General features: G+C 56.4%; 46 protein-coding genes and 1 tRNA gene (1 of these 47 running past the window's edge). 22 read left to right on the top strand and 25 right to left on the bottom strand.

Annotation, left to right across the window (positions count from 1 at the left end; genetic code table 11):
* The first annotated feature begins 101 nt into the window (after positions 1 to 101).
* Both C4N23_RS08985 and C4N23_RS08980 read left to right on the top strand, forming a co-directional pair.
* Positions 102 to 1,502, top strand: coding sequence for a site-specific integrase (locus tag C4N23_RS08985; protein WP_112145523.1), 1,401 nt, complete (start codon positions 102 to 104; stop codon positions 1,500 to 1,502).
* Between the two features lie 615 nt (positions 1,503 to 2,117).
* On the top strand, positions 2,118 to 2,312 hold the full coding sequence (locus C4N23_RS08980) for a hypothetical protein (protein ID WP_097793638.1): 195 nt from the start codon (positions 2,118 to 2,120) through the stop codon (positions 2,310 to 2,312).
* Here C4N23_RS08980 and C4N23_RS08975 read toward each other — a convergent pair.
* Positions 2,309 to 3,226, bottom strand: coding sequence for a helix-turn-helix domain-containing protein (locus C4N23_RS08975; RefSeq protein WP_097793639.1), 918 nt, complete (start codon positions 3,224 to 3,226; stop codon positions 2,309 to 2,311). The genes C4N23_RS08980 and C4N23_RS08975 overlap by 4 nt on opposite strands.
* Before the next feature lie 435 nt (positions 3,227 to 3,661).
* Here C4N23_RS08975 and C4N23_RS08970 point away from each other — a divergent pair, with 435 nt between their 5' ends.
* From C4N23_RS08970 to C4N23_RS08960, 3 genes are read left to right on the top strand one after another with little or no spacing between them, the layout of a single operon-like run.
* Positions 3,662 to 5,014, top strand: coding sequence for a radical SAM protein (locus C4N23_RS08970; RefSeq protein ID WP_181567104.1), 1,353 nt, complete (start codon positions 3,662 to 3,664; stop codon positions 5,012 to 5,014).
* Positions 4,983 to 6,179, top strand: a complete 1,197-nt coding sequence (locus C4N23_RS08965) for an MFS transporter (RefSeq protein WP_097778984.1) — start codon at positions 4,983 to 4,985, stop codon at positions 6,177 to 6,179. The genes C4N23_RS08970 and C4N23_RS08965 overlap by 32 nt, the downstream gene beginning before the upstream one ends.
* A gap of 31 nt (positions 6,180 to 6,210) precedes the next feature.
* Positions 6,211 to 7,095, top strand: coding sequence for a radical SAM protein (locus C4N23_RS08960; RefSeq protein WP_097778983.1), 885 nt, complete (start codon positions 6,211 to 6,213; stop codon positions 7,093 to 7,095).
* Positions 7,096 to 7,532: 437 nt separating this feature from the next.
* Here C4N23_RS08960 and C4N23_RS08955 read toward each other — a convergent pair whose 3' ends face one another.
* Positions 7,533 to 8,450 carry a recombination protein NinG gene (locus C4N23_RS08955; RefSeq protein WP_097839531.1) on the bottom strand — a complete coding sequence of 306 codons (918 nt, stop codon included), beginning with the start codon at positions 8,448 to 8,450 and terminating at the stop codon, positions 7,533 to 7,535.
* A gap of 7 nt (positions 8,451 to 8,457) precedes the next feature.
* On the bottom strand, positions 8,458 to 9,318 hold the full coding sequence (locus C4N23_RS08950; protein ID WP_342587753.1) for a sigma-70 family RNA polymerase sigma factor: 861 nt from the start codon (positions 9,316 to 9,318) through the stop codon (positions 8,458 to 8,460).
* Between the two features lie 353 nt (positions 9,319 to 9,671).
* Between C4N23_RS08950 and C4N23_RS08945 the strand changes: the two genes are divergently transcribed.
* From C4N23_RS08945 to C4N23_RS08925, 5 genes are all read left to right on the top strand, one after another.
* Positions 9,672 to 10,274 carry a CHC2 zinc finger domain-containing protein gene (locus C4N23_RS08945; RefSeq protein ID WP_097839532.1) on the top strand — a complete coding sequence of 201 codons (603 nt, stop codon included), beginning with the start codon at positions 9,672 to 9,674 and terminating at the stop codon, positions 10,272 to 10,274.
* Positions 10,271 to 11,611, top strand: a complete 1,341-nt coding sequence (locus C4N23_RS08940) for a DNA primase family protein (RefSeq protein WP_097839533.1) — start codon at positions 10,271 to 10,273, stop codon at positions 11,609 to 11,611. The genes C4N23_RS08945 and C4N23_RS08940 overlap by 4 nt, the downstream gene beginning before the upstream one ends.
* Positions 11,612 to 12,877: 1,266 nt before the next feature.
* Positions 12,878 to 13,828: a MobV family relaxase gene (gene mobV, locus C4N23_RS08935; protein WP_342587754.1), complete on the top strand. Its 951-nt coding sequence runs from the start codon at positions 12,878 to 12,880 to the stop codon at positions 13,826 to 13,828.
* 19 nt (positions 13,829 to 13,847) lie between these two features.
* Positions 13,848 to 14,150 (top strand): helix-turn-helix domain-containing protein, encoded by a 303-nt coding sequence (locus tag C4N23_RS08930; protein WP_097839535.1) that lies wholly within the window; start codon positions 13,848 to 13,850, stop codon positions 14,148 to 14,150.
* Positions 14,151 to 14,165: 15 nt separating this feature from the next.
* The gene (locus tag C4N23_RS08925) at positions 14,166 to 15,551 is read left to right on the top strand and encodes a site-specific integrase (protein ID WP_097839536.1); all 1,386 of its coding nucleotides are present in this window, start codon (positions 14,166 to 14,168) and stop codon (positions 15,549 to 15,551) included.
* A gap of 151 nt (positions 15,552 to 15,702) precedes the next feature.
* Here the strand turns inward: C4N23_RS08925 and C4N23_RS08920 are convergent.
* The 3 genes from C4N23_RS08920 to sdaAB form a co-directional block, all read right to left on the bottom strand.
* A tRNA-Arg gene (locus C4N23_RS08920) sits at positions 15,703 to 15,779 on the bottom strand.
* A gap of 136 nt (positions 15,780 to 15,915) precedes the next feature.
* Entirely contained in the window at positions 15,916 to 16,794 is an 879-nt protein-coding gene (gene sdaAA / locus C4N23_RS08915) for an L-serine ammonia-lyase, iron-sulfur-dependent, subunit alpha (protein WP_055189014.1), read from the bottom strand.
* Positions 16,795 to 16,797: 3 nt separating this feature from the next.
* The gene (sdaAB, locus tag C4N23_RS08910) at positions 16,798 to 17,481 is read right to left on the bottom strand and encodes an L-serine ammonia-lyase, iron-sulfur-dependent subunit beta (RefSeq protein WP_055189016.1); all 684 of its coding nucleotides are present in this window, start codon (positions 17,479 to 17,481) and stop codon (positions 16,798 to 16,800) included.
* 185 nt (positions 17,482 to 17,666) lie between these two features.
* Between sdaAB and tig the strand changes: the two genes are divergently transcribed.
* Positions 17,667 to 18,962 (top strand): trigger factor, encoded by a 1,296-nt coding sequence (tig, locus tag C4N23_RS08905; protein WP_112145521.1) that lies wholly within the window; start codon positions 17,667 to 17,669, stop codon positions 18,960 to 18,962.
* A gap of 188 nt (positions 18,963 to 19,150) precedes the next feature.
* Here tig and C4N23_RS08900 read toward each other — a convergent pair whose 3' ends face one another.
* The 6 genes from C4N23_RS08900 to C4N23_RS08875 all read right to left on the bottom strand — a co-directional run bounded on the left by C4N23_RS08900 (position 19,151) and on the right by C4N23_RS08875 (position 29,678).
* Positions 19,151 to 19,930, bottom strand: a complete 780-nt coding sequence (locus C4N23_RS08900) for a sulfite exporter TauE/SafE family protein (protein ID WP_055189020.1) — start codon at positions 19,928 to 19,930, stop codon at positions 19,151 to 19,153.
* A 1-nt stretch (position 19,931) separates the two neighbouring features.
* Positions 19,932 to 20,375: a MarR family winged helix-turn-helix transcriptional regulator gene (locus C4N23_RS08895; protein WP_342587752.1), complete on the bottom strand. Its 444-nt coding sequence runs from the start codon at positions 20,373 to 20,375 to the stop codon at positions 19,932 to 19,934.
* Positions 20,376 to 20,523: 148 nt separating this feature from the next.
* Positions 20,524 to 22,869 (bottom strand): ferrous iron transport protein B, encoded by a 2,346-nt coding sequence (gene feoB / locus C4N23_RS08890; protein WP_112145519.1) that lies wholly within the window; start codon positions 22,867 to 22,869, stop codon positions 20,524 to 20,526.
* 153 nt (positions 22,870 to 23,022) lie between these two features.
* Positions 23,023 to 24,048, bottom strand: a complete 1,026-nt coding sequence (galE, locus tag C4N23_RS08885; protein WP_055189026.1) for a UDP-glucose 4-epimerase GalE — start codon at positions 24,046 to 24,048, stop codon at positions 23,023 to 23,025.
* A 246-nt stretch (positions 24,049 to 24,294) separates the two neighbouring features.
* Complete coding sequence (locus C4N23_RS08880; RefSeq protein WP_097839550.1) at positions 24,295 to 25,368, bottom strand: aldose epimerase family protein; 1,074 nt, start codon at positions 25,366 to 25,368, stop codon at positions 24,295 to 24,297.
* Between the two features lie 380 nt (positions 25,369 to 25,748).
* Entirely contained in the window at positions 25,749 to 29,678 is a 3,930-nt protein-coding gene (locus C4N23_RS08875; protein ID WP_112145517.1) for an efflux RND transporter permease subunit, read from the bottom strand.
* A 282-nt stretch (positions 29,679 to 29,960) separates the two neighbouring features.
* Here C4N23_RS08875 and C4N23_RS08870 point away from each other — a divergent pair, with 282 nt between their 5' ends.
* The 6 genes from C4N23_RS08870 to C4N23_RS08845 all read left to right on the top strand — a co-directional run bounded on the left by C4N23_RS08870 (position 29,961) and on the right by C4N23_RS08845 (position 34,317).
* The gene (locus tag C4N23_RS08870) at positions 29,961 to 30,902 is read left to right on the top strand and encodes a PSP1 domain-containing protein (RefSeq protein WP_055189033.1); all 942 of its coding nucleotides are present in this window, start codon (positions 29,961 to 29,963) and stop codon (positions 30,900 to 30,902) included.
* A 287-nt stretch (positions 30,903 to 31,189) separates the two neighbouring features.
* Complete coding sequence (locus tag C4N23_RS08865) at positions 31,190 to 31,360, top strand: DUF362 domain-containing protein (protein ID WP_055189035.1); 171 nt, start codon at positions 31,190 to 31,192, stop codon at positions 31,358 to 31,360.
* 150 nt (positions 31,361 to 31,510) lie between these two features.
* The gene (locus C4N23_RS08860; protein ID WP_112145515.1) at positions 31,511 to 32,188 is read left to right on the top strand and encodes a tRNA1(Val) (adenine(37)-N6)-methyltransferase; all 678 of its coding nucleotides are present in this window, start codon (positions 31,511 to 31,513) and stop codon (positions 32,186 to 32,188) included.
* A gap of 15 nt (positions 32,189 to 32,203) precedes the next feature.
* A complete protein-coding gene (gene rsmI, locus C4N23_RS08855; protein WP_055189039.1) occupies positions 32,204 to 33,043 on the top strand; it encodes a 16S rRNA (cytidine(1402)-2'-O)-methyltransferase in 840 nt (279 codons plus the stop codon).
* 21 nt (positions 33,044 to 33,064) lie between these two features.
* On the top strand, positions 33,065 to 33,553 hold the full coding sequence (locus tag C4N23_RS08850) for a YfcE family phosphodiesterase (protein ID WP_112145513.1): 489 nt from the start codon (positions 33,065 to 33,067) through the stop codon (positions 33,551 to 33,553).
* Entirely contained in the window at positions 33,550 to 34,317 is a 768-nt protein-coding gene (locus C4N23_RS08845) for a biotin--[acetyl-CoA-carboxylase] ligase (protein WP_112145511.1), read from the top strand. The genes C4N23_RS08850 and C4N23_RS08845 overlap by 4 nt, the downstream gene beginning before the upstream one ends.
* A 236-nt stretch (positions 34,318 to 34,553) precedes the next feature.
* On the opposite strand, the gene C4N23_RS08840 is transcribed toward C4N23_RS08845, so the two are convergent.
* Positions 34,554 to 35,090: a gamma carbonic anhydrase family protein gene (locus C4N23_RS08840; RefSeq protein WP_112145509.1), complete on the bottom strand. Its 537-nt coding sequence runs from the start codon at positions 35,088 to 35,090 to the stop codon at positions 34,554 to 34,556.
* Positions 35,091 to 35,196: 106 nt separating this feature from the next.
* Here C4N23_RS08840 and C4N23_RS08835 point away from each other — a divergent pair, with 106 nt between their 5' ends.
* Together C4N23_RS08835 and C4N23_RS08830 are read left to right on the top strand one after the other, a co-directional pair.
* Positions 35,197 to 36,159 carry a D-alanyl-D-alanine carboxypeptidase family protein gene (locus C4N23_RS08835; RefSeq protein ID WP_112145507.1) on the top strand — a complete coding sequence of 321 codons (963 nt, stop codon included), beginning with the start codon at positions 35,197 to 35,199 and terminating at the stop codon, positions 36,157 to 36,159.
* Between the two features lie 26 nt (positions 36,160 to 36,185).
* Positions 36,186 to 37,475 (top strand): D-alanyl-D-alanine carboxypeptidase family protein, encoded by a 1,290-nt coding sequence (locus C4N23_RS08830; RefSeq protein WP_112145505.1) that lies wholly within the window; start codon positions 36,186 to 36,188, stop codon positions 37,473 to 37,475.
* A gap of 56 nt (positions 37,476 to 37,531) precedes the next feature.
* Here C4N23_RS08830 and C4N23_RS08825 read toward each other — a convergent pair whose 3' ends face one another.
* From C4N23_RS08825 to nifJ, 8 genes are all read right to left on the bottom strand, one after another.
* Positions 37,532 to 38,497: a DNA polymerase III subunit delta' gene (locus tag C4N23_RS08825; protein ID WP_112145503.1), complete on the bottom strand. Its 966-nt coding sequence runs from the start codon at positions 38,495 to 38,497 to the stop codon at positions 37,532 to 37,534.
* Positions 38,494 to 39,132 (bottom strand): rhomboid family intramembrane serine protease, encoded by a 639-nt coding sequence (locus C4N23_RS08820; protein ID WP_055189052.1) that lies wholly within the window; start codon positions 39,130 to 39,132, stop codon positions 38,494 to 38,496. The genes C4N23_RS08825 and C4N23_RS08820 overlap by 4 nt, the downstream gene beginning before the upstream one ends.
* An 86-nt stretch (positions 39,133 to 39,218) precedes the next feature.
* Positions 39,219 to 39,500, bottom strand: a complete 282-nt coding sequence (locus C4N23_RS14045) for a hypothetical protein (protein WP_181567103.1) — start codon at positions 39,498 to 39,500, stop codon at positions 39,219 to 39,221.
* 193 nt (positions 39,501 to 39,693) lie between these two features.
* The gene (mgtE, locus tag C4N23_RS08815) at positions 39,694 to 41,265 is read right to left on the bottom strand and encodes a magnesium transporter (RefSeq protein WP_112145501.1); all 1,572 of its coding nucleotides are present in this window, start codon (positions 41,263 to 41,265) and stop codon (positions 39,694 to 39,696) included.
* Positions 41,266 to 41,799: 534 nt separating this feature from the next.
* Positions 41,800 to 42,081: a DUF4160 domain-containing protein gene (locus tag C4N23_RS08805; protein ID WP_112145497.1), complete on the bottom strand. Its 282-nt coding sequence runs from the start codon at positions 42,079 to 42,081 to the stop codon at positions 41,800 to 41,802.
* A complete protein-coding gene (locus C4N23_RS08800; protein WP_112145495.1) occupies positions 42,082 to 42,306 on the bottom strand; it encodes a DUF7723 family protein in 225 nt (74 codons plus the stop codon).
* Positions 42,299 to 42,568: a DUF7724 family protein gene (locus C4N23_RS08795; RefSeq protein WP_112145493.1), complete on the bottom strand. Its 270-nt coding sequence runs from the start codon at positions 42,566 to 42,568 to the stop codon at positions 42,299 to 42,301. The genes C4N23_RS08800 and C4N23_RS08795 overlap by 8 nt, the downstream gene beginning before the upstream one ends.
* Before the next feature lie 492 nt (positions 42,569 to 43,060).
* Complete coding sequence (gene nifJ, locus C4N23_RS08790; RefSeq protein ID WP_112145491.1) at positions 43,061 to 46,606, bottom strand: pyruvate:ferredoxin (flavodoxin) oxidoreductase; 3,546 nt, start codon at positions 46,604 to 46,606, stop codon at positions 43,061 to 43,063.
* Between the two features lie 368 nt (positions 46,607 to 46,974).
* Here nifJ and C4N23_RS08785 point away from each other — a divergent pair, with 368 nt between their 5' ends.
* From C4N23_RS08785 to C4N23_RS08775, 3 genes are read left to right on the top strand one after another with little or no spacing between them, the layout of a single operon-like run.
* Complete coding sequence (locus C4N23_RS08785; protein ID WP_112145489.1) at positions 46,975 to 47,526, top strand: NUDIX domain-containing protein; 552 nt, start codon at positions 46,975 to 46,977, stop codon at positions 47,524 to 47,526.
* Positions 47,523 to 48,212: an RluA family pseudouridine synthase gene (locus C4N23_RS08780; protein WP_112145487.1), complete on the top strand. Its 690-nt coding sequence runs from the start codon at positions 47,523 to 47,525 to the stop codon at positions 48,210 to 48,212. The genes C4N23_RS08785 and C4N23_RS08780 overlap by 4 nt, the downstream gene beginning before the upstream one ends.
* A gap of 5 nt (positions 48,213 to 48,217) precedes the next feature.
* The gene (locus C4N23_RS08775) at positions 48,218 to 48,901 is read left to right on the top strand and encodes a GntR family transcriptional regulator (protein ID WP_055189063.1); all 684 of its coding nucleotides are present in this window, start codon (positions 48,218 to 48,220) and stop codon (positions 48,899 to 48,901) included.
* A gap of 122 nt (positions 48,902 to 49,023) precedes the next feature.
* Here the strand turns inward: C4N23_RS08775 and C4N23_RS08770 are convergent, their stop codons facing one another.
* The 4 genes from C4N23_RS08770 to gyrB all read right to left on the bottom strand — a co-directional run.
* Positions 49,024 to 49,626 (bottom strand): hypothetical protein, encoded by a 603-nt coding sequence (locus tag C4N23_RS08770; RefSeq protein WP_181567102.1) that lies wholly within the window; start codon positions 49,624 to 49,626, stop codon positions 49,024 to 49,026.
* Positions 49,627 to 49,938: 312 nt separating this feature from the next.
* Entirely contained in the window at positions 49,939 to 50,523 is a 585-nt protein-coding gene (locus C4N23_RS08765) for a manganese efflux pump MntP (RefSeq protein ID WP_112145483.1), read from the bottom strand.
* A gap of 163 nt (positions 50,524 to 50,686) precedes the next feature.
* Positions 50,687 to 53,263, bottom strand: coding sequence for a DNA gyrase subunit A (gene gyrA, locus C4N23_RS08760; RefSeq protein WP_112145481.1), 2,577 nt, complete (start codon positions 53,261 to 53,263; stop codon positions 50,687 to 50,689).
* A 168-nt stretch (positions 53,264 to 53,431) separates the two neighbouring features.
* On the bottom strand, positions 53,432 to 54,120 hold the final stretch of the coding sequence (gyrB, locus tag C4N23_RS08755) for a DNA topoisomerase (ATP-hydrolyzing) subunit B (RefSeq protein ID WP_097839567.1). It continues 1,306 nt past the right edge of the window; only the last 689 of its 1,995 coding nucleotides appear in the window; the start codon falls outside the window, past its right edge; it ends in the stop codon at positions 53,432 to 53,434.

Below are 54,120 nucleotides of genomic sequence, written 5' to 3'. Positions count from 1 at the left end.
ACCACGAAAGACTTCAAGGTGATCCGCCTCGGTACCAGCATCCGGGTAAGCAAGCAGAGCTTTGACGATTGGTTTGCAGCGGTCTGAGGGAGGGAACATCTATGGCATCTATTATGAAACGTGGCAACACGTATTCCGTCCGATACAACTACAAAGATCATGCTGGCAAGCCCTGCAAGGGCTGGGAAACCTTCAAGACCAAGACCGAAGCGCAGGAGCGCAAGATCACGGTGGAGAAGGAACTGCTGGATGGCACCTTCCTCGTGCCCGACACCATGACGGTCGAGGAGATGCTGTACAAGTGGATCCCCATTCAGTCCAGCAAACACAAGTGGTCTCCCAAGACCTACACCCAATCTGTGGCGATGGTGCAGAACCTCATCGTGCCGTATATCGGAAAGCGGAAGGTGCAAGACCTCCGCACCTACGACATTGAGCAGTTCTACGCCACCCTGAGCCAGACCCCTTGCGGCCAGTACGTTCACGGCGAAAAGCAGGAGCTGACGGAAAATCAGAAGAAACGGCTGTTATCCAGCACGTCCATTCACGAAGTCCACACGCTCCTGAAGACCGCCTTTTCGTATGCCGTTGACTGGGATCTGATCCACAAATCGCCTACTCCCCGTGAAGCCCCCAAGATCAATACCGAAGAACGCACCATCTGGGATGAGCGCACCATGTTGGCAGCGCTGCAGACCATCGAGAACCCTGCCCTGCATCTGGCTGTGCACATGAGCATGATCCTTTCCTTGCGAGAGGGTGAGATCCTCGGCTTACAGCCGAGTGATCTGGACTTTGACGCAGCAGACGGACGGGGAACCATCTCGGTGAACAAAGCCCTGCAGCGTGCCGACAAGGTCGCCTTGTCCAAGATCGACCCCACCCAGATCTACCACACCTTCCCGGACAGACGGGAGGGAAGCAAGTCCTCGCTGATCCTCAAGCGGACTAAGACCAAAAAGTCCAACCGCATCCTGTACATGACCAAACCCTTGAAAGAGGAGCTTCTGGCATGGCTAGAAAAGATGAAGCAGGACGAGCAGAGCGCCCCGGAAAAGTACAGCAACTGCGGTCAGCTGTTCCGCTTACCAGACGGCCTACCCATTGCCCCGGACGTTCTGACCAAGTGGTATCGTATGTGGCGGGCAGAGCACCCGGAGTTTGAGAAGATCGTGTTCCACGGTCTGCGCCACTCCAGTGCCACCTACCAGCTGCTACAATCTGGCGGTGACTTCAAGTCGGTGCAGGGCAACACCGGCCATGCAACCGCCACCGTCCTGATGGACACCTACGCCCACACGCAGGACAAACCCCGGTTGGAGTTGACCGAGAAGATCGAAGCCGACTTCTACACGCAGGATGTGGCCGGTGCAAAGCAGCAGGAACCCCCGGAAAACAAAACGCCGGTGGCAACAAAAATCACGGGTAAAATGATCCTTGAAGCCATCCGGCAGATGGACGCAGAGGAGCGCCGCGAGCTGACGCGGGTACTCTTCGCGTAAAAGATTCTTTTTTGTGCAGCGAAATACACGCTGTGCAAGCGATGCAAAGAGTTCATGGCTTTTTTGTAAAGTGTGCAGGAGATGTGCAAAAGTGTGCAGACTCTGCCAGAAAAACAAAAAAGCCATGAAATCTTTCGATTTCACGGCATTTTCTGGTGCGATGGAAGGGACTCGAACCCCCGGCCTACTGATTCGTAGCGCAAGTCAGGGGTAATTCCTCCATTATGCCGCCTGCCGTAAAACATAAAATTTTATCGATAATAAGTAATTTATCCGAATTCATGTTTCACGTCCACTGGTAAATTTTGCACCTGTTGTCAACCATTGTACAGGGTGAAACCGTGCAGATTCCGTGCAGAAACCGTGCAGGACAATTTTAGAAACTCGGAAGCAATTCACACACAAATGACTTGACGGCATTGTTTTGGGTGGCCATCCTCTTATTTTAGTACTTGCTGCATCACAAGCCGATTGGAAAGCATCTGATCTTATTCTCAGGAAAACCCATCGTTTTATGTTAGAAAAAAGCAACACGACACGATATGGTCTGTACTGCCTTGTAGTGGTATCCTTTTGCCAACACCAAAACAACATAAAACGAAAGGAAAATAAATTATGAAACGTCTTTTTACTCTGATTACTTCTATTGTTCTGGCCACCAGTCTGCTGGCTGTCCCCTGCTTTGCCGCTGAACCTGAAGACTTGCCCACGCCTCAGACTGGCGTGACCGAAACAGAACAGCCCGAAGACCCGGACGAATCGGGTATGCAGTTATATGACGCGTTTCCGGGGGGCGGTGAAGCTCTTTAAGTTTCAAATTCCATGCCCAGATATTCTTTTGCTTCCTTTTTGGTAATTTCCAATCCTTCCTGGTATTCGATGACCTGGCACAGATAATAGCATTTACGATAGAGATCCGCGCTTTTTTTGTCATCTCCCATGAAATGAGCGCATTCAGCTTGGATTTCAAGACAATGTGGTAAATATTGATAGTGCCCATATTTGAGGCAAGCCTTCCTGCCTTCTTCTGCACATTCTGCGCTATCCTCGTAGCGACCGCACAAATCCAGAACACGGGCATAATTAAAATAAACCATCGGTAAGATACCAACCGAAGTGATTGTTTCTTCAAAATGCTTTCGGACATATTTCAGCAGCTGGTAATAGATATCAGCTGCTTTTTTATTTTGTCCATCATCGGAGTATGCAATTCCAATTTGATTGATGATCTTGATTTCGTCTGTCGAATAAAAAAACCTCTCAATCTCATCCAAATTAAAGCGGGGAACCGTCAGCCGAATTGCTTGCATCAACAGGTCAATCTGTTCTTGTGGTGTATATCGTTGATCCAAACGCCCCAACAACACCTTAGAGCGTAAGATAAACTGCTGCGCGATTTGATCGTCATGGTCTGCAATCTGCTCAAATTTTTTTAAGGTTTCAAAGCCTTCCTCCACGCGATGATTAGCATTGCATGCAACAATCTCCTTTTGAAGGGCTTCCATTTCCAGCTCATTTTTACTCAACAGTGCAAAATAGCGGTCATCCGGCAGGCCCAGCCGCTGCAAAAGGGCATTGATCCGATTGCGGCTGGGAGTCTGTTTGCCATTTTCCAGTCGGGAAAGGGTCATCGGTTCACAGATTCCATCGCAAAGCTGCTCCTGGGTCAGGCCCAGATCCAGCCGCCGCTGTTTGATATATTCTCCAAGAAAAACATTTTTCATTGAAACCACCCCAGATTGAATAAAGAGTTCTTATAATTATAAAGGATATCAAGCTAATTTTCCAGTCGTTGATAGCTGGAAATCAAAAAGGAATAAGTTCATTGGAATCCAACTTATCGTTTTGTGTTATTTGAAAGTAACTTGGTACGATATGTTCAGAAGTGCGTCGTGCTGCTACAATATAGTCACAGCGATGAACCAAACATCCAGAGCTGAAAAAAGAAAGGAGAAACAGAAAATGTATACCGTAACTTTTTCCAATGAAGAGCTGGAAGAGATGAAGGCAAACGACGCGGTTGTTATCGTTAGCTGCGATGATGACAACGGGCACCGCCTCTACTGATCAGTGACGGTTTCCCAAGGAGCAAATGTTTGCTTCTTGGGATTTTTCTGTATAATGGAACCATGTTTTATGAATTGAAAAACGGAACGCTTGTGGAAACCAAAGACGCACAGGGGAATTTTGATCTGACACAGGTCCTTGGAAATAAATATTTAGAAGATGTTGATTCCGAAAAATGTGTTATTGTTGATACGTACAGCAATAGATGTTTCCTCATCTCAAAAGATCTCCTCCACCATGGTGTGAGCGAAGAAGTATACCACAAAATGCTGGATAGCGATGAAACCGACTCAAACAAGTCAAGCGAAGAAGTCACTTTCATCTTAACAATTACGTATAAATGCAACATGCACTGTACTTACTGCTATCAGCAAAACGATAAAACCTTGGAAAAGAAACTTATCAGTGATGAAACTCTGGATAAAATTTTAAGTATCATTGCACAGTATATGGAAGCAAATCCGAACAAGACCGTTCGACTGGGTTTATTTGGTGGCGAACCCTTGCTGATCGAGAATGAGAAAGTAATTGATAAAATTCTCCAATTTTGCAAAGAGCACAAAACCACTGTTCATATCACCACAAACGGAAGTTTCCTTTCGTATTATTTGAAGAAATTTATCATCAATCGTCGCTTCATCAGCGGTATTTATCCCACAATCGACAGTATGGCGTTAAATTATATGACGCGATACGATCTTGATCCGAGCCGGAACAATACAAATGAAACTTTCAAACTCCTGTGCTGTATTAAGACACTTCTGCATTACGGCATCCATGTGGACTTAGGAACCAATATCGATAGGCACAATCATAAAGAAATCTGGAATACACTGGATGACTTGAAGAAGTTACAGCTTTTGCAGGATAAAAACTTTGCGTGGACTATTGGTCGAGTAGATGATCGTTTGTATGAAACAAATTTCCCTGACATCATGATGGAAAGTGAGATTCTCGCTGAGCTTCAAAGCAAGCCTCTCCCGGACAATGTTCACGCGGCATTTTTAAAGACCTGCTATAACTTTGCCGACAAAATGGGCCTAAAGTTGAATTTGCGGGAGCATAAACAAACACATAGTTATTGTTGGAGCACTTCGTCATCCAGTAATGTTTTTTATGTTGATATGAATCTGAAAACATATCGTTGTACTTGCACAGTTGGTAGATCTAGGTACAGCCTTTTTGATTTTTCCTATGAAAATTTAACAAATTATCGGCCCGTCGCTGTAACCTGCAATTCTTATGCGGAGTGTAAGGATTGTAAAATCGGTGGCTTCTGCGGTGGCGGATGTCAGCTGTCCCACCAAATCGATTTCAAAAAGTGCTGTACATATGAAGAAGAAGTTTTTTCTCACTTCATGAAAACACTGTTTATTCCTTATATTAAATCCAAATATAACGAGGTGAATCAAAATGAACGCAAAGCTGAAAACAGATGCACTTGACCTTACCTCTCTGCTCAATGGGCTGGTGTTTTTCTCCCCAGTCTCTCTACTGGTACGAACCACTGCAGGAATCTCTCTCAGCCAATTCTTCATTTTGCAAGCAATTATGGCTACTATGGTCCTCCTCACAGAGATTCCTCTCGGAAAGCTGACCGATCGCATTGGCTATAAATCCACGTTGGTACTATACCAGATCGCGCTGCTCATTTCGAGAACCTGCCTCTTGCTGGCTCATGTAAGCTGCAATTATAGTCTGTTTATTTTACAGGCTATCCTCGAAGGCACAGCGGCTTCCTTTTCTTCTGGGACGCAGAGCGGCTATATTTATATTATGTTTTCAAAGGAACATTACGCTGAAAAATCTGCACATGTCGCCAATTATGGAACTGTCGGATTTTTTGCCAGTACCCTAGCTTATGCGGTCCTGTACACGCTGATTGGCATCAAGGGTCTGCTTCTGGCAACGATTGCCGCAAACCTTGTTGCTGTCTTTACCTCTTTAAAAATCCCCAAGGAAACAGTGCAGCCCAGAAGTGAAACGCGCCAAAAGAAAAACATTCCCTATCCGCAGTTGTTTCAGCAGAAAAAGATATGGATGCTTCTAATGATTTTGGCAGCTTTGAACATTGGCCGCATTCTGATCAATTTCTTCTATGCGGAGAAGCTGCAGTTGTGCGGGATCAATGAAACCTGGCTCGCCGCAATTATTATGGGTTATTCTGCAATTCAGTTGCTGTCCGAACGGATTCTCGCCCGTACCAAGCCTGAACACTATAATCAAATGATGGCACTGTTTTTCATTCTGAGTGGAATAGCCCTTGGTGTGTTGGGCTTGGTCAATGTGCCGGTTTGGACTATCCTATTTATGCTGATCCTTCCGCTTTTTTTGGATATTCCATCCTATCTGCTGGGAGAAGTCCAAAACAGCATTGTAGATGCTGCCGGCAGGGAAGACAATCGCGCCGAGCTGCTTTCCGTCTTCAACATGGGCGTCAATGTTACTGAAATTTTTTATCTGTTTGGCTCATCACTACTGGTGAGCGCCGGGTCAACGGCTTGTTTTGTCATCCTCGGTGCTTTTATGACCGTAGTTGGAATTGGCATCTGTCTTTCTGTGAAGAGCGCATGGTTGCTTTCACTTCAAGAAAAAAAGAACGGCAACTAATTTTAGTCTACAATATCAAGAGGGCTTATATATGATGTCTGGATACATCTCCGATTGCCTAGGAGAAAATTTCAGTTGTATTCAACCCAAGCCAATATTACCTCAAAAATTCAATTGGGATGTCTTCATGGCCACACTGATTCCTACTGAAGGGTGTAATTTTCAGTGTTCATACTGCCACAAAAACCACCCGGCAGCCAGTATGACCCGTGACACACTGGATCAGATCGAAGAGTATATCACTGCGCAGGCCCCACGGCATAAGCAGGTTGTGCTTGCATGGCTTGGAGGCGAACCGATCCTTTGCAAAGACACTGTATTGGAAGTCTCTGAAATGATTCAGAACTTGCAGAAACAGCATGGCTTTCAGTATACTGCCAAGATGACCACCAATGGTTATCTGCTGGACGAAAAGCTGTTCCGTCAGTTTTGTCAGGCAGGAATTACCAGCTACCAAATTACACTTGATGGTTGGAACCATGACAAGACTCGGCCCCATGTATCTGGCAAAGGAACCCTGCGGACCATCATTGACAATCTGGTCGCTCTTTCCAAGTTGCCCCCGGAAGAGTACTCCTTCCATATCACGCTACGCCGTAATCTTCTGGCCGGCGATGAGGACTACAGTTGGTACGATTACCTTTACCGTTTGTTTGGACAGGATAAACGCTTCGATGTACTTGTTTGTGCAGTTGGTGACTGGGGCGGCAAAGGCTCCCACGATCTGTCACCCCTTCACCAGGATACTCAAGAGGTGTTGGTTGCGAAGCATATTGCATATCTGGATAAAATCGGGATGCTGCGTTATAATCAAATGTACTGTGTCTCCCGTCCAAATCGTCTTGTATTCTGGCCCGACGGGAAAATTGGAAAATGTACTGCGGCTCTTAACCGTCCTCAACCCCAGTTAGAATGAAGCCGTTCAAAAAAGACGGTATGATCGATCCAGAAGTTCAGCATCTTTAGATGTCTTCTGCCCTGAAACCTGATTGCTGTGGCAACCAGAATGTTTTGGTGATAAGCGCAAAGCTCAGTTCGATCATGTGTACGAGTTGACGCCCGCATCTGCTATTGCCTGAAGCCGGGAGGCAACGCGATAGCCGGAAGAATCCAAAGAAACCGCGCCGGGGTTTCGTGGCACACGACTTTGGTTACAAAGTCTAGTGTGTTATACCTTTGTGCAGCAGACGGCAGCTGGGGGGAGCTATCCCGCCTCGCTCCTCTGTACGAAAGGTGCCCCTGCGGGGCAGCAACAGCGACAAAGAAAGGCTGGCAGTTTGTGCCCAAAAGCATAGGCTGCCAGCCTTTTGCTGTCTGCGGAACAAAGGTATATAAAGCCCCGCCGCAGCGGATTCATTCGTTTTCTGCCCGGTCACCTTTGGCTTTTTCCCGGCTCTTGTGGACGTTGTACTGGTTCTTGCACTGGGGACTGCAAAAGGTGGTGTTGACATGACTGCCCAGAAATGCTTTCTGGCAGTTCTTACACAGTCGCAGTGGATGTTCCTCGTCCACCAGCATGAAGCTGAACATCATCTGGATACCCAGCAGCAGGGAGTGAAAATCCCAGTAAATGGTGGGCTTGTCCAGCAGCTCGATATGGTAGCTGGGGGCAATCCCACCGAACGCAGCCATGGCTTTTTGGTACAATTCCCGGGTGTCTTGATCTATTAGACGGTAGTCCTGGTAGTACAAGATAGAGGTGGTCAGCGTGAAAGCCCAGTCCTTGAACTGCTGGGCGACCCAGTCATAAGGCTCCGCATACTGCCGCTGGAAGCTCATAGTTTTTGCCATGGGTTCATCCATAAAGGTCATGGTCAGGGCAACCATCGTCCGGTCCCCGGAAACCTTCCATGCGGATTCAATTCCCCGTTTCACCAAGTCCAGCTGGTCAAAGGGATAAAACAGAGCCAGATACCGGTCGGTGTCCATGGATTCCTCTTTCAGGAAATGATTCTTCGGCAGGTAAACCGCCTCATAGTCCATAAAGGCCGGCGTGGTGGGCAGAGCGGTCATCAGACCCAATAAACCATACCGGGTGACAAACTTCAACACTGCCCGCTCCACTTCCACCGCCGGGCTGCGGCTCATCATCAACATTCCAACATTCAGGGCGTCCAGCACGATGCCTGGAACCTCTTTAAGCGGGTTGTAAACCTCCGGCTTTGTGTCTTTGCCGGGGGTGATGTACCGTTTGCCGTCTTTTGCCGTTTTCAGCTCGTAGTGATCGTACCGCACCCAATGAGAACGGGATTGCTCAAACAAGTTCTTCATTCTGCATTTATTCCCCCTCAGCCGTCCCTGTCGCCAGGGGCGGTTTTCCTTTTCTGCGGTTCGTCTTATTTTCCCGCCGAATCACAACATCTTTGCCTTGTTCCTCTGCGAGGGCTGAATATTCCTCTATAAATTGGCGTTCCCGCAGGGTCAGACTTCTACCTCGCTCCCGTTTACTATGCAGGTAGTCAAACATCTGTCGCTGTAAATTTCTATGAATGGTTTTCCTTAGTTTTCGGATATTGCGGTCGGACTGCTCACGAGCTAAGGCAAGCTGGGTAGCACTCCATAGCCGCAGGGAGAGAAAGTACAGAACTTCCTTGTGATCCTCGCTCAGCTCCTCAATCATACGCGAGATAAATGGATCAGCGGTCAGCTGGTGCATCTGATAAGGGCAGTTAAATAGGATATCCAGAAAGTTTCCGGCCATCATCTGCCGGTACGCCGTGTCATTCATCCACCTGGGAATCAGTTTGGGTTCTGAAACAGCCTGATAATCCAGTGGCAAGTCTCCCCGAAGGTGTTCGTAATTCCGTTCCCGGCGCTCCCGGTTCTGGTCCAGCTTGTCCCACTCCTTTATCACCACAGAAAAGTCCGCCTCAGTCCGGGCGGCTTCCTCCAGACGCCGAACGGCTTCCGCCCGGATTTCCCGTTTCAGCCGCTTTTCACTGGTTAGCGAGGCTTCTTCCTCCTCGGTTTCTAGCTCTTCTTCGTCATGGAGGGGGTGCTCGTCATGCTCCAGGGCGATTTCCAACTCAATCTTACGTTCTGCCGCAGCGGCTCGTTCCAGCGCCTCATTCGTCAAACTGATGCTGGATTCATCATCCCATCTGTCATCCTGAAATCCTCTCGCATACCGATTTACCACGCCTCCACCTCACTCCAAAAAATTTTTTGAAAATTTTAAAAAATGGTTCCGTTTTGCACCCCGGATTTCTCCTATTAGTGAAAGGGTAGTTCCGAATCCGGTTACAACCCATAACCGGGTTACAGTTTATGGAACTTTTTTGATTATACATTGAAGGCCCTCTCAGGCTCAAGAAGAAAAAAGTCGAAAGGAGAAGTCAGGCTTTATTTTTTCGCGGAAGGAGGTATGGAACGAAACGTTACGCACCCAATTCACTCGTCATGGACTCAGATGTACCCCGAAACGAGGTACACCTCTATCCACGGCAAAGTACTGTATCCCTGCCCATAAGATGCCAGATTAGCGAGGTATAAATGAATCTTTTTAAAATCGTAAAGGAATCCGTCACTGTCAAGCAGACCGCAGCCTTGTACGGCCTGCCTGTCACTACTACTTGGATGACTCGCTGCCCTTTCCACGAGGATCATACCCCCAGCATGAAGCTGAATGACACCTATTATTACTGCTTCGGCTGCGGTGCCACCGGCGATGTCATTGACCTTACCGCCCAGTTGTTTGGTCTCAGCAGCTTCCAGGCAGCCCGGAAGCTGACCCAGGACTTCGGACTCAGCCCGGACAAGCCTCCATCGGGTGCAGTCGCTCTGCCCAAGCCAGCCGCTGCCTCTTCAGACACCCAGCAAGAGGAAATCTTCTACTGTCTCCGGGTCCTCCACGACTACCGCGACCTGCTGACCCGGTGGCAAACAGAGTTTGCTCCCCTCTCCCCGGAGGAACCGCTGGACGAGCATTTTGTAGAGGCTCTGCACATGATGGCCGTTGTGGACGACCTTATTGATTGCCTGGCCTTCGGGCCCACCTCCAAGAAGGCAGCCGCTGCCAAGCGCCTGCTGGACGGTCAGCTTCTGCCGATGGTCGAATCCCGCCTCAATACCCTGGACAGAGAGGAGGCTGCATGAAAAACAAGAAATATTGGCCCAGCTCCAATGACCCGGTCTGGCTGGAAGAAGGCTACCGGATCAACGAATCTGTTTTCTGTGAGACCTTCATTTCGACCCACAAAATTGTTTTCTGCAATGGTTTCTTTTTCACCGAAGATGGCCGGGTAACAGATGAGATGCCTCTGCGGAGTACCATCTATGCGGAACTGAAGGACTACGCCAGCAACAACGTGGCCCGCAAGGTAGGCAGCATTCTGGACCTGCTGAAACTCTCCGCCCAGGTGGATGATTTCCCGCCAGTCACCAACTGTATCCACCTGGCCAATGGTACCTTGAACTTGAACGGCAGCTTTCGGGAAGGCAAGCCGGAAGTGATCCGCAACCGGCTGCCGGTCCGATACAACCCCAAAGCGGCCCAGCCTACCCACTGGCTGCGGTTCCTGTTTGATCTGCTCCACCCGGAAGATATTCCGACTGTCCAGGAGTTTATAGGTTACTGCCTCATTCCCAGCAACAAGGGCCAGCGGATGATGGTTATCAAGGGCCGGGGCGGCGAGGGCAAAAGTCAGATCGGCGTGGTGTTGTCCAAGCTGTTCGGCACTAATATGAAGGACGGCAGCATCGGCAAAATCTCTGAGAACCGTTTTGCCCGGGCCGACCTGGAACACATCCTGCTCTGCGTGGACGACGATATGCGGATGGAAGCCCTGCGGCAGACCAACTACGTCAAATCCATTGTCACGGCCCAGGGGCAGATGGACCTGGAGCGTAAAGGCAAGCAGAGCTACCAGGGCTGGATGTATGCCCGGCTGCTGGCTTTCAGCAATGGAGACTTACAAGCCCTGTACGACCGAAGCGACGGCTTCTATCGGCGGCAACTGGTCCTGACCACCAGGGACAAGCCCGCCGACCGGGTAGATGACCCTGACATCGCCGAGAAGATGGCCGCCGAGGCCGAGGGAATTTTCCTGTGGGCTTTCGAGGGGTTGCAGCGTCTGGTCAGGAACGGCTTCAAGTTTACTGAGAGTGACCGCGCCCGGCAGAACCGGGAGCTGGTCAAGCGGGACAACAACAACTTCTTCGATTTCATGGAGGCCGAGGACTATATTCGGCTCAAGGCGGATGCCTGCATTAGCTCCAAAGACCTCTATACCATTTATAAGATGTGGTGTGAGGAGAACAACCTGGTAGCTCTGAAAGCCCGGAGCTTCAGCGATGCCGTGATTGCCAACCTGAAAAAGTACAACCTGGAGCACACCAACAACATCGCCAACTCAGCAGGCCGCCGCGTATGGGGCTATCTGGGAATTGAGGCACTTGTACGGCCTGAGATGCCCACTTCCCTCTGGGGATAAAACTGTATATGGGAGAACTTGGCCTTTTCGCTATGTACGTATGTACGAGGCCCGTACAGACGCATCCGGCGAAAGGCTTCAGAGGGCGTAACCGTTTGTTACTCCCTTGAAGTGGCTGTGACCAAATTGGTCACAACCAAGTTAAAACGCTCCAAGTCAGATGGATGTCGTGCTTCACAACGCCCTTACCCTGCCAGCAAGGGGTCGGCGAGTCACCGACCCATATTTTTATGATTGAAGTGGCTGTTCCCATTTTGGGAACGGCCAAAAACCTGTATAAGAGGAAACTTGGCCTTTTTACTATGTACGTATGTACAAGTTCTGTACGCACGTACATAGCGAAAACCCTAAAACGCACCATATACACGAATCCTTTACGACACTAAAGTGGTTGTGGACATTTTGTCCACAACCACACAGGTTTGTCCGAGTTGTCACGGCGACAACTCGGTTTTGATGGCACTGGACAAAATGTCCAGTGCCACCGCTTCTCGCAAGGAATCTTTAACGGTCTGAAGTAGGTGTGGACAAAATGTCCACATTCTTTTTATTGTATAACCTTTTTGGAAGTGCATCTGCTTTGGTCCAATCCCTGTAATCAAGTGGTCATTTTGACCACTTGATCTTGCACAACAGAACTTCGCGGTAGATGTGAGAAAATCAACGGACAGATTTTGTCCGTTGATTTTCTGGAATACCGAGGTGTTCACCTTCCACTGCTATGTACGCATCACCCCCGTACGCACGTACATAGCGAAAAGCCCAAAACGCGCTATATACGCAATCCTTTATGGCGCTGAAGTGGTCTGGGTCATTTTGACCCAGACCAACCGGTTCCGATCAAGTTCCCATTTTGAGAACTTGATTTCAGTTATCTCCTTTTTCCTCTATAAAAAGGTCAGTATCTTGTAACCAATAAATATCAGTTGGTCATTTTGACCAACTGAAAAGCAGATCGTTTTATCTCAAAAGCAAAATCAGTAAGTTAAAGTTTGGACGTTAAATCTACCATGCTGTGCCCGTTGGATCAAGTTATCATTTTGATAACTTAATTTGGGGAGCACAGTTGTCTCGGTTATTAGACTTATAATCAAGTGTTCAAAATGAACACTTGATTTTTTGGCGGTGTTCAAATGGAACACCACCACCTCGATCATCAAAGCCTATCCATCCACATGAATGAAAGGAGCTTTACAATGTCCGTCATCAATACGATTGAATTGCCAAAAAGGAGGGCCGCCATTGAGCCAACCACAATACGCCATCATGCGCTTTGCCAAGTACAAGGGGCCAGAGATCACCAACATCGAAGCCCATAACGAACGCAGAAAAGAAAGATACGCCAGTAATCCCGATATTGACCTCTCCCGCAGCAAGCATAACTTCCACCTGATCGAACCACCCCAACGTTACCGGGCTGAGGCTGAGCGCCAGATCAGCGCCGCTGGATGCCGCACCCGAAAGGACAGTGTCCGGGTGGTAGAGGTGCTGTTCACCGCTACACCGGAGTTCTTCAAGGGCAAGAAGCTGCCCGAAATCCGGCAGTATTTTGAGGAAACACTCCGCTTCTTTGTGCAATACCAATCCAGAGAAACTATCATCTCCGCCGTGGTGCATATGGATGAGAAAACAGCCCATATGCACCTTTCTTTTGTCCCCTTGACGCCAGATGGCAGACTCAGCGCCAAAGAGATCGTTGGTAACAAAAAGAAGTTGACCTGGTGGCAGGACAAGTTCTGGGAGCACATGGTTGCTAAATACCCCGACCTGGAGCGCGGCGAGAGTGCAAGCCAGACGGGCCGCGACCATATCCCGCCTCGTATCTTCAAGGAGATGACCCATCTCACCCAGCAGCGCCAAAAGCTGGACCAACTGCTCACCGGCATCGGCCCCTTGAACGGCAAGAAGCGGGCCGCTGAGATTTCCGAACTGCTGGACGGTTATATCCCAGCCGTGGAGAAAATGCGGACCCAGCTGAAAAAGTACAGTACAGCCTTCAGCAGTACCAAGGCTGAGAATGAGAAACTCAAGCGGAAAAACAAAAAGCTCTCGGAGTCCCTGGAGGAGGCGACCCACGAGAGCGTTCTGAAAAAGTTGGAGGATGCCAAGCTCCAGCGGGAGTATGAGGAGGCCCTCGCCGTATTGGAGCGAATTCCGCCGGAAGTTTTAGAAGAATACGCGAAGCCCAAAGCCTCCCACCGCACCGCAGAACTTTGAATCAAAAAGGAGAAATGCCATGAAGAATGTTTGTAAGAACGATCATTTTAACACTGAAACCTTGCAAAGCGCCGCAAATCCCGGTACAATGGAATTGGTCACCCAAAACAATGCCGTCAAGTCTCCAATCTCTGACCTGAAACAGCCCGAGTCGAAAGCTTGCGTGTACACGGTGGAGGAAGTGGCGCAGATGCTGGCCATCAGCCTGCGCTCCGCTTATAACTTCTGCAACACCACCGGTGAGTTTCGTGTCCTCCGGGTAGGCGGAAGCATCCGCATTCCCAAGGACAGTTTCGACGCTTGGCTGTTCCGGGCCGCTTGATCAAGGAGGCACAGCATGGCATATATCACCAAACGCGGCAGCTCCTACAGCGTCCGCTACACCTATTTCGATGAGCACGGCAAAAGCTGCGACAAATGGGAGAGCTTTCCCACCAAAGAGGAGGCGATGAACCGCAAAAAGCAGGTGGAACACGAGCTTGCAAGCGGAACTTTCCTGATTCCGTCCACTATAACGGTCGGTGAATTCCTGATGAACTGGCTGCCCAAACAATGCACCAAGCATAAGTGGGCTCCCAAAACCTACCAGTCCAACCTGTCCACCATCCAGAATCTCATCCTCCCCTATATCGGCAACTTTGAGATGCAGAAGCTGAAGCCCTATCACCTGGAGAACCTGTACAGTACCCTGAGCAAAACGCCCTGTGGGCAGTATGTTGAGGGCAAAAAGCAGAAGCTCACCCCCAAGCAGAAACAGCGTCTGCTGTCCGGCACCACCATCCATGAGGTTCATCGTCTGCTTCACACCGCGTTCCTCTATGCGGTGGAATGGGGAATCCTTCTGAAAAGCCCCGTCCCTCTGGAAGGCCCCAAAAAGACCACCCAGGAACGAAGCATCTGGACAGTGGAAGAAATGCGGGCGGCCCTGGCCAGCATGGAGGACCCCATCCTCCACCTAGCTGTCCACCTGACCTTGGTGGGCGCGCTGCGAGAAGGGGAGGTTGCTGGACTGACCCCGGAGGACATCGATTTTGACGCCGCCGGTGGGGTCGGCACTTTCTCGGTCAACAAGTCCATGCAGCGCATTCAGAAAAACGCCCTGCTTCAGGTGGATGGCAACTGTATCATCAAGGAGTTTCCCGATAAACTGGAAGGCAGCAAAACTTCTCTCATACTGAAAAGCACCAAAACCGAGTCCTCCTGCCGGAATATCTTTCTGACCGCCGCTCTCCGGGAGGAACTGAAACACTGGCTGGAACGGCTGAAAGAAGACGAGGCCCGCTCCCCAGACCGCTACCACGACAGCGGAATGCTTCTCCGCCTGCCCAATGGTCAGGCCGTGGAGCCCGTTCTGATCCGCAAAAAGTTCCTCAAATGGCAGGACGCTCACCCGGAGTTCCCCCGCATCGTCTTCCACGGGCTGCGACATTCCAGCGCCACCTACCAGCTGATGATCTCGGGCGGCGATATCAAATCTGTGCAGGGAACAACCGGCCACGCCAGTGCGGATCTTCTGGTTAACACTTACGCCCATATCCAGCAGTCTTCCCGCATGGAGCTGGGCAAAAAGTTTGAAAATTCTTTCTACGCCAAACCAGAAGCCAGCGCCCAAACTCCGCCTGTCCAGGGGAACACAGCGCTCTCCATGGCCGCGCTTTTGGAGCTCCTGAAAGATGCAGACCCTGAAACGAAGGCACAGCTTCGCCTTGCACTGTTGACCTGAATGCAAAAAAGGGCACGGATTGCAATGCAATCCCGCGCCCTACATAATTCAACACAGAAAACACGAACCGTGCACCGACCGTGCAAAAACCGTGCAGCTGTGTTGCAAAAAACAAAAAAGCCATGAAATCTTTCGATCTCACGGCATTTTTTGGTGCGATGGAAGGGACTCGAACCCCCGGCCTACTGATTCGTAGTCAGTCACTCTATCCAGCTGAGCTACCAACGCATACGTTCCGGTCGGAACATGATGTATTTTATCACTCAGGCGGGGTTTTGTCAACTGTTTTTTGAAAAAATCTTCTGTGATTTCTCGTTTTTCTTCGAGCGCTTCAAAAAAGTACGTCTTTTCGTTTATCCGGTCATCAGCCGTCGTTCTCAGCCAGACGCTCCGCAATGCGGACGCCGGTGGGGGTGGCGGCAAGGCCGCCTTGGCCGGTCTCGCGGAGGTCGGGGGAGAGCAGACTGCCCACGCGGCCCATGGCGTCGATGACCTCATCGCAGGGGATGGCGTAGTCCACACCCGCCAGCGCCATATTGGCGCAGGCGACGGCGTTCACCGCGCCGACAACATTCCGCTTGACGCAGGGGACTTCCACCAGACCAGCCACGGGGTCGCAGACGAGGCCCAGCAGGTTGCCCAGCGCCATAGCGGCAGCCGCGGCACACTGCTCCGGCGTGCCGCCCTTCAGGTGGCAGAGGGCCGCAGCGGCCATGGCGCTGGCGGCACCCACCTCGGCCTGACAGCCGCCCTCCGCGCCCGCAAGGGTGGCGCGGGCTGCAATGACCTGACCAAACCCAGCGGCCACGTAGAGGGCCTCGCAGATGGCATCCTCATCCGCCTCGCCCACGCGGGCGAGGGGGAGCAGCACCGCCGGGAGGACGCCGCAGCTGCCCGCCGTGGGGGCGGCGACGATCCGCTTCATACAGGCATTGCACTCGGCGGTCTTCAGGGCCTCCGCCGTCACCTCGGCAAGGTAATCGCCGCCGTAGCTCCTGCCCGCTTTGTGGGCCTGTTCCACCTTGGCGGCGTCGCCGCCGGACAGGCCGCTCCGGCTGCGCTGAGCGGGGTCATACTCGCGGCTGGTGGCTTCCATGACGTGCCACAGATGCCGCATCGTGTGGCGGCTCTGCTCCTCGGTCAGGCGGCTCTCGGCTAAGTCGCTGCGCAGCACTGCTTCGGCCAGCGAGATCTTTTGGGTGCGGGCTGCCGCCAGCATTTCTTCACAAGATAAAAAGGACATGGCTCATTCCTCCGCACTTTCTTCGGGTTCGTCAACGTTCAGGCAGGTCACCTTCAGGATGCCGGGCATCACAGCCAGCTGCTGCACCAGCGGGTGCGGGATGTGGGAATCGCATTCCAGCACCATGACGGCATAGCTTCCGGTGCCCGCGCGGAACACCTGCATGGAGGCGATGTTGATCCGCCGCATCGCCAGCGAAGCGGTCACCTCGGCGATGCAGCCGGGGGTGTCCTCATTGTGAATGATCAGGGTGTTGCTGTCGCCGCCAAAGTCAGCGGGCACGCCGTCGATCTCGGTGACGCGGATACGTCCGCCGCCCACCGACGCCGCCTTCATGGAAAGGACCCGGCCTGTCCGGCTTTTTAGGGTCAGGACGGCGGTATTCGGGTGGCCTGAGCGGAGCTCGACCGGATGGATACGGAACTTCATGCCCTGCTGTTGGGCCAGCGCAAAGCTATCCGGCAGACGGGGGTCGTCCGGGCGGAGGCCCAGCAGACCGGCCACCAAGGCACGGTCGGTGCCGTGGCCTTTGCCGGTGGTGGCAAAGCTGCCGTACAAGCCGATGTCGGCCTCCACCGGGAGGTCACCCAGAAGCTTCTGGGCCGTATATCCGATCTTGGCTGCACCCGCCGTGTGGCTGGAGGAGGGACCGATCATCACCGGTCCCAGAACGTCAAACAAGCGCATACGATGCACATCCTTTCGTATTTCCCGCAAAAATCCTGCATTCCGGCCCGCCCGGACCGGCAAAATCCATCCTCTTCGCACTTTTTCTGCATTTTTATTATACCGCTTTTGCCCCACTTGTGCTATAATAACTTTACTAATGTTTGAATTCGCTCCTTTTGGGGCAACACGGAGGTTCGATTTCTATGAAACTGGTAAGCGTGGAAACTCCCGAAAAGAGTGTCTGCAAAATGACCTTCAGCGCAACGGCTGAAGAGTTGGAGACCGCATCCAACGCGGTGTACGAGCGCACCCGCGCTTCCTACACCATCAAAGGCTTTGCCAAGGGCGAGGCTGACCGCGCTCAGATCGAAGCCGACCGCGGCGAGCACACCTTCTGGTATGACGCCATCAACGACCTGATGGACAAGGACGTGCCCGCTCTGTACGACGCCGCCATGAAAGAACACGGCTTCAAGCCTGTGGACGAGCCCAGCTATGATCTGGTCAGCGTGAAGAAGGACGAGGGCTTTGTGGCCACTGCCACCACTGCCCTGCAGCCGGAGCTGACCTTGACCCAGACTACCGGCTTCAAGGTCGAGTGCGTCACCCCGGCCGTCACCGACAAGGAGATCGACGCCGTGCTGGAGCGCCGCCGCGCCGCTGCAGCCGAGCTGGTACCCCACAAGGGTCCCGCCGTCAAAGGCAACATCGTCCACATGGACTACGAAGGTCTGCTGGACGGCAAAGCCTTCGCGGGCGGCTCCGCCAAGAACCAGACCCTGCAGCTGGGCAGCGGCCGGATGATCCCCGGTTTCGAGGACGGCATCCTCGGCCACAAGGGCGGCGAAGAGTTCGAGATCACGGTCAACTTCCCGGTGCGTTATCACGTGAAGGATCTGGCCGGCAAGCCCGCGGTCTTCAAGATCAAGCTGCTGGACGTCTGCGTCCGCCAGCTGCCCGCCCTGAACAGCGACTTCGCCAAGAAGGTCGGCAAGGTGGACACCATGGAGGAGTTCCGGGAGCAGGTCCGCAAGCAGCTGTATGACGGCAAGCACTCCAGCGCCCTGAACCGCGCCAAGGATCAGATCCTGACCCAGCTGGCGGCCGCCGCCGAGGGCGAGCTGCCCAGCGTTCTGGTGGAGAGCACCTACCAGCATGAGATGGAGAACATCCAGCAGCAGCTTCAGATGCAGCGGCTGAGCCTCGACCGCTACCTGAGCCAGATTCACCAGACCCGCGAGAACTTCACGGCCAACGTCCACACCGCCGCCGAGAAGAACACCCGCGCCCGGATGGCTCTGCTGCAGATCGCGCAGAACGAAAACCTCGTTCCCACCGAAGAGGAGATCGACAAGAACCTGCAGGAGCGCGCTGACCGCACCAAGAAGACCCTCGAAGAGGTCAAGGCCAATGTGAACGTCCCCCTGATGCAGCGCAACGAAGCCATCCGCCGCGCCGCCGATTGGGTCATCGAGCATTCGACCATCGAGGAAAAGTAACTCATTTTTGAATTTTTTGCGAACCTCTTGACTTTTTTCAGAATTGCATATGCTAAAGGTGCAATAAGTTTGCAAAATTGCATACGACACACGCAAAACGACCCCCGGAGAGGTGCTAGGTCTCCGGGGGTCTTGTTGTGCAAAAAAGACGACGCTTCCGAAGAGGCGTCGTCTTTTTCCGTTTCGGGTTATTTTGTCAGGAAGTTGAAGCCCATGACCACGATGCCGAGCACAACGAGGACGATGCCGGTAGCACGGTTCAGGGTCTTGGGGTCGGCCTTATTGGCGAACACCGCTGCGATACGGGCCCAGAGAAGGGTGAACAGCACACAGAGGGCCAGCACGAACAGGTCCGGCATCCCGCCGATGGCGAAGTGAGAGACTGCGCCGGTCAGGGCCGTGAAGGCCATGATGAAAACGCTGGTGCCGACGGCGGTCTTCAGCTCGTAGCCCAGCACGCTGGTCAGGATGAGGAGCATCATCATGCCGCCGCCCGCGCCGACAAAGCCGCAGATCAGGCCGATGATCACGCCGCAGACAATGGACTGGACGGCACGCTTTTTCGCGGAGACGCCCTGCATGGTCTCCTTGGTGGTCATGACCGGGCGGACGATGAACTTGATGCCCAGCAGGAAGGTCATGAAGACCGAGAAGCTGCCCATGGTGGCCGAGGGGAGCAGACTGGCGATGTAGCTGCCCACCACCGTGAACAGCAGCACGCTTGCCATCATGATGAGGCCGTTCTTGACGTCCAAATTCTTGTTTTTATGGTAGGTGTAGGCAGATACTGCGCTGGCCAGCACGTCCGACGAAAGGGCGATGCCGACAGCCATATACGGGTCCATACCGAGGAAGGTGATGAGCATCGGGCTGATGACGGCGGCGGCGCTCATCCCCGCAAAGCCGGTGCCAAGGCCCGCGCCCATCCCGGCAAAAAAGGTCACAACGATCGTAAACAACACATTCATTTTATAGATCTCCTTCCAGAATCGCATCCAGATTTTCACCCATCCGCGCGATGGTATCGTAGAATGCCCGAAGCTGGGCCGGGTCGATGCCCTGCATCAGCCGTGCAAAAAACGCTTCCTGCAGCGCTTGGCCGCGCTGGATGATGGGCTGCGCCATTTCGGTGCAGTGCAGCTCGGTCTTGCGGCGGTCGCCGGGGACCGGGCGGCGCTCCAGCAGCCCCTCCTGCACCAGCTTGTCCACGTTCACCGAGACAAGGTTCGCCTTGATGCGGCGGACGTCCACGATGTCGCTGGCCGTTTTGTAGGCCGGGTTGTTGGCCAGAAACAGCAGGATGTCGAAGGCAGTCTGAGGCAGCCCCAGTTCCTGACACAGCGGCTTGCAGACGGCGCTGTAGGCGAGGGCGGTCTTATTCGCAAACTCCATGCTGGGGTTCATCTCTCGCATCTTTATCACTCCATCTTTGAATTGTTCATTTTTGAAGTATTTTAGCACGGACCGCTCCGTTTGTCAAGCGTTCACACGCAAAAAACGCTCCTCTCCGCGCCGATTTCTGCGCAGAGAGGAGCGTTTGCTTTTCAAATCAGAGCTTCGTTCAGAAGACCGCCAGTGCGATGAGCCGCACGATCAGGGCCGCAACCCACGCCACAGCACACTGATTCAGCACCATGACGGCCGCCCAGCGTCTGCCCAGTTCCCGTTTGACGGAAGCCACCGCCGCAATGCAGGGGGTGTACAGCAAGCAGAACACCAGCAGGGGAGCCGCTGCCGCCGGGGAAAGCGCTGCCCCCAGCGCAGCCGAGGAACCATACAGAATGGTCAGGGTCGAAACCACACTCTCCTTGGCCATGAAGCCGGTGATCAGCGCCGTGGATACCCGCCAGTCCGCGAAGCCCAGCGGCGCGAAGAGGGGCGCGATGCAGCTTGCCACCAGCGCCAAAATGCTCTCCTGCGGGTCCGCCGTCAAGCTGAGCTGCGGATCGAAGTTCTGCAAGAACCAGATGACGATGGTCGCGATAAAGATCACCGTGAAGGCACGCTCCAAGAAATCCCGCGCCTTTTCCCAGAGCAGCTGGCAGACATTCTTCAAGCCGGGGAGGCGGTAGTTGGGCAGCTCCATCACAAAGGGCACAGCCTCGCCCCGGAAGAGGGTCCCCTTGAGCGCAAACGCCGCGAGGATGCCTACGATGATGCCGAGGAAGTACAGCCCCACCATGACCAGCGCCGCGTGGTCCGGGAAGAAGGTAACGGCAAACAAGCTATAGATGGGGAGCTTGGCCGAGCAGCTCATGAACGGGGTGAGCAGGATGGTCATCTTGCGATCGCGCTCCGAGGGCAGGGTACGGCTGGCCATGACGCCCGGAACCGTGCAGCCAAAGCCAATGAGCATCGGCACGATGCTGCGGCCCGAAAGGCCGATGCGCCGGAGCAGTTTGTCCATTACGAAGGCCACGCGGGCCATGTAGCCGGTATCTTCCAGCAGAGAAAGGAAGAAGAAGAGGGTCACGATGATGGGTAAAAAGCTCAGCACGCTGCCCACACCGGTGAAGATGCCGTCGATGACCAAGGAGTGCACGACCTCGTTGACGTTCCAATACGTCAGGGCGTCGTCCACAAGGACGGTCAGTCGATCGATGCCGACCTCCAGCAAGCCCTGCAGCCCCGCGCCGATGACCCCGAAGGTAAGGTAAAACACCAGCGCCATGATCCCCACGAATGCCGGGATGGCCGTATATTTTCCGGTCAGGAACTGGTCGATCCTGCTGCTGCGGAGCTGCTCCTTGCTCTGGTGAGGCTTCACGACGGTCTGATCGACCAACTGGTGAATGAAGTGGAACCGCATATCCGCGATGGCGGCGGCACGATCCAGCCCGCGCTCCTGCTCCATCTGCACGATGATGTGTTCGATCATTTCTTTTTCGTTCTGGTCGAGCTTCAGCGCCTGCTCAATGCGGGCATCGCCCTCCACCAGCTTGGTGGCTGCGAACCGCACCGGGATCCCCGCCGCTTTGGCATGATCCTCGATCAGGTGGATGATGCCATGGATGCAGCGATGCACCGCGCCGCCGTGATCTTCTTCGCCGCAGAAATCCATCCGGCCCGGCCGCTCCTGATATTTTGCTACATGGATGGCATGATCCACCAGCTCATCGACACCCTCATTTTTGGCGGCGGAAATGGGAACCACCGGGATGCCCAGCATGGCTTCCATCTGGTTGATGCGGATGGTGCCGCCATTGCCGCGCACCTCATCCATCATGTTCAGAGCCAGCACCATGGGGGTCTCCAGTTCCATCAGCTGCATGGTCAGGTACAGGTTGCGCTCGATGTTCGTGGCGTCCACGATATTGATGATGCCAGTCGGCTTTTCCCCGATGATGAACTGGCGGGTCACGATCTCCTCATTGGAGTAAGGGGACATGGAGTAAATGCCGGGCAGATCGGTGACTTCGGTCTCCGGGTGCTCCTTGATGGCGCCGCTCTTCCGGTCCACCGTCACGCCGGGGAAATTGCCCACATGCTGATTGGAGCCGGTGAGCTGGTTGAACAGGGTGGTCTTGCCGCAGTTCTGGTTGCCCGCCAGTGCAAAGGTCAGGGTCGTGCCCTCCGGCACCGGGTGTTCCCCTTTCTTGGTGTGGTAGCGCCCGCCCTCGCCGAGACCCGGATGCTCCACCATTTTGCTTTCCCGCCGGGCATGGGCGGCGGCCGGGGCACTCGCCGCCGGGGTGACTGCGATCCGGGCCGCATCGTCCAGACGCAGCGTCAGCTCGTACCCATGGATCTGCAATTCCATCGGGTCGCCCATGGGCGCAAATTTCACCAGCGTGACCCGCTCGCCGGGGATCAGCCCCATATCCAAAAAATGCTGCCGCAGGGCACCCTCCCCGCCAACAGTATCGATCACGGCACTTTCGCCGATCTTCAGTTCTTTTAATGTCATGGCAGTCTGCCTTTCCATTTCGACAAATTGTTAGCCTATAGAAACAGTTTTAATATATGCTAACTGCCCGGCGTTGTCAAGGCAGGAAACGAAAAAAGCCCGCCTCATCCGGCGCGGAGCGGACGAAGCGAGCCTTGCGTTTTGTTTGGTTTTTTACTTCACGGTGTGGTAGCCGTCGGGGTTTTTCTGCTGCCAATTCCAGCTATCGGCGCACATCTCCTCGATGCCGTACTCAGCCACCCAGCCCAGCTCCTTCTTGGCCTTGGTGGGGTCGGCGTAGCACTCGGCGATATCGCCGGGGCGGCGCGGGTCGATGACATAGGGGAGCTTCTTGCCGCAGGCCTTTTCGAAGGCGTGGATGACATCCAGCACGCTGTAGCCGTGGCCGGTGCCGAGGTTGCAGATGAAGAGGCCGCACTTGGTCTCCAGCTTCTTGATGGCGCAGACATGGCCGCGGGCCAGATCGACGACGTGGATATAGTCACGCACGCCGGTGCCGTCCGGGGTGGGGTAGTCGTTGCCGAAGACATGGACCTTTTCCAGCTTGCCGATGGCGACCTTGGCGATGTAGGGCATCAGGTTGTTGGGGATGCCGTTGGGGTCCTCGCCGATGAGGCCGGACTTGTGGGCACCGATGGGGTTAAAGTAGCGCAGCAGGGCGACGTTCAGCTCCGGGTCTGCCTTGCAGACATCCTCCAGAATGCGCTCGGTGAAGGCCTTGGTGGTGCCGTAGGGGTTGGTGGTCTTGCCCACGGGGAAGTCCTCGGTGATGGGCACGGAGGCCGGGTCGCCGTAGACGGTGGCCGAGGAGCTGAACACGAAGTTGTGGCAGTTGTGGCGGCGCATCACATCCAGAATGACGAGGGTGCAGTTCAGGTTATTGTAATAGTACTCGATGGGCTTGGAGACGCTCTCGCCCACAGCCTTATAGGCAGCGAACTGGATGACGGCGTCGATGTCCGGGCACTCGGTGAAGATCTTCTCCACGTCCTCATGCTTGGTCATGTCCGCGTTGTAGAAGCGGAAGTCCTTGCCGGTGATCTGCTTGACACGGTCAAGCACCACCGGAGAAGCATTGTAATAGTTATCTGCCACCACGACATCGTAGCCCGCATTCAGCAGCTCGATGCAGGTGTGGCTGCCAATATAACCGGCACCGCCGGAAACCAGAATTGCCATAGCAAAGTACCTCGCTTATCACCAAAATACCGATGCGGGCTTGTCCCGCGCTCTGCCTAAAGAATACCGCGTTTTGGATGCAGAATCAAGTATCTGGAATTTTATTAAGATGGATTTTTGTTGCTTTTTCGAAATTCAACTTTTTGATTTAAGAAGATTTTTCTCCGATTTTACATGGAGAGAAGCGGCCCTTTGTGCAAATGGGAGAAAAGGGAAAGGGAGCCGCAGCGGCAGCTCCCTCAAAGCTCATAATTTCCCGCACTGCTTGCCCGTGAAGAAGCGCAGGGTGGTGTTGGCGCGGAAGACCTTGCCGGCCCGCAGCACCGTGGAGGGGAACTCCGGGTGGGAAGGGCTGCAGGGGAAGTGCTGGGTCTCCAACGCAAAGCCGCCATATTTCTGCATCGGGACGCCGCCCTTGCCGGGAGAGGGGCAGTCCTGCAAAAAGTTGGCGGTGTAGAGCTGGACGCCGGGCTGGGTGGTGTAGACCTTCATGCTGATGCCGGTCTTATCGCTGGACGCCCACGCGCAGAGGCTCTGGCTGGCACCGCGGCCCCGGTCGATGACGAAGCAGTGGTCATAGCCGCCGCCCACCATGGTGGTCTGGGCAAAGCCGGTATCGATGTCCCGCCCGATGACCTTGCCCGCCCGGAAATCCATCGGCGTGTTGTCCACGGGCAGGATGCTGCCGGTGGGGCAGGTCTCATTGTTGCCCTCCAGATAGCGGGAAGCGTAGATGCGCAGCTTCTGGTTCAGCACATCGCCGCCGCCGTCGAGGTTGAAGTAGGTGTGATTCGTCAGGTTCAGGATGGTGTCGGCGTCGGAGGAGACGCGGTAATCCATCCGCAGGGCGTTGTCCTCGGTGAGGATGTAGCGCACCGAGATCTTCAGATTTCCGGGGAAACCATCCTCGCCCGCCGGGCTCTCGGTCTCCAGCAGCAGGGTATCGCCGAAGGCCTTGACGTCGTAAATTTTGCGGGGGAAGGTGCCGTGCAAGTGGTTTTTGCCGTTGTTCGGTTCCAGCTGGTACTTTCTGCCGCCCACGCTGAACTCGGCGTTCTCGATGCGGTTGGCGTACCGCCCCACAAATGCGCCGCAGCAGGTACTGCTGGAGGAATTGAAGTCATTTTCATAGTCGGCAAAGGTGTCGTGGCCCACCACGACATCCACCGGCCCATGTTTTGTGGGAACAAAGATGTTTTTGATCACGCAGCCGTAATTCAGCACACTGACCGCCAGCCCGCCGGGGTTCGACATGATGTACTCGTTGACCTTTTCGCCATTCTTGGTCACGCCAAAGGGCTTGGAGCGAAACTGTGCCATAGGGCTTCGCCTCCTTTTTCGAAATGATTGGATACCACACTCTCGGTTATATCCTTTATAATTATGATTATATCACAGTTTACGTCTCCTGTGTGGACATCTTTTTAGATTTATCAGCCAATATTTCGAGATATTTTTTGGGCATTTTGCAACGTAAAAACACGCCTTGCTTGCGCAGGGCAGTTTTTTCTCTGTACAACCTCTCCGTCATTGCTCCGCAATGCCACCTCCCCTAGTAGGGGAGGCTCTGGCGTATAGGTAGAGTTTCCGGTTTTGCCAAGGGCTCCCCTTATTAGGGGAGCTGGCGAGCGTCAGCGAGACTGAGAGGTTGAAACAAAAAACCGCCCACTTCCAAAGTGGACGGCTTTGTCGTCTGAGAATTATGCTTCCGGCTGTGCGTGGGACTGGGCGATATACTCGGCGGCATCGTCGGGGATATCGTCGAGGTCATCGCTGCCAACGTCGATGTTCAGCGGCGGCTTCTTGAACAGCAGATCATACAGCAGCGGCACGACATACAGCGTCATGATGGTCGCATAGGTCAGGCCGCAGATGATGACGATGGCCATGCCGCTCATGAGCTGGCTGGCCATATCGTTGCTGAAGACGAGCTGCAGCATGGCCAGAACGGTGGTCAGGGTGGTCATCAGGATGGGGCGCATACGGGTCTTGCCGGTGGCGATGAGGGCCGCGCGGCGCTCCATGCCGCCCATTCGGAGCTGGTTGGTGTAGTCCACGAAGACGATGCCGTTGTTGACGACGGTGCCCATCAGGACGATGAAGCCCATCAGGGAGATCATGGTCAGCTGCTGGCCAGTGAGGAGCAGACCCAGCAGACCGCCGGTGAAGGCCAGCGGCACGGTGAACAGGACGATGAAGGGGGAGAGCAGACTCTGGAACTGGGCCACCATGACGAGGTAGACGAAGGGCAGAGCCAGCCCCATCCACTGCACCATCTCCTTGACCATGTAGTTGACGCTGTCGGACTCGCCGCCCATGGAGAAGGAGCAGCCCTCCGGCATCTCGTCGGAGAGGGCGAAGGCATCCAGCTTCTTTTCCAGCTCACGGGCCTGAACCGTGGTGTTGTAGCCGTCCAGCGTGTTGGCTGTAACGGTGACGTACTGGGTCTGGTTCTGGCTGGTGATGGAGTTGGGTGCACTGCCGGTGACCCACGTTGCGATGTCGCTCAGCTTACAGGTGCCGGTGGTGGTGGTGCCGTCGGCGGACATGACAGAGGTCTCAAAGGTGATATCCATCATGTTTTCCTTGGTCACGGGATCGAGGTTGTCGCTGATCTCCACGCTCATGGTTCTGCCGTCCACGGAGACCGGGGTCTGCGCCGTGGTGGTGGTGGCCAGCTTGGCGGCGATCTGCTGGTAAACCTGCGCAACGGTCAGGCCGTAGGAGCGGACCTTGTCGCGGTCGATCTGCAGATTGATGGTGGCATCGCCGCTGCCCAGACCGTTGGTGGCGTTGGCAAAGCCCTCGGTGTCGTTGACGATCTCCACGACCTTCTCGGAGAGCTTGGTCAAGGTATCGGAATCCGCACCATAGATCTTGACGCTCAGGCCGCTGGCCAGCTGGCTGGTCAGCTCCTGCATCCCGCTGATCTCGACGGTGGCGGTGCAGTCCTCAATGCCGGAGAGGGCATCTTCCAGCGCCTGACGGGCCGTTTCGATCTGGGTGGAGGAGAGGGACTCGTTCAGCATGACGTTGACCTGATAGGTGCCGTAGCTGTTGGCGGCGTTCAGCAGGTCGGTGATGGCGCTGGGCAGACCCAACTGGCCCACATCCATGCCGGCCACACGGGTGTCGGTGGTAATGCCCACTTCCTCCACGTTGTCCACGTTCAGCATGGCGTCGATGGCCTTTTCGGCAATGGCGTAGGAGTCCTCCTTGCTGAGGTCCTTGGTGGTGGTCAGGGTGACGATGGCCTCATTGCTGGTGATGGTGGGCAGCAGCTCCACACCCATGGAGACAACCCGCCAGCCGCAGAAGACCAGCAAAGCCACTGCTGCCACCAGCGGCAGAGCGCGGTGCTGAAAACACCACTCCAAGCTCTTGGCGTACTTGTTCTGGATCTTGTCGAACCACTTGAGCTGCTTCGGCTCCGCCTTTTTCAGAACGGTGGAGGCAGCCGCCGGGACAACGGTGACGGCCACGAGGAGAGAGGCCATCAGGCAGTAGCCGATGCACAGGGACATGGGCTGCATCAGGCTCTTGACGAGGCTGGACGAGAAGACGACCGGCAGGAAGACGCAGACCGAAGTGAGGGTGGATGCCACGATGGACATGCCCACCTGCTTTGTGCCCTGCACGGCCGCGCGGGCGGCGGGCACGCCGCGGCTGCGCAGACGGTAGATGTTTTCAATGACGACGATGGAGTTATCCACCAGCATACCGATGCCCAGCGACAGGCCGGCCAGCGTCATGACGTTCAGGTCCATGCCGGTGAAGTACATCAGCACCACAGCGAACAGGACCGACAGCGGGATGCTGAAGCCGACCACGAGGGTGGGCTTGATGTCCCGCAGGAAGAGAGCCAGCACGATGATGGCCAATGCTGCGCCGATGAGCATGCTGCTGAGGATGCTCTTGACGATGATGGTGATATAGTTGCCTTGGTTGGACAGAACGACTACATGGAGGCCGTCGTACTGAGCTTCCAGCTCCTTGAACGCGGACAGGCAGTTGTCCGAGACGGTGCTGGCGCTGGAGCTGGAGCCTTTGTAGATTTTCAGCACGGCCGCGCGCTCGCCGTTCAGGCGGGTGAAGCTGGCCTCGGCGTTATCGATGACCTCCACATCGGCCACGTCCGACAGGCGGACATCGCCGAAGCCGTCCACATGGAGCAGCAGGGCACCGGAGATATCGTCGATGCTGTCGTACTCCTCGCCAACCTTCAGCAGCCACGATTTGCCGCTGGAATCCTTGACGTAACCGGCGGGCATCGAGAAGTTCTGGGCGTAGATGAGCTGCGCCAGCGTGTCGATATCCAGCATCTTGGAGACGTCGGAGCTGGCCATGGCCTTCTCCTTGGCGTCCTCATAGGTCTGCTTTGCGGTTTCGAGCTGCTTTTCGTACTCGTTCAGCGTCTCGCGGGCCTCGGTGAACTTCATATAGGCTTCCAGCTGCTGCTGGGAATAGGTGCCCAAGGCGTCCGAGAAGGTGCTCATCAGGCCGGGGACATCGTCCATAGCCTTAATGACATCGTTCAGGGTGTTGTAAACGGTGCTCAGGCTCTGCTGCACCTGCAGATCATCGACCAGATCGGTGGCGGTGCTGCCCTCGGTGCCGGTCTCCGTGTTCAGGCGCTCCTGCAATTGCTGCAAGGCGGTGGTCAGCTTATCGGTGATCTCGCGCAGCTCGGCCACGATCTCGATCAGGGAGTCGATGTCCTTCATGCCCGTCTCGTTGAACTTGTCCATGACGCGCTGCAAGCCGTCCCGGACGTCGATCAGGGCCTGTTGGATCTCCGGCTCCTGCACCACGGCGATGAGCTGGTTGACGCTGTCCAGCAGGGCCTGTGCCTGTTTGCGGACGGTCTCCACCGCATTGCCGACCTCGCCGCTGTACTGCTGCATCACGGTGTTGGAAACAGTCTTATTGAAGTTCTTGAACTGGCGGTTGTACTCCGCACGGCCGGCTTCGATCTGGGCCTCAGCGGCGTCGAGCTGAGCCCGCGCATCGGCCAGTCGGGCGTCGATGACTTCCAGCAGCCGTTCGTTGATGGCGTCCACCTTCTCCTGACTGAGCTGGACCTGCACCATCTTCTCGATCAGGCCGTTGGCGGACACGCTGGACACGCCGCCCTTGCGCTCCACATAGGGCACGAGGGTATCGCTGACGAAATCCGACAGGTCGTACACATCGCTGCCCTCGCGGCTGACGGCCACGGTCATAAAGGCGTTCATGTTCAGGCTGTATTCAATGATCGAAGGCGACAGACAGCTGCTGGGCAGACTGGAGGTGGTCTGGTCCACCTTGTTCGACACCTTGACCAAGGCGCTGTTCATATCCGTACCCTCGGCGAAGTGCATCAGCAGAAGGCTGTAATTCTCCGCAGAGGTGGCCGTGATGGATTCCACACCTGCCACGGTGCCCAGCGCGTTTTCCATGACGTCAGAGACTTCGCTCTCCACGCGCTCCGGGCTCGCACCGGGATACACCGTGACCACCATCAGGTACGGCGTGTTCACGTCCGGTAAGAGGTTGGTCTGCATGTTGCTGATGGACACGAAGCCCAGCATCAGCACCATGATGACAGCTACCAGAACCGTGAACGGTTTTTTGACACTGAATTTTCCCATTATATCCTACCATTTCCTTACTTTTTGCCGTGCGCTCCACGGCAAGCGCCCTCAAAAGGGCGAGTTTTCCATGATTCCTATTATACACGAGGTCAGAGGGGTTGCAAGAGTGCCGGGTGAATCTTTTGCAAAATTTAGTCAGTTTTCACCGGAGATACGGTTCAGGGCCGAAGATTGTTGCAATTCCGTGGAAATATTTTCGGGATTATGTTATACTATTTGATAGAATGGATTTATAGGCTCAAATTTTTGAGTGTTTATCGGAATAGTACGAGGAAAACTATGAAAAAAGTGATCTCTGTCCGTTTCAAGGAAAACGGAAAAAGCTATTACTTCGACCCCGCCGGGGCCGAGATCAAAACCGGCGATCACGTCATCGTCGAGACTGCCCGCGGCATCGAGTGCGGCGAGGTGGTGCAGGGCGTCAAGGAAGTGACGGATGCCGCCGTACCCAAGGCCCTCAAGCCCATCACTCGGATAGCCGACAGCGTGGATGTGCGCCGGATGCGCCAGAACCGCGAGGATGAAAAGCGGGCTTACCACACCTGTCAGGAGTGCATCGCCCGGCACGGGCTGGAAATGAAGCTGGTGGAGGCCGAATATACCCTCGACCGCTCCAAGATCATGTTCTACTTCACCGCCGACGGCCGCGTGGACTTCCGCGAGCTGGTCAAGGATCTGGCCGGCATCTTCCACACCCGCATCGAGCTGCGCCAGATCGGCGTGCGCGACGAGAGCAAGATGATCGGCGGCCTCGGCATCTGCGGCCAGCCCTTCTGCTGCTCCCGCTTTTTGAAGGACTTCCAGCCCGTTTCCATCAAGATGGCCAAAGAGCAGGGCCTCTCCCTGAACCCCACCAAGATCAGCGGCGCGTGCGGCCGCCTGATGTGCTGCCTTGCCTATGAGGAGAGCGCCTACGAGTACCTCAACAGCATCATGCCCATGGTGGGCAGCACCGTCCGCACCCCGGACGGTCTCGGCACCGTGCTGGAAGTGAACCCCGTTTCCGGCTACCTGCGGGTGCGCTGCGGCTCCGAAGCCCTGACCCCCCGGTACTACAAGGTCGGCGTGTGCGAGTATGTCAGCGGCGGCAAGCGCGCCCCCCGCCGCCCCGACCCGGACGACGACTATTCCGGCGTGCGCAACCCCGCCCCTGTGGTGGCTGCAGCGGACGCCGACGGCAACCCCGCCGGCTGTGGAAACTGCCCCAAAAAGGCGAAATAATTCCCAGAAAAATGGTGGGAAATCACAGTGGTTAGTATTATAAAACTAACCGTGCTTCGTGATTTTCGCTAAAAATCTCCCTCAATTTTCCCGTAAAGTTAGCCGTTGCTTTTGTGCAACCCAACAAAAAATAAAAAAAGCCCTTTACGGCGGTACGGTTAGTCTTGCCTTTTCATTTTTGGTTTGTTAGAATGCAGACAAGGATGAATTCCGGAGCAGCTTGCTGGCACCGTGCGAGGGCAGGCTTCTCCTAAACATTGGCACGGGAAATAAAGGAGAGTTTTATTATGGCACACAAGGTTTCTGACGCATGTGTTGGCTGCGGCGCTTGCGAGGGCGCTTGCCCCGTTGGTGCTGTCACCGTTGAGAACGGTGTTGCAGTTGTGAACGCAGACGCTTGCATCGATTGCGGCGCTTGCGAGGGCGCTTGCCCCACCGGTGCTATCACCGCTGAATAATTTCACGGCGATATCCGTAAAAACGCATCAAAAGCAGCAGACCTGTTCAAAGCGGGTCTGCTGCTTTTTGTTTGCGGGCGGTTTTCCGCCCTGCACAATTTTCCCGGAGATTCCGGCCCGATATTTTGGTAAAGGATTCACGGCACAGATATGGAACATTCCACCGAGATTTTGTATAATAAAACAGAAGTCTTTTGTTCGGCGGCCCACCGCTTCGGGTCGGACGCGCTGCTGCTGGCCCGGTTCACGGAGCCAAAGCGCAGCCAGAAAGCCGTGGACCTGTGTTCCGGCTGCGGCATCGTCAGCTTGGAATGGCACGACCGGGGCCACCGGGGCGAATGTGCCGCCGTAGAGCTCCAGCCGGAGGCAAGCAGCCTCCTGCGCGAGGCACTGGCCGCACAAAGCATCGACCACATCACCCCCGTCTGCGCCGACCTGCGCACCTACCGGGCGGGGGAGGGCAGCTTCGATGTCTGCGCCTGCAACCCGCCCTACTTTACTGACGGGTTCCAGAGCAGTGACCCTGCCCGCGCCACAGCGCGGCACGAGACCGACTGCACGCTGGAGGATGTCTGCCGCTGCGGCTTCCGGCTGCTCAAGGACGGCGGGCGGCTGGCGCTCTGCCACCGGCCCGAACGGCTGGCCGAGGTGCTGGCTGTGCTGCGGGCCAACCGCTTGGAGCCCAAGCGCCTCGCCTTTGTGAAGAACAAGCCCGACGCGGCCCCGTGGCTCTTTTTGGTGGAGGCGCAGAAAAACCGCAAGACCGGGCTGCGCATCGAACCGGATGTGCTCATCTCGGCGGGGGCGGCCCTGTACGGGAACAACTAGAATTGGGAGGTCTGTATGGCTGGTACGTTATATATCGTCGCAACACCCATCGGCAACTTGGACGACATGCCGCCGCGGGTAGCGGCGACCTTTGGTGCGGCGGACTTCATCGCCGCCGAGGACACCCGCGTGACCATGAAGCTGCTGAACTTCCTCGGCCTGAAAAAGCCGATGGTCAGCTACTACGAGCACGCTTTGCAAAAAGGCGAAGGCATCCTGCGCCGCATCGAGGCGGGGGAGAACTGCGCCCTTTGCTCAGACGCCGGAATGCCCTGCGTCTCCGACCCCGGCGAGGTCATCGTCCGGGATGCGCTGGCCCGCGGCATCAAGGTCGTGCCGGTGCCCGCCGCCTCGGCCTGTGTCACGGCGCTGGCGGTTTCGGGGCAGGACACCTCCCGCTGGGTGTTCGAGGGCTTCCTGCCCGTGAACAAAAAGCAGAAGCGGGAGCGCTTGGCCGAATTGCAGGGCGAGAAGCGGACGGTCATTTTCTACGAAGCGCCGCACAAACTGCGCACCACGCTGGACGATCTGGTGACGGCTTTCGGCACTGAGCGGAGCATCACCCTCTGCCGCGAGCTGACCAAGCTCCACGAGGAGATCTGGAAGACCACCCTCGGCGAGGCACAGACCCACTACGCCGAAAATGAGCCCCGCGGCGAGTATGTGCTGGTCATGGCCGGGGCACCCGCCGCCGAGACCGAAGAGAGCCTGACGCTGGAACAGGCCGCCCAGCGCGCCTTAGACCTGACAAGCGAGGGTTACGGCCCCACCGCCGCCGCCAAAGCCGCTGCACAGGGGACCCCGTATTCCAAGAGCGAGGTCTACAAGCAGATGCTGGCCATGCAGAATAACTAAATTTTAGGAGGACGTTGTCCCGTGACGAAACTTTTGATTCTGAGTGACAGCCACAACAGCACCGGAGCTGTCGAGCGCATTCTTCATGCGGAAAGCGACGCGACCGCCGTGATCTTTCTCGGCGACGGTCTGCGTGATCTGGAAGAGGCCCTGACGCTCTACCCGAAAATGAAGGTCTATGCGGTGGCCGGAAACTGCGATTTTGGCGCGCTGGAGCCGCTGGACGGTCTGGCCGCCTTCGATCAGGTCGTCGTCTTCTATACTCACGGCCATATGTATGGTGTAAAATACGATCTGGATACGCTCACCGATGCCGCCGCCGCCCGCGGGGCCGAGGTGGCCCTGTTCGGCCACACCCATATCCCGGTGGCCGAGCAGCGCGGCAAAGTGTTTTTGTTCAACCCCGGCTCCTGCGGCCGGTGCTATACCGGCCCCAACACCTACGGTGTGCTGACGCTGGACCAAGGGAAGATCATCTCCCACGAACACAAAGAGGTACCACATCTATGAGCATCAATGAGGTGCGTTATCTGCCCGAATGCGGCAGCACCAACGCCTATGTGAAAGAGCATTTCGAGGAGTTCGGCCCGGTGGGCGCGGTCTACACCACCAACCAGACCGCCGGCCGGGGGCGGCTGGGCCGCAGCTGGGTCAACGCGGAGGGCAAGGCGCTGTACTACACCGTCGCCATCCGGGAGCCGCTGGCGCAGCCCGCCACCCTGCCGCTGCTGGCAAGCCTTGCCGTGCGCAGCCAGCTCAAGCTGCGCTACGGCGTGGACTGCCAGATCAAGTGGCCCAACGACCTTTTGCTGAATGGTAAGAAGATCGTCGGCATCCTGTGCGAATCCGTCTCCTACGGCTACGAGCAGCAGGGCCGGGGCATTCTGTGCGGCATCGGCATCAATCTGGCCCAGCCCCAGAGCTATTTTGACGCGGCGGACCTGCCCCACGGCACCTCGCTGGCGCTGCAGGGAGCAGTCGTTGATCTCGCCGCCGACCCGCAGTGGCTGGCCGAGGGCCTGACCGATTTCGGCTTCGACCGCCCGATGTACGTCTTCGCGCGGGAGGGGTTTGCCCCCTTCCGGGAGGAATACAAGGCCGCCTGTGTCAACATCGGCCGCCGCGTGACCTTTGACCTGCCGGGCGGCGGGCAGGGCGCGGGCGAAGCCATCGACGTGGACGAAGAGGGCCGCCTCGTCGTCCGCACGGACAGCGGCGAAGAGCACGTCTTCACCGGCGAAGTCTCCGTCCACGGCATTTACGGGGCGGTGTAAGCGGCATCACCCTCTCCGTCATCGCTGCGCGATGCCACCTCTCCCGAAGGGCGAGGTTTATTCGGAATCCTTTATCAAGAAAAACAAGAACCCCCTCCGGCGCTTGCGGTACACCGGAGGGGGTTCCTGCTTTTTGGGGTATTGCTTTGGTGTGAGGAGGAATCATGTGCAAGGGAGACGGTTGCGGCCCCGCTCCCTTGTGCTCTATAGTATACCCGATTTCGGAACAAAAGTCATTACATTCTTGTAAATTCTTGTGAAACTTTTATGACAGCATCGTGATTTTTCGCGTCCGTGACATAGTGCTGCGCATTTTCGACGTTGTGTGCAGCCTGTTCGGCGGAGATGGTCTTGATGACCCGCGCCGGGACGCCGACGGCCACGGAACCATCCGGGATGACCATTCCTTCCGGCACCAGCGCCCCGGCCCCGATGATGCAGTTTTTCCCGATGACGCAGTGGTTCAGCAGGGTGGCGTGCATCCCGATGAGGCTGCCGTCCCCCACGGTGCAGCCGTGGACAAGGGCGCTGTGGCCCACCGTGACATTTTTGCCCAGCAACACGGCCCCGCCGGGGTCGCAGTGGAGCACCGCGTTATCCTGCACGTTGGTATTCTCGCCAAGGGTCAGGGTGCCGTCGTCTCCGCGCAGCACCGCCCCGTACCAGACGCTCGAACCGGCTTCCAGAATCACATCGCCCAGCACCGTGGCATTGGGGGCCACAAAGGCCGCACCGCGGTCTTGGGGCGTTTTTCCACCAAAGGAAACGATCATTGTTGAAAAACCACCTTTCTCTTTTGCTTCTTTTATGGTATTCTTTTAATAGTTCTTTTTCAACCCCCATCGTGGAAGCCGGGAACTTCCGAAGGAGCTTTTGACCATGTACATCCATTCCTTTGCGCGCCGGGTGCTGGCGCTGGTGCTGACCGCCGCGATCGCGGCGGCGGCTGCGCTGCCCGGCTTTGCCGTTTACGCCATGCCCATCCAGACCGCTTACCCGCAGGAGTCGATCTATCTCTTCGACGCCGACACCGGGGAAGTCCTTGTGGAGCAGAACCCCGACCTGCCCCGCTGCGTTGCCAGCCTGACCAAGATGATGACAGCCCTGCTGGTGATCGAGCGCGGAAACGACCTGAACGCGGAGATCACCATCCCGGACAGCCTGACGCCGGAGTTTGCAGCCATCAAGGCAGACCGGGGCCACACCATCGGCCTACAGGCGGGGGAGACCGTCCGCCGCATCGATATGCTCTACGCGATGCTGCTGCCCAGCGCCAACGATGCGGCCAGCGTCCTCGCCAGCGACGATGCCGGGGGCGACCTTGCGGCCTTTGCAGCCCGAATGAATGCCCGCGCGGCTCAGCTGGGCTGCACCTCCACCCAGTTCACCTGCGCCCACGGCCTCTACGACACCGGCAACTACTCCACGGCCCGCGATATGGCCAAGATCGCGCTGGCATGCTACGCGAACCCTGCTTATCGGCGGATCGCCGACGCCACGGCTTACGAGCTGCCCGCCACCAATGTGCATCCCGCCCGGACCGTGACCACCACCAACAAGCTCCTGCAGCCCGCCAGCGCCTATTACCGCAGCTACGCCCACGGGATGAAGACCGGTTTCACCACCCAAGCGGGGCGGTGCTTCGTCACCTTTGCCCAGCAGGACGGCCACACCTACGGCCTTGTGATCTTGGGTTCCAACAGCCAGAACATCTTCCGCGAGGCCGCCGAGCTGTTCGACTGGGCCTTCACCAGCCCGGAGCTCCATCCGGCACCGGTGGAAACTGCCCCGGCACTCGAAAAGTACACGTTGTTCTCGTTCTGGCAGAAACTGCTGGGATGATCTGAATCTTTTGGGAGGATATGCTCATGCAAAAAAACACCTTCTTCCGCCGGGCCGCTGCCCTGCTGCTGACGGCTGTGCTGGCCGTCTCGGCTGCACTGCCGGGTCTGGCCGTGTACGAAATGCCCATCCAGACCGCCAATGAGGGCGAATCGGTCTACCTGTTCAACGCGGACATCGACAAGCCCATCTTGGAACAAAACATCGACCAGCAGCGCTACATCGCCAGCCTGACCAAGATGATGACGGCCCTGCTCTTCCTCGAAAGCGGCAAGGATCTGAACGCGGAGATCACCATCCCCACCAGCCTGACGCAGGAGTTCAAGGACATCCAGAACGCCAATGGCAGCACCATGAATCTCCGCATCGGCGAGACGGTGCGCCGCATCGACCTGCTGTACGGGCTTCTGGTCGCCAGCGCCAACGACGCTGCCAGCGTCATCGCCAGCGACGTGGCGGACGGCAGTCTGCCCAACTTTGTGGCCATGATGAACCAGAAGGCGCAGGAGCTGGGCTGCACCTCCACCAGCTTTACCTGCGTGCACGGCCTGTATGACTACGGCAACGTCTCCTCGGCCCATGACCTTGCCCTCATCGCGTCGGCCTGTGCCGCCAACGAGACCTACATGAAGGCCGCCAATACCCTGAGCTACACCCTCCCGGCTACCAACCTGCACCAGAACGAGCGGACCATCACCTCCACCAACCTGATGCTGAACCCGGAGTACCCCTACTACCGCGACTACATCCGCGGCATGAAGACCGGCTTCACCACGCTGGCGGGCCGCTGCTACGTCACCTTTGCCCAGAAAGGCGGCCACACCTACGGGCTGGTCATCCTCGGCTCCGACCTCGACAACATCTACAAGGAAGCTTCCGAGCTGCTGGACTGGGCTTTCGCCAGCTTTGCAGACCGTCAGCTTGTGGACACTGAAACGCCGCTGACCACGGTTCCGCTGACCAAGTGCCGCAGCGAGGAAGCCGTGGAGCTCTATGCCGCCGAACCCCTCAGCGGCTACGGCCACGCCGACGACAAGGTGACCTGCAGCTTCGAGCTGCCGGAGAGCGTCTCCGCCACCATCAAGAACGGCGCCGTCCTCGGCGAGGCCACCGTCTATCTGGACGGCTACGAGGTGGGCAAGGTCAGCCTCGTGACCCATCAGGAATACGTCTCCGACTTTCGCACCGACCTCAAAAGCACCCTGCTCCTCATGGCGGCTCTGGTGCTCATTCTTGCAGTCCTCAGCTTCGTCACCATGGTCGCCAGCGGCGGTTCGCTGAACCTGAACCGTAAGCACCGCACCCGGAGAAGATAAGATATTTTCAGCATGATAACGAGAAAAGCAGCCGCAAACGCGGCTGCTTTTCTTGTTCAGAAGCTTCTGAATTTTGCGGCCAGCACAGACAGAACGATCTTCGGGTTGACCTGTGCGCTGATGCGCTGCATGGCGGCATCGGCGGCTCCCAGCGCCTTGCGGGCGGCATCGCCCTGCACCGGGGAGCGGGGGCTGCCGCGCAGCCCGGCAGCGGCGACGGCCCGGAAATCGGCCAGCAGGGCGGCCGCACCGTCTTTCTCCTTTTCGTAACCGGCCAGCAGGACGGCGGCGGCGTAGCTGTCCTTCGCGGCGGCGGCCTTGGCCAGCGTCAGAGCCTGTTCCACCTGCTCGCGGCGGGCGTCGTCCCGCGCGGCGGCCAGCACTGTGCCGATGTGGCCGTCGAAAAGCTCACTGTACAGGGCCGCCGCCTTGGCGTCCACCCCCTGCTTCGTGCAGTAGCGGGCGCAGTCGGCAGGGGAGACGGGAGCCATGGCAAAGCTGATGCAGCGGCTCCGGATGGTGGGCAGCACGCCCGCCAGCGAATCCGCCGTCAGCAGAAAGAGCACGCCCTCCGGCGGCTCCTCCATGACCTTCAGCAGGGCGTTGGCCGATTCCTCGTTCATCCGCTCCACATGGTAGAGCAGGACGGCGCGGCCCTCCGCCGAAAGGCTGGTGTTGAAGATCTCCGACCGCATGGCCGTGACCTGACCGACAAGATATTTTCCGCCGGAGCCCATGCCGGTGACCGAGATGGCCTCCCGCACGACACCCGTTTCGATCTGGCCGCTGTCGCGCTTGCCGGCCTTTGCCACAGCACGGCAGCATTCGCCCCGTACAAGCGCCTCAGCGGGCGCTCCGCCTTGGGGGTAAAGATAATCGGCCGCAACGCAGCGGGCCGCGAAACCGGCTCCCAGCCCCTCCTCGCCCACCAAAAGGACGCTGTGGGTCAAGCGGCGGCTGTCCAGCATGAGGCGAACGCTGGATTTCAGCTCCGCGTTGCCTTCCAATCGATCCAGCATCATCGGCGGTTCTTCCTCTTCCACTGTTCACGGCGGACCCACGCGCGGACACTGCGCCACGCCTGCGGGCCAAAGAAGACGAGGAAGTTCACCATGCAGAGCAGATAGTTCAGCTTGCCCGCTGCCCCGGCACCGAGGAAGCTGAGCAGCCACAGCGCCCCCGCGAACAGGCCGAAGTACTTCACCCGGATGGGGATGACGAAGAAGAGCAGCACCTGAACCTCCGGGTAAAGCATGGCAAAGGCCAGCAGCAGCGACAGGGACAGGCAGTAGGTATCGGCGTAGCCCGTCAGCAGACAGGCCGCCACCGCGCCCACCATGCCCAGCAGGATATAAAGGTTAAAGCGAAAATCGCCCCACTCGTTTTCCAGCGCGCTGCCGATGAACCACGTGAAGTAGATGCCCAGCACCACGCTCAGCGGTCCGCCGCCCGAAAACGGAACGAACACAAAGGTGATGACCCGCCAGAGCTGACCCACCAGCAGGGCGGTGCGGTTCAGGCTCAGGTAGAGTGAGATATACTGATTGACGAACAGCTCCACGGCGTAGACCAAGATCTGCGCGCCGACCAAGATCGAGATGAGGTTCGGGATGCAGATGCGGCCATACTTCCGCTCCAGTTTGGTAAGCCAGTTCATAGGCAGACGCCTCCATGATCGTAGAATTTGCCCCGGTCAGACGGGGCTGTGTGTATTTTTTATTGTACCATGTTTGGCCGGGCCATTCAAGGAACTCCCTGTGAACAAAGGGCTTGGCTGTCGCTGTGGGGGAGTGCCAAAACGGCCGGTTGTATCCATTTTTGGTGCTGCCGGATGGACTTATCCACTTTTTCCACGGTGTTTTCCACTGAATTTGTGAAAAAGAGGGGCAGTTTCCCACGGTGTTTTCCACTTTTTCCACCGAGTTTTCCACAGGTGCAGAGACTGATTTTTATACGTGATGTATTTCCCTGCATTTTCCATGGAGGGTTTTGGGGAGAAATGCAGGAGAATTTTCTTTTTTCCAAAAGAAAGTCGAGGCCTTTTCTTTTCTTTTTTCACCGGCTTTCCTCTAAGCCATTCCGCATTCTCCCCGTTGGAATCTGAGCCCCCTGAGTTTTCCACATCCCGCAATGTATAAAACCGCGGTGTTGAAAACTGTAAAAAAGAGAACGGGTGTAACCGCGGCAAAACCGCAGAGACATCCGTTCTCCGAACGTTTTACATCATATTCCGGAACACGAGCTGCGCGATCTGGAAGTAGAGGATCAAGCTGCACGCATCGACGATGGTGGTGATGAAGGGCGTCGCCATAATGGCCGGGTCAGCTCCCAGCTTCTTGGCGGCCAGCGGCAGCATACCGCCCACCAGCTTTGCCAGAATGACGCTGAAGAACAGCGACACGCTGACCACGACAGCATAGCCCAGCACGTTCTCGTACTGGCCTGCAAAGATGAAGGTGTACATCAGGTAGATGCGCAGACCGTTCACAAGGCCCAGCACTGCGCCCACGATGGCGGAAACGCGGAGCTCCTTACCGAGGACTTTCAGGAAATCGGAAGGCTCCACCTCGCCCAGCGCAAGGCCGCGAACCATCAGGGTGCTGATCTGGTTGCCGCAGTTGCCGGCGGTATCCATCAACATGGGCATGAAGGAGACCAGCAGGGGAAGGCTGACGAACGCTTCCTCGTAGTGGGTGGTGACCATGCCGGTGAAGGTCGCCGACAGCATCAAGATCAGCAGCCAAGGGATGCGCTGCTTGGCGTGGGTCCAGACGCTCGTACCAAAATAGGTCGTTGCATCGTCATCCGGCAGAATAGCAGCCATCTTCTGCATATCCTCGGTGGACTCGTCGGTCAGGACATCGATTGCATCGTCGATGGTGATGATACCGACGAACATGCCCTCGTTGTCCAGAACAGGCATGGCGGTGAAGTCGTAGCGCTGCATCTCACGGGCCACATATTCCTGATCGTCCGTGACCTTCACGGTGACCACATTATCGTCCATGATGTCCTCAATGGGAGTCTGTGGGTCGGCCAGCAGCAGACTGCGGGCCGACACAACGCCCAGCAGACGGTTCCGCTCCACCACGTAGTTGGTGTAGACCGTCTCGGCATTCTCGCCCTGTCGGCGGATGGCGGCCAGCGCCTCGCTGACGTTCATATCCTTCCGCAGACGGACGTATTCGGGGGTCATCAGGCTGCCGGCCGAGCTTTCGGGGTAGTTCAGCAGTTTGTTCAGGCTCTCACGGGTCTGTTTGGAGGATTTCTCCAGCACCCGCTTGACCACACCGGCGGGCATATCTTCCAAAAGGTCGGCTGCGTCGTCCAAGCTCATCTCTTCGATGGCGCTGACCAGCTCGATATCCGAAAACGCATTGACCAGATCGTCGCGGGCCTCATCGGACATGTAGGCAAAAGCTTCCGTTGCCACGTCCTTTTTCAGCAGACGGAAAACCACAAGGCGGTTATTCTCGTCCAGCTCTTCCAACAGCTCCGCTAAGTCCGCGGGCTGCTCTTCCTCGGTGACCTCACGCAGCTTCACGTACTGCTTTTTCACCAGCATCTTGAGCAGACGGCTCTTGGTCAGCATTTCGGGGTTGGCCTTGACCTCTTCGTCCTTGGCCTCTTCCTCTTCAGCGTCGCGCACGTCCTGCTTGAGGTCCTCGGTAGCTTCTTCGTTCAGGTCTTCGGCCAGCTTCTGCCGCACCTCTGCGGGGATATCCGTGGGCAGTTCGGGCACGGGGAGCGAGGCTTCCGGTGCCCCAGTCTTCTTTTCTTCCAGTTCCATTTTGTGTTCCTCCTTACCGTTTCCGGCGGATCGGACAGCTCACAAAACAAAAAGCGCCGCCCAGCGCAGGATGGGGCCCTTCCGCCCTTACCGCGCACAAAGCCGCGCCCTTTCTCCCCGCTGAGAAGTACCAAACGGCACCTCTTACCGGGCAAAAAAGGCGAACGCAGCTGCTTTTTGCTGTTGTTGTTTCGCAGTTGATCCGTGTCTTCGACTATGATCCGGGTCCATTGTCCTGCGTTCACCTCCTAAAATTCTTTTCCACTTTTTATTATAGCGTTCACGAAAAGGCCGGTCAACCCTAAATCCGCCAAAAGACGAGGGAAATTTCCGTCAAAAACGCAGAAAGCCCCTTCCAGCACTTGCGGAACGCTGGAATGGGCTTTCTGTTCGGATATTGCCTTGGTGTGAGGAGGAATCATGTACAAGGAATCGGTTGCGGCCCCGGTTCCTTATGCCTGTAGTATAGCACAGAATGGGTTGCTTTTCATGAAAAACCTATGAAGAAAGTGTAAAATAGACTTTCTGCCGTCATTACTCCTGACCATAAAAGCCATTTTCACTCATTTCAGACCATTTTAGGTACATTTCCTTGTAATTGTCTTTGATAAATGCCTGAATTTTACGCATTTCGCGGTCTGTCAGCATTCCCTGATTCTCTACAATGGTATCTCCATTACTTTTGACAAAAAATTTGGCCGATCCCGCTTCCGTCAATTTCCGGTCACTGGCATGAACGTGCATACATTCAATAATACAGTGAGCCGTAAAATAAAGATAGTAGCCGCAGATCTTAAAGTCATAATACTTTGGCATTTACGATTCCTCCAGATATTTTTTATTTTTCTGGTAGTAATCTGAAACAATGGAAAGTTCCACGTCATCCATTGTCGTTTCTGCCATTTCTCCATTTTTCGTCAGAACACAGGCTCGTTCCGGATGATTCAAATTCAGCACACGGATCATTCCATTTTCTTTCGTAAACGCATACCCATTCACGATCATATCTGCCGTGTCTGCTACCTTTATAATATCAGGCATATTGTAACCTCACTTTCTGGATAGGCTTCAAAAAGGCATCCGCGTCGATATAGAGATTATGAAGAATTGGAACCAGATCAATATACTCTTCCTCTTCCGCATGTCCCTTGTATTTTGCCTTTACCACAAGATACCCTTCATCCCATTCTACGACATCTGTATAGCGCTCCAACGCCGACGATGTCCGAAAACGAATCGTTTTTCCGTCAAAGCAAAAAGAGGTTACATTTCCTTCATTGCTCAAAAAAGCACAGTTGTTCATGATTTTCCTCCCCTCCACTGATTTCAATTCTATTCTAGCATGAGTATTTGCCCTCGTCAATGAAATGTTTTGGGCACAAAAATACGCCCCGGTCACCGTTGTCGGTGAGCGGGGCGCTAAAAACGGGATTCGTTTTTGACTGCGGCAAGATCCCTGCGAAGCAGGTCTTATGCCGTAGGCGGAGCAAGGTATCTGCAAGCAGACCTTATGCTCCTGACACACGCGGGGTGTGCTTTCAAGGACCCTCGCGGGCGCTTTGGTATTTCAAACACCCGGCTCCCTGCGGATCAATGCCGCAGGAGAGCGTGGGAATGAAATCAGAGTTTCGCTTGCAAAAGCGGAAGCGTTGTACGTTCTTCTGCTTGGAATTTCAGCTCTCACCTGCCACAGTTTCGCACTGCTGCGTTGCGCAGTAACCGCCAGTGCGGAGCAGCCGCCTTTCGGGCTAGGGTGCCGCTGCGGCCCGTTCAAACCAGAAGTTCCAAAGAAAGATTACTTGTACAGCTCGACCAGACGGGTCAGATGCTCGTAACGGTCGTTTGCAACCTGCTCGTTGCGTGCGAACAGCTGCTTTGCACGATCCGGGAAGGCACGAGTCAGGCGGCTGTAACGGGTCTCGTTTGCCAGCAGTGCCTGATACTTCTCGGCGTCGACAGCCTTGGAGGTCAGAGTGAACGGGTTCTTGCCCTGAGCCTTGTTGGCCGGGTTGAAGGTGAACAGGTTCCAGTAACCAGCCTCGACAGCCTTCTTCATCTCGTTCTGGCAGTTGGTCATGCCGCCCTTGACACCGTGCAGCTCGCAGGGAGCATAGCCGATGATCAGAGACGGGCCGGGATAAGCCTCAGCCTCAGCAATTGCCTTGACAGCCTGATTCATGTTAGCACCCAGAGCGATCTGAGCAACATAGATGTAGCCGTAAGTCATTGCGATCTCAGACAGGCTCTTCTTGCTGATTTCCTTACCAGCAGCAGCGAACTGGCAGACTTCACCAATGTTGGAAGCCTTGGATGCCTGTCCACCGGTGTTGGAGTACATCTCAGTATCGAAGACCATGACGTTGACATCCTCGCCGGAGGCCAGAACGTGATCCAGACCGCCGAAGCCGATGTCGTATGCCCAACCGTCGCCACCGAAGATCCAGACGGACTTCTTCGCGATGAACTCCTTGCTCTTCAGGATCTCAGCGGACTCGGTGCAGCCAGCGGCAGCAGCCTTCTCCAGCTCAGCGATCAGAGCCTTAGCGGGTTCGTCGTTGGCCTTGGTGTTGTTCTTGGTCTCCATGAACTTGTCGAACGCAGCCTTCAGCTCAGCGGAAGCCTTGTCAGAACCAGCGACCTCAGCGATGCGCTTGATCAGGTTCTCACGGACGGTCTTCTGGCCGAGGTACAGGCCCAGACCATGCTCAGCGTTATCCTCGAACAGGGAGTTGCACCATGCAGGACCATGGCCGCTGTCCTTGTTGACGGTGTACGGAGAGATGGAAGCGGTACCGCCCCAGATAGAGGAGCAGCCGGTAGCGTTGGAGATGTACATCTTCTCGCCGAACAGCTGAGTGATCAGGCGAGCATAAGAAGTCTCGGCACAGCCTGCGCAGGAGCCAGAGAACTCCAGCAGCGGCTGGTTGAACTGAGAACCGATGACGGTATCATCAGCAAACTTGGAAGGCTTCTTGGAGATGTTGGCGACGCAGTAGTCGAAGACTGCCTGCTGATCTGCCTGAGACTCCTGCGGGACCATGGTGATTGCCTTGGTGGGGCAGACGGTGACGCACTCGCCACAGCCCATGCAGTCCAGAGGAGACACAGCCATGACAAACTTGTACTCGTTTGCCGGGCGGTTGTCGCGGCTCTTGGTCTGTGCGGGAGCAGCAGCCAGCTCGTCAGCAGTCAGCTGGAAGGGACGGATGGTTGCATGAGAGCACACGAATGCGCACTGGTTGCAGCCAACGCACTTGGAAGCATCCCACTCAGGGACATTGACGGCAGTGCCGCGCTTCTCATATGCAGAAGCACCCTGCTCCCACTCGCCGTTTGCATTTGCAACGAAAGCGGAGACGGGGAGGCTGTCGCCGTCCATACGAGCGATGGGCTCCATGACGTCGCGGATCTGCTTGACCAGTTCCGGACGGCCAGAGAGAGCCTTCGGGGCGGGATCGGCTGCGGGGTTGGACCAAGAAGCGGGGACATCGACCTTGTGGATCGCGTCAACACCGGCATCGATGGCCTTCCAGTTCATCTCAACGACGTCCTGACCCTTCTTGCCGTAGCTCTTCTGAGCTGCCTGCTTCATGAAGTTGACGGCGTCCTCGATGGGCATAACGTCAGCCAGCTTGAAGAAAGCGGACTGCAGGATGGTATTGGTACGCTTGCCCATACCGATCTCGATTGCCTTATCGATTGCGTTGATGGTGTACAGCTGGATGTTGTTGTCAGCGATGTACTTCTTTGCCTCAGCGTTCAGGTGCTGATCCAGCTCCTCATCGGACCACTGGCAGTTGATCATGAACACGCCGCCGGGCTTGACATCCTGAACCATCTTCATGCCCATGTGGATGTAAGCGGGGTTGTGGCATGCCACGAAGTCAGCCTGATTGATGTAGTAGGGGCTGCGGATGGGCTTGTCGCCGAAACGCAGATGGCTGATGGTCACGCCGCCGGTCTTCTTGGAGTCATACTGGAAGTATGCCTGAACATACTTATCCGTATGGTCGCCGATGATCTTGACGGAGTTCTTGTTAGCGCCGACGGTGCCGTCGCCGCCCAGACCCCAGAACTTGCACTCCTTGGTGCCAGCAGCTGCGGTGATGGGAGCGGGCTTGACTTCAGGCAGGGACAGACCGGTGACATCATCGGTGATGCCCAGAGTGAAGCGCTCCTTCGGCTGATCCTTCTCCAGCTCCTTGAACAGAGCGAAGATAGAGGACGGGGGAGTATCCTTGCTGCCCAGACCGTAACGGCCGCCGGTCAGGATGACATCGTTCATGCCAGCCTCACGCAGGGTAGCTGCAACGTCCAGATACAGGGGCTCGCCCAGAGAGCCGGGCTCCTTGGTACGGTCCAGAACTGCGACCTTCTTGGCAGTCTTGGGCAGGACCTTCAGCAGAGCGGAGGACACCCAAGGACGATACAGGCGGACCTTGACGATACCGACCTTCTCACCCTTAGCGTTCAGGTAATCGATGACCTCGTCTGCAACGTCACAGACAGAGCCCATAGCGATCATGACGCGGTCTGCGTCGGGAGCGCCGTAGTAGTTGAACAGGTCGTAGTTGGTGCCCAGCTTCTCGTTGATCTTGGCCATGTACTTCTCGACGACTGCGGGCAGTGCGTCGTAGACAGAGTTGCAGGCCTCACGATGCTGGAAGAACACGTCGCCGTTCTCGTGGGAGCCGCGCATCTTGGGGTGCTCAGGGTTCAGCGCCTTCTTGCGGAACTCCTCAACAGCCTCCATGTTGCACATTTCCTTCAGATCAGCGTAGTCCCACTTCTCGATCTTCTGGTACTCGTGAGAAGTACGGAAGCCATCGAAGAAGTTCAGGAAGGGGACCTTGCCCTCGATGGCTGCCAGATGAGCCACGGGAGACAGATCCATAACTTCCTGCACGCTGCTCTCGACCAGCATTGCGAAGCCGGTCTGGCGGCATGCCATAACGTCGCTGTGATCACCGAAGATGTTCAGGGACTGGGTAGCAACGGTACGTGCCGAAACATCGAACACGCAGGGCAGCTGCTCCGCAGCGATCTTGTACATGTTGGGGATCATCAGCAGCAGGCCCTGAGAAGCGGTGAAGGTGGTGGTAACAGCACCTGCACCCAGAGAGCCGTGCACTGCGCCGGCTGCGCCGGCCTCAGACTCCATCTCGACGACCTTGACCTGATTGCCGAAGATGTTCTTCTGACCTGCTGCAGACCACTGGTCCACAGAGTCAGCCATCGGAGAAGACGGGGTAATGGGGTAGATGGCAGCCACGTCCGTGTAGGCATATGCTACATGAGCGGCAGCGGTATTGCCATCCATGGTTTGCTTTGCTCTAGGCATTTTTCTTCCTCCATTGTTCAGAATTTGGTACCTTTTGCGCGGGGCAATATGCGCCCCGGCGGGGCCGGAGAACCCCATAAAGGCACTATTGCTCGTATACTATAATAGCAAATTCCGCCCTTAAAGTAAACGCAAACCGACTAGCAAAACACAACAAAAATTCAAGAAATTTTTTGGCTGTTTTTTACTCTTGTGTTTTTGGTGAGATTTTTCTTGCAGAATTTTAAGTTTTTGGCGGGATCAGCGGATTTTTCTTAACTTTTCCTTAATTTTGAATTGACAATCATACAGGAGATGCCGTAAACTGGAACCAATGGATTTTCCGGGTCCGGAACGTTTTCGGCCCGCTCAGAAAGGACGCAGAAACGATGGACGCAGCACATTTTGAGAAGAAACTGACCAGTGAGGTGATCTTCGAGGGCCGGGTGGTCACCTTGACCAAGGATACCGCCCTGCTGGAAAATGGAAAGACCGCCACCCGCGAGGTAGTCCACCACCACGGCGGGGCCTGCATCGTGCCCTATTTTGAGGACGGCACCATCTGCATGGTCCGCCAGTTCCGCTACGCCATGCAGCAGGAGCTGTGGGAGCTGCCCGCCGGCAAGCTGGAGCAAGGGGAGGACCCCTTCGAAGCCGCCAAGCGGGAGTTGGAGGAGGAGTGCGGCCTGACTGCAGCGCACTACACCTCGCTGGGGGAATTTTACCCCACCGTCGGCTACGATACCGAGGTCATCTATACATGGGTCGCCACCGGCCTGACGAAGACCCACATGCACCTTGACGCGGACGAGTTCCTGACCCCCGACCGCGTGCCGCTGCAAAAGGCCTACGAAATGGTTCTGAGCGGTGAGATCAGGGACGGCAAGACCATTGCGGGCGTGCTGAAGCTCAAGGCCCTGCTGGACGAGGGCAAACTGTGATCGTCTACGAAGATGCGGCCCTTGCAGTCGTGAACAAACCGGCGGGTCTTTCCAGTGAAACGGGTCTGCCCGACGCGCTGCGGGCCCTCTGGGGCAAGCCGGACGCCTATGTGGGGGTGGTGCACCGGCTGGACATCGGCGTTTCCGGGCTGATGGTGCTGGCCAAGACGCCGAACGCCGCAGCGGCCCTGACCCGGCAGATCACCGAAAGTCAGGACGCCTACGCCGTGCTGGACGGCCGGGCCGAACCCACGAAGCACACCCCCGCCGCACCGGTCTTCGTGAAGCAATACCGCGCCGTCCTTGCGGGAGCGCCGGATGAATCCCTGCCCGAAGCGGGGACTCTGCGGGACTATCTCTTCAAGGACAGCCGGAAGGGGAGGGTCTTCCCGGTCAGCCGCCCCCGCAAAGGGGTGCGGGAAGCGGTGCTGGAATACCGCATCACGGCCACAAACGGGGTCCTGAGCCTTGCGGACATCACCCTCCACACCGGGCGGACCCATCAGATCCGGGTGCAGTTCGCCTCCCGGAAGCATCCGCTCTGGGGTGACGGCAAATACGGCAGCCGGTTCAAGGGGAACATCGCCCTGCAAAGTGCGCGGCTGCAATTCCTGCACCCGGAAACGGGGCAGCAGATGGAATTCCGGCTGGAAAAGCCGAACGAGGAACCATGGAACATCGGGTAAATGCTATGGAACAACAAACATACAAGGCGGATGCCGAAATTTATGAAGTGCTGGAGCGGGAAATCATCGATCTGACCATCCGCCCCGGCAGCTTGCTGAGTGAAAACCCGCTCTGCGCCCGGTTCGGAGCACCGCGTTCCCTCATCCGGGTGGTCTTGCAGCGGTTGCAGGAAAACGGGCTGGTGAAGATCGTGCCCTACAAAGGCACCACCGTCACCCGGCTGAACCGGGAGATCGTGGAGGAGCTGATCTATGAGCGCACCGCCGTGGAAGCCCGCGTCCTGCGGGATTTTTCGCCAAAGTGCACCCCGGAGCAGCGGGCGCTGATCCGGAAGCGGGCCGCCGCCTACGAGGAGCTGGCCCACGCCGAGCATCCGGACTTCAACCGCCTGTATGAGGCCGACCGGCTGCTCCACGAGACATGGTTCGCAGCTATGGGCAAGATGTACCTCTGGCGCACCTTGCAGAGCGCTCACGCCGACTACAGCCGCTTCCGGATGCTGGACACCATGACCAGCGGCGGGCTGGCCGAGGTGATTGCGGACCATACGAACCTCATTGAGGCCATCGAGCGGTGCGACCTTGCGGCCTTTGAGCCGCTGGTGGAGCGCCACCTCTACGGCGGCATCCGTCGGCTGGGCAGCAAGCTGACCGAGGAATACGCCGACTATTTTGAACCCGAAAAATAAATGTTCCACGTGGAACGCCAAAAAAGACCAGCGCCGCAGGGTGAGATACTCTGCGGCGCTGGTCTTTTGCTTATCGGAGAACGTTCGCCCTTGGGGGAAGAGCGCGGAAATTTTATCGTTTATTAAAGTTGATTGGAGCGATTCAGCACAAAGCTGCGGGTCTCGTTCGGGGCAAAGTACGGCGTATACTGGATGCCGATCTGCTCCCAATCGCTCGGAACGATCGCATAGATCTTGATGCAGCCAGATTTCTGGGGCTCCAGTGTGCCAAGGAATCCGGCTCCCAGAATGTCGCCGATGCCTGCGTTGGGGGTCATTCTACTGAAGCCGATTGCTGCGTGGCCCAGTTTCTTGTCCTTTGCCACCACAACAAATTCGCTCTCGCCAAGCGTGTCAAATTTGTTGTTCTTGATGGCTTTCCAAACATCGCTCAGTTTATCCTGTGCCGTATTGCCCATCTGGATGGCCTTTTCCGACTGATTGTCGAGGCCAAAGCAGATGGCGATCAGCGTCTTATCTGCATAGTTGCCCGCAATCTCCGAACCAAAGCCCTGCTGATAGCCCAACAGCTTCACATTCACGCCATTGATCTGGACGGTCTCATTGGCGCCATACACGGTGTTTTTCGATCCGCCGCCCTCCTCGGAACACCCTGCGAAGATGCCGGATGCGGTAACAGCCAGCGCAGCAGCGCCGACGCATTTCAGGAAAACTCTACGGCTCATGCTTGCCATATTCGGTACCTCCCTTAAATGATCTGGTATCTCAACTTATCAGACCTTTGTCCGGTAAGCTGGTTTCTGGCTTGAGAATACCAGAACTCCAAGGATTTGGCAAGAGGATTTTTCGCAAAAATCCGACCGAATAGCGTTTCTTTGTACGAAATTTCAGTAAAGAATCTTTGCTCATTCGCTGAAGGTGCGGAATTTGCGCACGAAGCGGCAAAAAACACAGCAGCTTTGCCAAGCCGCTCCCCAATTTCTTAGAGAAACCGCCGAAAATGCAGCTGTTTTTCCGCAAGGGCACCAGAAAACGTTTTAGCCGAAGATGCCGGTCAGGAAAATTTCCAGACCGATGCCGATGAGGATGATGCCGCCCAGAACGGAGGCTTTTCCGGCCAGCTTGGTGCCGAACTTTTTGCCGATGTGCAGACCGGCCATGCAGATAAAGAAGGTGACCGTCGCGATGATGAGGGAAGCCACCAGTGCCATGACCCAGCCGTACTCCGAAATAGTGAAACCGACGGAGAGGGCGTCGATGCTGGTGGCGACGCCCTGCACAAAAAGGGCACCGGCGCTGAGCGCGGCGGCTTCCTCGGTCTCCTCGCCCTTGATGCCCTCCATCAGCATCTTTCCGCCGATGTAGGCCAGCAGGATGAGGGCGATCCACGGAATGAATGTCTCAAAGGATGAGAACAGCTCTACGACGGTGTGGACGCAGACCCAGCCCGTCATAGGCATGACCGCCTGAAACAGGCCGAAGGTGCCTGCGATGATGCACATCCGCTTCATCGACATTTTGGGATCGTGCAGACCATTTGCCATCGAGACCGAAAACGCATCCATCGCCAGACCCACGCCCAGCAGTGCGCTGTTGAAGAAGAATAAGAAACTCCATTCCATACTGAATATGCCTCCTAAATTTGACCAGATTTGGTGCGGCTAACAAAACCCGGAATCGGTGCGCGTGCACGTCCGATTCCGGGTCATTTTTTTACAAACTGATTCCATGTGTTATGGGCGTGGTACTCGCACCAAAACACGTCCTGAGAGGTGTTATTCCGAATCAGTCCTCGGTGCTGTCCGCTTCCGGGGTCTCGGCAGCCGAAGCCTCATCGGCGGCTTCCATGGCGGCCAGCTGCTCGGCGGTGGGCTCGTCGCCCTCCTCGGCCTCAACAGTCTCGGTCTGGGCTTCGTCGTCGTGGTCGGTGCGGGCAAGGACCATGACCTTATCGTTCTCGCCCAGACGCATGACCCGGACACCGGAGCCGTAGCGGCTCTGGACCGGGATGGAATCGGCGTGGAGGCGGATGATGATGCCCTCCTGACTGCTCAGCAGGATATCATCCACATCATCGACGATCTTAACGGCAGCCACTTTATCCTTGGAGGCATCGTAGTTGCGGATGCCCTTGCCGCCGCGGGCCGTGATGCGGTAGGTGTCGATCTCGGACCGGCGGCCCTTGCCGTTTTCGGTCACGGTCAGGATGGTGGCACCCTCGCGGCAGATGCAGACGCCAACGACTTCATCCCCCTCGGCCAGCTTGATGGCACGCACGCCGTGGCCGCTGCGGCCCATGGGGCGGGCGTCCTCTTCGTTGAAGCGAATGGCCTGACCGTTGCGGGTGGCAACGATGAGCATATCGTGGCCGGTGGTCAGGCGGGTCCATGCCAGCGCGTCGCCCTCGTTCAGGGCAATGCCGATCAGGCCGGACTTGCGGATATTGGCATACTGTTCCAGCGGAGTGCGCTTGATCAGGCCCTGCTTGGTGACCATGGTGACGAAGCCGCCCTTGTTGTCCTCATCCTTGGGGTAGCAGAGCATATTGGTGACCTTTTCGCCCTCGGCCAACTGGAGCAGGTTCACGATGTTGGTGCCCTTGCTGGTGCGGCTGCCCTCGGCGATGGTGTAACCCTTGAGGCGGAACATCCGGCCCCGGTTGGTAACGAACAGGACATAATCGTGGGTGGAGCCGACGAACATCTCCTGCACGATGTCCTCTTCCTTGCGGGTCATGCCGGAAATGCCGCGGCCGCCGCGCTTCTGGGCCTGATAAGTGGCCTTGAGCTGGCGCTTGATATAACCGGCCTCGGTCAGGGTGTAAACGCACTGTTCCTCGGCAATGAGGTCTTCGATGTCCACTTCGCCGTTGACGGTCTCGATCTCGGTGCGGCGCTCGTCACCGAAGCGCTTCTTCATATCCAGCAGCTCGTTCTTGACGATCTCCAGCACGCGGGCGTCGTTGGCGAGGATGTCCTCCCAATCGCGGATCTTCGCCTGCAGGGTGCCCAGTTCTTCCTCGATCTTGAGGATCTCCAGACCAGCCAGACGGCCCAGCTGTAATTTCACGATGGCGTCGGCCTGCGGGTCATCGAAGCCGAACTGTTCCATGATGGCAGCCTTGGCCTCGGCCATGCCGCCCTTGCAGGCGCGGATGGTGGCGATCAGTTCATCCACGATGTCGGTGGCCTTCTTCAAGCCTTCGAGGATGTGGGCGCGCTCCTGTGCCTTCTTCAGGTCGTACTGGGTGCGGCGGCGGACCACTTCGTCTTGGAACTCCACGTATTTCTGGATCATCTGCTTCAGGGTCAGCACCTTCGGCACCTTGTGGTCGATGGCCAGCATGATGACGCCGACGGTATCCTGAAGTTGGGTGTACTGATAGAGCTGGTTCAGCACCACCTGCGGGTTCGCGTCCTTGCGCACATCGATGACGATGCGCATTCCCTTGCGGTTGGTCTCATCGTTCAGGTCGCTGATGCCCTCGATCCGCTTTTCCTTCACGAGGTCTGCGATGTTCTCGATCAGGCGGGCCTTGTTCACCATGTAGGGGATCTCGGTGACGATGATCTGGGCGCGGCCGTTCTTCTTCTCCTCAATGGTGGCGCGGCCGCGCAGAGTGATCTTGCCGCGGCCGGTGGCGTAGGCGGCGCGGATGCCGCTGCGGCCCATGATGATGCCGGCGGTGGGGAAGTCCGGGCCTTTGATATATTCCATCAGGCCGGGCAGGTCGATGTCCGGGTTCTCGATATAGGCCACGCAGCCGTCGATGACCTCACTCAGGTTGTGGGGCGGGATGTTGGTGGCCATGCCCACTGCGATGCCCTGACTGCCGTTGACCAGCAGGTTCGGGAAGCGGCAGGGCAGGACGCTGGGTTCCTTCTTCGTTTCATCGAAGTTGGGGTCCCAGTCGATCGTGTTCTTGTCGATATCGGTCAGCATCTCGACGGCCATCCGGCTCATGCGGGCCTCGGTGTAACGGTAAGCAGCCGGGGGGTCGCCATCGACGGAACCGAAGTTACCTTGGCCGTCCACCAGCGGGTAGCGCAGGGAGAAATCCTGTGCCAGACGGACCATGGCATCGTAAACGGATGCGTCGCCGTGGGGGTGGTAGGAGCCCAGCACTGCACCGACGGTATCCGCCGACTTGCGGTAGGGATGGCTGGGGTCGTTGCCGCGCTCGTGCATGGTATAAAGAATGCGGCGGTGGACCGGTTTCAGACCATCGCGCACATCGGGCAGAGCACGGGACACGATGACCGACATGGAGTAATCCAGAAACGCCGTTTCGATTTCCTTCTTGACGTCGCGGATGATCTTTTTGGTACCGCTGCCCGGTATCATCACAAAATCTTCTTCCATTTTTTCCTCCGTTTGGATTGCTTCAACCTCTCCGTCAGCGCTGTCGCGCTGCCACCTCCCCTAATAGGGGAGGCCTTGGCAGTCGGATGAGGCTTGCTGTATACGCCAGAGGCTCCCCTACTAGGGGAGCTGGCGAGCCGTAGGCTCGACTGAGAGGTTTATTTTTTATTAGACATCGAGCTTCGCATATTGAGCATTTGCCTCAATAAAGCGGCGGCGGGGCTCGACCTGATCGCCCATCAGGATGGTGAAGGCTTCGTCGGCCTTCTCGGCGTCCTCAATGGTGATCTGCACGATGACGCGGTTATCGGGGTTCATGGTGGTCTCCCAGAGCTGCTCCGGGTTCATCTCACCAAGGCCCTTATAGCGGTTGACCTTTGCGCCCGGCATTTCCTGCGAGAGCACGGCCATTTCGGCGTCGTTGTAGGCGTACTTGATGGTGTTGCCCTTCTGCACCTTGAACAGGGGCGGCTGGGCAACGTAGACATGGCCCTGCTCGATGAGGGGGCGCATATAGCGGAAGAAGAAGGTCAGCATCAGGGTGCAGATGTGAGAACCATCCACATCGGCATCGGCCATGATGAACACTTTGTCGTACCGCAGTTTGGTGATATCAAATTCTTCACCGATGCCGCAGCCCAGTGCCAGCACGACGGGCATCAGCTTATCGTTGCCGTAAATGCGGTCGGCGCGGGCCTTTTCGACGTTGAGCATCTTGCCCCACAGGGGGAGGATGGCCTGAATGGCCGAGTCACGGCCCATCTTGGCCGAGCCGCCTGCAGAATCGCCCTCGACGATGAAAATTTCGGTGCGGGAGGGGTCTTTTTCGCGGCAGTCCGCCAGCTTGCCGGGCATCC

Source organism: Faecalibacterium hattorii (assembly GCF_003287455.1).
GTDB lineage: Bacteria > Bacillota > Clostridia > Oscillospirales > Ruminococcaceae > Faecalibacterium > Faecalibacterium hattorii.
The sequence above is the reverse complement of the archived record's forward strand: the minus strand, read 5'-3'. Positions and strand labels throughout refer to the sequence as shown.

Coding starts and splice junctions, on each gene's coding strand:
- C4N23_RS08985 (WP_112145523.1), top strand. CDS start 102: ATGGCATCTATTATGAAACGTGGCAACACGTATTCCGTCCGATACAAC.
- C4N23_RS08980 (WP_097793638.1), top strand. CDS start 2,118: ATGAAACGTCTTTTTACTCTGATTACTTCTATTGTTCTGGCCACCAGT.
- C4N23_RS08975 (WP_097793639.1), bottom strand. CDS start 3,226: ATGAAAAATGTTTTTCTTGGAGAATATATCAAACAGCGGCGGCTGGAT.
- C4N23_RS08965 (WP_097778984.1), top strand. CDS start 4,983: ATGAACGCAAAGCTGAAAACAGATGCACTTGACCTTACCTCTCTGCTC.
- C4N23_RS08960 (WP_097778983.1), top strand. CDS start 6,211: ATGATGTCTGGATACATCTCCGATTGCCTAGGAGAAAATTTCAGTTGT.
- C4N23_RS08955 (WP_097839531.1), bottom strand. CDS start 8,450: ATGAAGAACTTGTTTGAGCAATCCCGTTCTCATTGGGTGCGGTACGAT.
- C4N23_RS08945 (WP_097839532.1), top strand. CDS start 9,672: ATGAATCTTTTTAAAATCGTAAAGGAATCCGTCACTGTCAAGCAGACC.
- C4N23_RS08940 (WP_097839533.1), top strand. CDS start 10,271: ATGAAAAACAAGAAATATTGGCCCAGCTCCAATGACCCGGTCTGGCTG.
- mobV (WP_342587754.1), top strand. CDS start 12,878: ATGCGCTTTGCCAAGTACAAGGGGCCAGAGATCACCAACATCGAAGCC.
- C4N23_RS08930 (WP_097839535.1), top strand. CDS start 13,848: ATGAAGAATGTTTGTAAGAACGATCATTTTAACACTGAAACCTTGCAA.
- C4N23_RS08925 (WP_097839536.1), top strand. CDS start 14,166: ATGGCATATATCACCAAACGCGGCAGCTCCTACAGCGTCCGCTACACC.
- sdaAA (WP_055189014.1), bottom strand. CDS start 16,794: ATGTCCTTTTTATCTTGTGAAGAAATGCTGGCGGCAGCCCGCACCCAA.
- sdaAB (WP_055189016.1), bottom strand. CDS start 17,481: ATGCGCTTGTTTGACGTTCTGGGACCGGTGATGATCGGTCCCTCCTCC.
- tig (WP_112145521.1), top strand. CDS start 17,667: ATGAAACTGGTAAGCGTGGAAACTCCCGAAAAGAGTGTCTGCAAAATG.
- C4N23_RS08900 (WP_055189020.1), bottom strand. CDS start 19,930: ATGAATGTGTTGTTTACGATCGTTGTGACCTTTTTTGCCGGGATGGGC.
- C4N23_RS08895 (WP_342587752.1), bottom strand. CDS start 20,375: ATGCGAGAGATGAACCCCAGCATGGAGTTTGCGAATAAGACCGCCCTC.
- feoB (WP_112145519.1), bottom strand. CDS start 22,869: ATGACATTAAAAGAACTGAAGATCGGCGAAAGTGCCGTGATCGATACT.
- galE (WP_055189026.1), bottom strand. CDS start 24,048: ATGGCAATTCTGGTTTCCGGCGGTGCCGGTTATATTGGCAGCCACACC.
- C4N23_RS08880 (WP_097839550.1), bottom strand. CDS start 25,368: ATGGCACAGTTTCGCTCCAAGCCCTTTGGCGTGACCAAGAATGGCGAA.
- C4N23_RS08875 (WP_112145517.1), bottom strand. CDS start 29,678: ATGGGAAAATTCAGTGTCAAAAAACCGTTCACGGTTCTGGTAGCTGTC.
- C4N23_RS08870 (WP_055189033.1), top strand. CDS start 29,961: ATGAAAAAAGTGATCTCTGTCCGTTTCAAGGAAAACGGAAAAAGCTAT.
- C4N23_RS08865 (WP_055189035.1), top strand. CDS start 31,190: ATGGCACACAAGGTTTCTGACGCATGTGTTGGCTGCGGCGCTTGCGAG.
- C4N23_RS08860 (WP_112145515.1), top strand. CDS start 31,511: ATGGAACATTCCACCGAGATTTTGTATAATAAAACAGAAGTCTTTTGT.
- rsmI (WP_055189039.1), top strand. CDS start 32,204: ATGGCTGGTACGTTATATATCGTCGCAACACCCATCGGCAACTTGGAC.
- C4N23_RS08845 (WP_112145511.1), top strand. CDS start 33,550: ATGAGCATCAATGAGGTGCGTTATCTGCCCGAATGCGGCAGCACCAAC.
- C4N23_RS08840 (WP_112145509.1), bottom strand. CDS start 35,090: ATGATCGTTTCCTTTGGTGGAAAAACGCCCCAAGACCGCGGTGCGGCC.
- C4N23_RS08835 (WP_112145507.1), top strand. CDS start 35,197: ATGTACATCCATTCCTTTGCGCGCCGGGTGCTGGCGCTGGTGCTGACC.
- C4N23_RS08830 (WP_112145505.1), top strand. CDS start 36,186: ATGCAAAAAAACACCTTCTTCCGCCGGGCCGCTGCCCTGCTGCTGACG.
- C4N23_RS08825 (WP_112145503.1), bottom strand. CDS start 38,497: ATGATGCTGGATCGATTGGAAGGCAACGCGGAGCTGAAATCCAGCGTT.
- C4N23_RS08820 (WP_055189052.1), bottom strand. CDS start 39,132: ATGAACTGGCTTACCAAACTGGAGCGGAAGTATGGCCGCATCTGCATC.
- mgtE (WP_112145501.1), bottom strand. CDS start 41,265: ATGGAACTGGAAGAAAAGAAGACTGGGGCACCGGAAGCCTCGCTCCCC.
- C4N23_RS08805 (WP_112145497.1), bottom strand. CDS start 42,081: ATGCCAAAGTATTATGACTTTAAGATCTGCGGCTACTATCTTTATTTT.
- C4N23_RS08800 (WP_112145495.1), bottom strand. CDS start 42,306: ATGCCTGATATTATAAAGGTAGCAGACACGGCAGATATGATCGTGAAT.
- C4N23_RS08795 (WP_112145493.1), bottom strand. CDS start 42,568: ATGAACAACTGTGCTTTTTTGAGCAATGAAGGAAATGTAACCTCTTTT.
- nifJ (WP_112145491.1), bottom strand. CDS start 46,606: ATGCCTAGAGCAAAGCAAACCATGGATGGCAATACCGCTGCCGCTCAT.
- C4N23_RS08785 (WP_112145489.1), top strand. CDS start 46,975: ATGGACGCAGCACATTTTGAGAAGAAACTGACCAGTGAGGTGATCTTC.
- C4N23_RS08775 (WP_055189063.1), top strand. CDS start 48,218: ATGGAACAACAAACATACAAGGCGGATGCCGAAATTTATGAAGTGCTG.
- C4N23_RS08770 (WP_181567102.1), bottom strand. CDS start 49,626: ATGAGCCGTAGAGTTTTCCTGAAATGCGTCGGCGCTGCTGCGCTGGCT.
- C4N23_RS08765 (WP_112145483.1), bottom strand. CDS start 50,523: ATGGAATGGAGTTTCTTATTCTTCTTCAACAGCGCACTGCTGGGCGTG.
- gyrA (WP_112145481.1), bottom strand. CDS start 53,263: ATGGAAGAAGATTTTGTGATGATACCGGGCAGCGGTACCAAAAAGATC.